At 40.4% G+C, this 57,671-nt stretch carries 49 protein-coding genes (1 of these 49 running past the window's edge); 15 read left to right on the forward strand and 34 right to left on the reverse strand.

The features are described from left to right. Window positions 1-411: 411 nt before the first annotated feature. Window positions 412-2,532, reverse strand: coding sequence for a DNA helicase RecQ (gene recQ, locus GJU41_RS19775; RefSeq protein WP_154319346.1), 2,121 nt, complete (start codon window positions 2,530-2,532; stop codon window positions 412-414). 121 nt (window positions 2,533-2,653) lie between these two features. Next, on the reverse strand, window positions 2,654-2,851 hold the full coding sequence (locus tag GJU41_RS19780) for a cold-inducible protein YdjO-related protein (protein WP_070875891.1): 198 nt from the start codon (window positions 2,849-2,851) through the stop codon (window positions 2,654-2,656). Between the two features lie 251 nt (window positions 2,852-3,102). Here GJU41_RS19780 and GJU41_RS19785 point away from each other — a divergent pair, with 251 nt between their 5' ends. After that, on the forward strand, window positions 3,103-3,759 hold the full coding sequence (locus tag GJU41_RS19785; protein ID WP_170292856.1) for a hypothetical protein: 657 nt from the start codon (window positions 3,103-3,105) through the stop codon (window positions 3,757-3,759). A gap of 16 nt (window positions 3,760-3,775) precedes the next feature. On the opposite strand, the gene GJU41_RS19790 is transcribed toward GJU41_RS19785, so the two are convergent. The 3 genes from GJU41_RS19790 to GJU41_RS19800 all read right to left on the reverse strand — a co-directional run bounded on the left by GJU41_RS19790 (window position 3,776) and on the right by GJU41_RS19800 (window position 6,045). Beyond that, entirely contained in the window at window positions 3,776-3,985 is a 210-nt protein-coding gene (locus tag GJU41_RS19790) for a cold-inducible protein YdjO-related protein (protein WP_070875893.1), read from the reverse strand. A 280-nt stretch (window positions 3,986-4,265) separates the two neighbouring features. Continuing rightward, on the reverse strand, window positions 4,266-5,378 hold the full coding sequence (locus GJU41_RS19795) for an ATP-binding protein (RefSeq protein ID WP_170292857.1): 1,113 nt from the start codon (window positions 5,376-5,378) through the stop codon (window positions 4,266-4,268). Beyond that, window positions 5,353-6,045 carry a cobalamin B12-binding domain-containing protein gene (locus tag GJU41_RS19800; RefSeq protein ID WP_154319349.1) on the reverse strand — a complete coding sequence of 231 codons (693 nt, stop codon included), beginning with the start codon at window positions 6,043-6,045 and terminating at the stop codon, window positions 5,353-5,355. The genes GJU41_RS19795 and GJU41_RS19800 overlap by 26 nt, the downstream gene beginning before the upstream one ends. A 235-nt stretch (window positions 6,046-6,280) precedes the next feature. Between GJU41_RS19800 and GJU41_RS19805 the strand changes: the two genes are divergently transcribed. Beyond that, window positions 6,281-7,435 carry an alanyl-tRNA editing protein gene (locus GJU41_RS19805; protein ID WP_170292858.1) on the forward strand — a complete coding sequence of 385 codons (1,155 nt, stop codon included), beginning with the start codon at window positions 6,281-6,283 and terminating at the stop codon, window positions 7,433-7,435. Between the two features lie 13 nt (window positions 7,436-7,448). Here the strand turns inward: GJU41_RS19805 and GJU41_RS19810 are convergent, their stop codons facing one another. The 9 genes from GJU41_RS19810 to GJU41_RS19850 form a co-directional block, all read right to left on the reverse strand. Next, window positions 7,449-8,186 (reverse strand): SDR family NAD(P)-dependent oxidoreductase, encoded by a 738-nt coding sequence (locus GJU41_RS19810; RefSeq protein ID WP_154319351.1) that lies wholly within the window; start codon window positions 8,184-8,186, stop codon window positions 7,449-7,451. A 395-nt stretch (window positions 8,187-8,581) separates the two neighbouring features. After that, the gene (locus tag GJU41_RS19815) at window positions 8,582-9,577 is read right to left on the reverse strand and encodes a class I SAM-dependent methyltransferase (RefSeq protein WP_154319352.1); all 996 of its coding nucleotides are present in this window, start codon (window positions 9,575-9,577) and stop codon (window positions 8,582-8,584) included. After that, entirely contained in the window at window positions 9,574-10,896 is a 1,323-nt protein-coding gene (locus GJU41_RS19820) for an FAD-dependent oxidoreductase (protein ID WP_154319353.1), read from the reverse strand. Before GJU41_RS19820 ends, GJU41_RS19815 begins: the two co-directional genes overlap by 4 nt. A 943-nt stretch (window positions 10,897-11,839) precedes the next feature. After that, window positions 11,840-12,685, reverse strand: coding sequence for a GNAT family N-acetyltransferase (locus tag GJU41_RS19825; protein WP_154319354.1), 846 nt, complete (start codon window positions 12,683-12,685; stop codon window positions 11,840-11,842). Between the two features lie 86 nt (window positions 12,686-12,771). Continuing rightward, window positions 12,772-14,211, reverse strand: coding sequence for a phospholipase D family protein (locus GJU41_RS19830; protein ID WP_224771373.1), 1,440 nt, complete (start codon window positions 14,209-14,211; stop codon window positions 12,772-12,774). 329 nt (window positions 14,212-14,540) lie between these two features. Then, on the reverse strand, window positions 14,541-15,029 hold the full coding sequence (locus tag GJU41_RS19835; RefSeq protein ID WP_070875898.1) for a YhcN/YlaJ family sporulation lipoprotein: 489 nt from the start codon (window positions 15,027-15,029) through the stop codon (window positions 14,541-14,543). Window positions 15,030-15,116: 87 nt separating this feature from the next. Then, on the reverse strand, window positions 15,117-15,905 hold the full coding sequence (locus GJU41_RS19840; protein WP_070875899.1) for an STAS domain-containing protein: 789 nt from the start codon (window positions 15,903-15,905) through the stop codon (window positions 15,117-15,119). Window positions 15,906-16,042: 137 nt separating this feature from the next. Continuing rightward, on the reverse strand, window positions 16,043-16,828 hold the full coding sequence (locus GJU41_RS19845) for a glucose-1-dehydrogenase (protein ID WP_154319355.1): 786 nt from the start codon (window positions 16,826-16,828) through the stop codon (window positions 16,043-16,045). 11 nt (window positions 16,829-16,839) lie between these two features. After that, complete coding sequence (locus tag GJU41_RS19850; protein ID WP_139149092.1) at window positions 16,840-17,691, reverse strand: GRP family sugar transporter; 852 nt, start codon at window positions 17,689-17,691, stop codon at window positions 16,840-16,842. Between the two features lie 235 nt (window positions 17,692-17,926). Between GJU41_RS19850 and GJU41_RS19855 the strand changes: the two genes are divergently transcribed. Both GJU41_RS19855 and GJU41_RS19860 read left to right on the forward strand, forming a co-directional pair. Next, on the forward strand, window positions 17,927-18,133 hold the full coding sequence (locus GJU41_RS19855; protein ID WP_154319356.1) for a hypothetical protein: 207 nt from the start codon (window positions 17,927-17,929) through the stop codon (window positions 18,131-18,133). 435 nt (window positions 18,134-18,568) lie between these two features. After that, window positions 18,569-20,056: an aldehyde dehydrogenase family protein gene (locus GJU41_RS19860; protein WP_154319357.1), complete on the forward strand. Its 1,488-nt coding sequence runs from the start codon at window positions 18,569-18,571 to the stop codon at window positions 20,054-20,056. A 193-nt stretch (window positions 20,057-20,249) separates the two neighbouring features. Here the strand turns inward: GJU41_RS19860 and GJU41_RS19865 are convergent, their stop codons facing one another. Then, window positions 20,250-20,453, reverse strand: a complete 204-nt coding sequence (locus tag GJU41_RS19865) for a DUF6501 family protein (RefSeq protein ID WP_070875904.1) — start codon at window positions 20,451-20,453, stop codon at window positions 20,250-20,252. Between the two features lie 440 nt (window positions 20,454-20,893). Here GJU41_RS19865 and shc point away from each other — a divergent pair, with 440 nt between their 5' ends. Next, window positions 20,894-22,756, forward strand: coding sequence for a squalene--hopene cyclase (gene shc / locus GJU41_RS19870; protein ID WP_070875983.1), 1,863 nt, complete (start codon window positions 20,894-20,896; stop codon window positions 22,754-22,756). Between the two features lie 395 nt (window positions 22,757-23,151). On the opposite strand, the gene GJU41_RS19875 is transcribed toward shc, so the two are convergent. Further along, window positions 23,152-23,949: a DUF2935 domain-containing protein gene (locus GJU41_RS19875; RefSeq protein WP_070875905.1), complete on the reverse strand. Its 798-nt coding sequence runs from the start codon at window positions 23,947-23,949 to the stop codon at window positions 23,152-23,154. Between the two features lie 288 nt (window positions 23,950-24,237). On the opposite strand from GJU41_RS19875, the gene GJU41_RS19880 reads away from it, so the two are divergent. After that, window positions 24,238-24,720 (forward strand): hypothetical protein, encoded by a 483-nt coding sequence (locus tag GJU41_RS19880; protein WP_154319358.1) that lies wholly within the window; start codon window positions 24,238-24,240, stop codon window positions 24,718-24,720. Window positions 24,721-25,053: 333 nt separating this feature from the next. Here GJU41_RS19880 and GJU41_RS19885 read toward each other — a convergent pair whose 3' ends face one another. From GJU41_RS19885 to GJU41_RS19905, 5 genes are all read right to left on the reverse strand, one after another. After that, window positions 25,054-26,211: a GNAT family N-acetyltransferase gene (locus GJU41_RS19885; RefSeq protein ID WP_154319359.1), complete on the reverse strand. Its 1,158-nt coding sequence runs from the start codon at window positions 26,209-26,211 to the stop codon at window positions 25,054-25,056. Between the two features lie 70 nt (window positions 26,212-26,281). Continuing rightward, window positions 26,282-27,052: an SDR family oxidoreductase gene (locus GJU41_RS19890; protein ID WP_070875907.1), complete on the reverse strand. Its 771-nt coding sequence runs from the start codon at window positions 27,050-27,052 to the stop codon at window positions 26,282-26,284. Window positions 27,053-27,066: 14 nt separating this feature from the next. Then, entirely contained in the window at window positions 27,067-28,854 is a 1,788-nt protein-coding gene (locus tag GJU41_RS19895; RefSeq protein WP_154319360.1) for a S9 family peptidase, read from the reverse strand. Window positions 28,855-29,037: 183 nt separating this feature from the next. Then, window positions 29,038-29,817 carry an STAS domain-containing protein gene (locus GJU41_RS19900; protein WP_070875909.1) on the reverse strand — a complete coding sequence of 260 codons (780 nt, stop codon included), beginning with the start codon at window positions 29,815-29,817 and terminating at the stop codon, window positions 29,038-29,040. Window positions 29,818-29,886: 69 nt separating this feature from the next. Beyond that, window positions 29,887-30,933: a C45 family autoproteolytic acyltransferase/hydrolase gene (locus GJU41_RS19905; protein ID WP_224771374.1), complete on the reverse strand. Its 1,047-nt coding sequence runs from the start codon at window positions 30,931-30,933 to the stop codon at window positions 29,887-29,889. A 131-nt stretch (window positions 30,934-31,064) separates the two neighbouring features. Between GJU41_RS19905 and GJU41_RS19910 the strand changes: the two genes are divergently transcribed. Beyond that, window positions 31,065-32,201: an NADH-dependent flavin oxidoreductase gene (locus tag GJU41_RS19910; protein ID WP_070875910.1), complete on the forward strand. Its 1,137-nt coding sequence runs from the start codon at window positions 31,065-31,067 to the stop codon at window positions 32,199-32,201. 749 nt (window positions 32,202-32,950) lie between these two features. Here GJU41_RS19910 and odhB read toward each other — a convergent pair. The 4 genes from odhB to GJU41_RS19930 form a co-directional block, all read right to left on the reverse strand. After that, window positions 32,951-34,207 (reverse strand): 2-oxoglutarate dehydrogenase complex dihydrolipoyllysine-residue succinyltransferase, encoded by a 1,257-nt coding sequence (gene odhB, locus GJU41_RS19915; protein ID WP_070875911.1) that lies wholly within the window; start codon window positions 34,205-34,207, stop codon window positions 32,951-32,953. A 2-nt stretch (window positions 34,208-34,209) separates the two neighbouring features. Next, window positions 34,210-37,068, reverse strand: a complete 2,859-nt coding sequence (gene sucA, locus GJU41_RS19920; protein WP_070875912.1) for a 2-oxoglutarate dehydrogenase E1 component — start codon at window positions 37,066-37,068, stop codon at window positions 34,210-34,212. Between the two features lie 656 nt (window positions 37,069-37,724). After that, a complete protein-coding gene (locus GJU41_RS19925; RefSeq protein WP_070875913.1) occupies window positions 37,725-39,647 on the reverse strand; it encodes a vWA domain-containing protein in 1,923 nt (640 codons plus the stop codon). Window positions 39,648-39,659: 12 nt separating this feature from the next. Then, on the reverse strand, window positions 39,660-40,508 hold the full coding sequence (locus GJU41_RS19930) for an ATP-binding protein (protein ID WP_224771206.1): 849 nt from the start codon (window positions 40,506-40,508) through the stop codon (window positions 39,660-39,662). Between the two features lie 359 nt (window positions 40,509-40,867). On the opposite strand from GJU41_RS19930, the gene GJU41_RS19935 reads away from it, so the two are divergent. The 3 genes from GJU41_RS19935 to GJU41_RS19945 are packed head-to-tail and all read left to right on the forward strand — an operon-like array spanning window position 40,868 to window position 44,575. Beyond that, window positions 40,868-42,358, forward strand: a complete 1,491-nt coding sequence (locus GJU41_RS19935; RefSeq protein ID WP_070875915.1) for a spore germination protein — start codon at window positions 40,868-40,870, stop codon at window positions 42,356-42,358. A gap of 4 nt (window positions 42,359-42,362) precedes the next feature. Further along, window positions 42,363-43,484: a GerAB/ArcD/ProY family transporter gene (locus GJU41_RS19940; protein WP_154319361.1), complete on the forward strand. Its 1,122-nt coding sequence runs from the start codon at window positions 42,363-42,365 to the stop codon at window positions 43,482-43,484. Further along, window positions 43,481-44,575, forward strand: coding sequence for a Ger(x)C family spore germination protein (locus GJU41_RS19945; protein ID WP_154319362.1), 1,095 nt, complete (start codon window positions 43,481-43,483; stop codon window positions 44,573-44,575). The genes GJU41_RS19940 and GJU41_RS19945 overlap by 4 nt, the downstream gene beginning before the upstream one ends. Window positions 44,576-44,605: 30 nt before the next feature. On the opposite strand, the gene GJU41_RS19950 is transcribed toward GJU41_RS19945, so the two are convergent. From GJU41_RS19950 to pdxR, 4 genes are all read right to left on the reverse strand, one after another. Next, entirely contained in the window at window positions 44,606-44,905 is a 300-nt protein-coding gene (locus GJU41_RS19950) for an iron-sulfur cluster assembly accessory protein (protein ID WP_070875918.1), read from the reverse strand. An 18-nt stretch (window positions 44,906-44,923) separates the two neighbouring features. Beyond that, the gene (locus GJU41_RS19955; protein ID WP_070875919.1) at window positions 44,924-45,934 is read right to left on the reverse strand and encodes an LLM class flavin-dependent oxidoreductase; all 1,011 of its coding nucleotides are present in this window, start codon (window positions 45,932-45,934) and stop codon (window positions 44,924-44,926) included. Between the two features lie 99 nt (window positions 45,935-46,033). After that, the gene (locus tag GJU41_RS19960; RefSeq protein WP_070875920.1) at window positions 46,034-47,038 is read right to left on the reverse strand and encodes an LLM class flavin-dependent oxidoreductase; all 1,005 of its coding nucleotides are present in this window, start codon (window positions 47,036-47,038) and stop codon (window positions 46,034-46,036) included. A gap of 27 nt (window positions 47,039-47,065) precedes the next feature. Continuing rightward, window positions 47,066-48,505: a MocR-like pyridoxine biosynthesis transcription factor PdxR gene (gene pdxR / locus GJU41_RS19965; protein ID WP_070875921.1), complete on the reverse strand. Its 1,440-nt coding sequence runs from the start codon at window positions 48,503-48,505 to the stop codon at window positions 47,066-47,068. Between the two features lie 142 nt (window positions 48,506-48,647). Here pdxR and GJU41_RS19970 point away from each other — a divergent pair, with 142 nt between their 5' ends. Next, window positions 48,648-48,848 carry a hypothetical protein gene (locus GJU41_RS19970; protein WP_070875922.1) on the forward strand — a complete coding sequence of 67 codons (201 nt, stop codon included), beginning with the start codon at window positions 48,648-48,650 and terminating at the stop codon, window positions 48,846-48,848. Window positions 48,849-49,229: 381 nt separating this feature from the next. Here GJU41_RS19970 and hxlR read toward each other — a convergent pair whose 3' ends face one another. Further along, window positions 49,230-49,595: a transcriptional activator HxlR gene (gene hxlR, locus GJU41_RS19975; protein WP_070875923.1), complete on the reverse strand. Its 366-nt coding sequence runs from the start codon at window positions 49,593-49,595 to the stop codon at window positions 49,230-49,232. Window positions 49,596-49,809: 214 nt separating this feature from the next. On the opposite strand from hxlR, the gene hxlA reads away from it, so the two are divergent. The 3 genes from hxlA (at window position 49,810) to GJU41_RS19990 (ending at window position 51,795) form a co-directional block, all read left to right on the forward strand. After that, complete coding sequence (gene hxlA / locus GJU41_RS19980; protein WP_070875924.1) at window positions 49,810-50,442, forward strand: 3-hexulose-6-phosphate synthase; 633 nt, start codon at window positions 49,810-49,812, stop codon at window positions 50,440-50,442. 4 nt (window positions 50,443-50,446) lie between these two features. Next, complete coding sequence (hxlB, locus tag GJU41_RS19985) at window positions 50,447-51,007, forward strand: 6-phospho-3-hexuloisomerase (protein ID WP_154319363.1); 561 nt, start codon at window positions 50,447-50,449, stop codon at window positions 51,005-51,007. 71 nt (window positions 51,008-51,078) lie between these two features. Then, the gene (locus tag GJU41_RS19990) at window positions 51,079-51,795 is read left to right on the forward strand and encodes a 3-ketoacyl-ACP reductase (RefSeq protein ID WP_170292859.1); all 717 of its coding nucleotides are present in this window, start codon (window positions 51,079-51,081) and stop codon (window positions 51,793-51,795) included. Window positions 51,796-51,832: 37 nt separating this feature from the next. On the opposite strand, the gene GJU41_RS19995 is transcribed toward GJU41_RS19990, so the two are convergent. Continuing rightward, window positions 51,833-52,402 carry a YitT family protein gene (locus GJU41_RS19995; RefSeq protein ID WP_170292866.1) on the reverse strand — a complete coding sequence of 190 codons (570 nt, stop codon included), beginning with the start codon at window positions 52,400-52,402 and terminating at the stop codon, window positions 51,833-51,835. Between the two features lie 132 nt (window positions 52,403-52,534). After that, the gene (locus tag GJU41_RS20000; RefSeq protein WP_154319366.1) at window positions 52,535-53,428 is read right to left on the reverse strand and encodes a VanW family protein; all 894 of its coding nucleotides are present in this window, start codon (window positions 53,426-53,428) and stop codon (window positions 52,535-52,537) included. Window positions 53,429-53,702: 274 nt separating this feature from the next. Here GJU41_RS20000 and ltaS point away from each other — a divergent pair, with 274 nt between their 5' ends. Further along, a complete protein-coding gene (gene ltaS, locus GJU41_RS20005; RefSeq protein ID WP_070875928.1) occupies window positions 53,703-55,640 on the forward strand; it encodes a lipoteichoic acid synthase in 1,938 nt (645 codons plus the stop codon). A gap of 82 nt (window positions 55,641-55,722) precedes the next feature. Here the strand turns inward: ltaS and GJU41_RS20010 are convergent, their stop codons facing one another. Further along, window positions 55,723-56,292: a superoxide dismutase family protein gene (locus GJU41_RS20010; RefSeq protein ID WP_070875929.1), complete on the reverse strand. Its 570-nt coding sequence runs from the start codon at window positions 56,290-56,292 to the stop codon at window positions 55,723-55,725. Window positions 56,293-56,370: 78 nt separating this feature from the next. Continuing rightward, a protein-coding gene (gene argS, locus GJU41_RS20015; protein WP_070875930.1) for an arginine--tRNA ligase crosses the window boundary here: on the reverse strand, window positions 56,371-57,671 show its 3' portion. It continues 364 nt past the right edge of the window; the window shows 1,301 of its 1,665 coding nt (coding positions 365-1,665); its start codon lies off the right edge, out of view — the gene reads right to left on this strand; its stop codon occupies window positions 56,371-56,373.

The following is a 57,671-nucleotide window of genomic DNA, read 5'->3' on the forward strand; positions in this document are numbered from 1 at the left end:
CTGGCCGAGGAGTTGGGCGATGGAGCTGGACAACACGAAATGCGGAATCGCCCGTTTAGCTCCGACAGACAGATAAGAATCCGCCAGGAAAGGCGCTTTTTGCCTTTACTGGCGGATTCGTTCTGGCCGAGGGACTAGGAGGTGGAGCTGGACACTGTGTAAATGCGGAATCAAATTGTTTAGCGCAGGCAGACAGATAAGGATCAGCCAGTAAAGGCGCTTTTTGCCTTTGCTGGATGAGCCGTTCTGGCCGAGGAGTTGGGCGATGGAGCTGTAATAAGAAAAGCGGAATCGCCCGTTCAGCTCCTACAGACAGATAAGACTTTACTAATTTAAACTGGATCTCCCCTAACAATAAAGTCCAGCTGGAATTCCAGCTGGACTTCTTATTTTTATCATTTTTAACCCTGTTTAGTGAACAAGCTCTCTTTTTACAATTGCCGCTTTTATCATGAAATAGGTCACCTCATCAGGAAGACTTTCTTTTAAAGGCTTCAGCAAGCCATACCCATGTGTACGGATCGCCTCTTCTATTTGTTTTTCATATTCGTCAGGAATCCAATCCGCAAAATCAATATCCAGCCCCTCTTTGGCACAGCGCAGCAAATGATTTTCGATTGTGATCACGGACAAATTTCTTTTTCCAGCCATTTCTTTTACATTCAGACCTTCTTTATATAGCTGCAGCGTGTCCAAATGAGATGATTCTTTCCGCTCTTTTTTCACTGGAACCATCGTTTGAGCAGACTGTTCAATAGTTGGGTTCTCGTTCATATAGGCAGTTATTTTGTCAACAAAGACTTCCCCATACTTTTGCTGTTTGGCTTCTCCAACCCCTTGAACGGCAAGAAATTCTTCGATTGTCTTCGGCATTCTGGCACTCATATCCTTCAGAGATTTATCTGAGAAAATCACGAACGGCGGCACATTTTCCTCTGTTGCAAGATGTTTTCTCAGCTCTTTAAGCTGCATGAACAGCTCGTCATTCGCTGCTGATTCACCTATCCGCATTTTCTCCTTTCTGAGAACTTCTGTATTGCCCTTCAGGACATCGAGTCCCTTCTCTTCAACTACAAGAACGGGGAATTGCCCGCCAGTTATTGAAATATATTGCTCAGATGTCAGAAAATCAATAAATTCGCTGACTTCTTTTGCTGTCTGGTGTTTTATAATGCCATAAGTGGAAAGCTCATTAAATTTAAAATCGGTCACTTTTTTGTTTGAAGAACCCGTCAGCACCTGGCTGATCATGGTTTTACCGAATCTTTGCCCCATTCTGATCATGCATGAGAGCACCATTTGCGCTTCTTTTGTTACATCCTCATGCGTGCGCTCGTCCATGCAATTGCTGCATTTGCCGCACGGCTCAGCTTCACTGTCACCAAAATAATTCAGAATAAATGCTTGAAGACATCCTTCTGTATGACAATAATCCCGCATTTGATGCAGTTTAATAAGCTCTGCCTGCTGTCTTTCTTTCTGGAAGGTGGATTGTTCGATTAAATAACGCTGTATTTGAATATCCTGCGGGGAATACAGCAGAATGCATTCACTGTCTAAACCGTCTCTTCCCGCTCTCCCCGCCTCCTGATAATAGCTTTCCATATTTTTAGGTAGCTGATAATGAATGACATATCTGACATTTGATTTATCAATTCCCATCCCGAATGCATTAGTAGCAACCATTACAAGGATGTCATCCCTTAAGAACAGGTCCTGCTGCAGCCCGCGCTGCACATCACTCATCCCCCCGTGATATCTTCCTGCCAGAACTCCTTTTTTTATAAGGCGTTCATAAATGTGGTCTGCTTCTTTTCTTGTTGCAGCGTATATGATTCCTGACTCGGTGCTTTTTTTAGCTATATATCTTTCAATAAAGTCGTATCTGTTTTCCCCTTTGCTTACATTGAATGATAAATTTCCCCTCTCAAATCCAGTTACAGTTGTATATTGCTCTTGGATTCCCAGAGAGGTGCATATGTCTTCTTTAACAATTGGAGTCGCTGTAGCAGTCAATGCAAGAAAAACGGGATTAGATTTAAGTTCTGTTTTTAATTCTTTAATTCTTAAATAGCTTGGGCGAAAATCATGACCCCATTGTGAAATGCAGTGAGCTTCATCAACGGCTACCATCGAAATATTCATTCTTTGAAGCTTCTCTATAAACAAGGATGATTCCAATCTTTCAGGGGCAACATATAAAATTCGATAATTACCCGCTTCTAAATCTAACAGTCTGGCGCTGGTTTCTGTTTGAGAAAGTGTGCTATTGAGGAAAGTCGCAGGGATTCCTGCCTGATCAAGAGAGTCCACCTGATCTTTCATAAGTGAAATAAGCGGAGAAATGACAAGGGTTATACCTGAAAATAGGAGAGCAGGAATCTGGTAGCAAATCGACTTTCCTCCTCCAGTCGGCATTATGCCTGCTGAATGATTCCCATTTAACACGTTGCTGATAATCTCTTCCTGTCCCGGACGGAATGATGAATATCCAAAATAGTGCTGCAAATGCTCTTTCGCTTGTTCTAACAAAATGATATCCCTCCTGAAAAATGACTGTACTCCAATTTTACATGCGCGGAGTTAGATTGGCTATAGCGCGAGTTAAAATCGATTTTTGTATAAATAAAAAAAACTCTAAAATAGAGTTTTTTTAGTATTTTTTATGATTATTTATAACCTCTAGCACTTTAGTGCTAGCTTTCATTTCGCTTTTGCAGAGCGGACAAACCGGTGTTTCGCTTTCGCTGCTTTTAAAGTTATCGCGAACCCAGCCCTTGCAGTCCTCAGATGTGCAGATCCATACCTTCGTTTCCTCTGTGACGATATCTTCTGGTTTTTTTCTATACATTCATGACTCTCCTCTCAGGTTCTGATTAATAAATAGGATGAAACATTTTTAGAAAAATCATAAACGTTATTAACTGGAAGAAAAAAATTCACCAATTATAAAAAGTACCCTTTACGTGATGACTCTTTATAAATAGTGAATTTAAATGCAATACTGCTTGATTATTTTATATGATTTTACTGCATTTGTCAATAGAAGTTCTTATTTGCGGATAACGGCCGCCTGAATTAAGCTTGATTCAGGAGGTGTCAATGATGGACACAATTTTATACCTAATCTTCACGCTTACTTACATCCTATTATTTGCAATTGGAATCATTTTATTAAGAAGAAAGGCATCTGTCCCAGGAATGATTTTACTTCTCGTTACCCTTGGATTAATGATTGATAATGCTATGATTGCATCAGGTACCTTTATTGGAGAAGGTCAGCAGTTAAAATCTATCAGCATGATCCGTTTTTGGGCTCATGCCCTGTTCACACCTGCTCTTGTTCTTTTTGGCTGGTATATGGCAAATGGGTTCGGGGTGAAGTGGGCAAGATCGCGATTTTCCTATTATTTTGCTCTTGTTCTTACTTTAGTGCTGATGATGATTGAAATCGTGACAGAAACGCTTCCTCTGACTTTAACACCTGTCTATGAATATGGTGTCCTGCGCTACTCATCGGGACACAGCTCAGGTCCCCCAATTATGGTTTTGGTTTTAATTGTGTATCTTCTTGCTGCCGGCTTCAGCATTTGGAGAAAAACACAATGGCCGATTATGCTGATCGGCGTCGTCGTCATGCTGATTGGCAGTGCCATATCTCTTCCAATACCAAGCTCAGCTTCTACAAACGCGTTTGAACTTATCTTCATTCTTGCTTTATGGAATACATACAGAAAAAGTCTTAAGGCTGCCGATTAATTCGGCAGCCATTGTTTTATTTACTGAAAGGATTGTAGTCCATTTTTATTTGCGGCAGCTCACGCACTTCTTCTGTCATCTGACTTCCGCACATTGGGCAGGAGAGATCTTCCGTGGAAAAATCTTTTCTCATCCAGCCATTACAAGCTTCCGATTCACAAGCGTATACCGTTGTGTCTTCAATAATTGTAACGGGTTCTTCAGCACCCTTTTTCGCAAAGTACATGAGCATAACTCCTTTTTTTATTTAGTATACGCTTTTAAACATAAATTATTTATGTCATTTAACTTTTTTAAATGGAATAAATAATTTATGGACATGTTTTGACATTTAATTCTTCTATTCACTTATCTGTGCCATTTGATTCGTGAATGATTGCTCATATAGCAGAGAATTTAATTTTTTTGGTATTTTAGCTTCATTTTCAGGATCATTTATGCCATAATTAATACTAATTTAGTCATACAAAAAAAGCCGGATTGAATGACTCAATCCAGCTTTTGACCTATATAAGAATGGGCAAAGATATGCTGAAGGCGGATCCAATCCCCTCTTCACTTGCCACTTCAATCCTGCCATTATTCGACTTAATGATTTCAAGACAAACTGCAAGTCCTATGCCGGTTCCTTGTTCCTTGGTAGTAAAGAATGATTTAAAAAGAGAATCTACTGTTTCCTTTCCCATTCCTATGCCGTTGTCAGTAATTTTGATAACAACATGACCATCTTCGATCCTGGTTATAATCTCAATGATTCCATTATCTTTTTGATGACTGATTTGAATGGCTTCCATCGCATTTTTGACAATGTTCAGCAGCACTTGTTTCATTTGCTTTATATCAACTGTAATCATAAGGTCTGGATCATTAACAGTATAAGCAAGCTCGCAATTTGACAAAATCGCTTCGCTCTTACATATCAATATGATGTCATTTATCAGTTTTCGAAGCAAAATAGGCTGTTTGTCTTCGTTTTTCTCTTTTGAGTTATTGAAAAACTCATAAATGATATCGTTAGCCCGGTTTAATTCTTCTAATGCAACATCAGCATAGTGTCCTTTTCCGATTTCGATTAAATGAGGTTTTAACAGCTGCAGAAATCCCTTTACGCTTGTAAGCGGATTGCGGATTTCATGTGCGATGCTTGCGGCAATTTGACCGACCGTTGCCAGGCTGTCCTGCTTTATGGCAATTTCCTTCATCTGCTGCAGCGATTTCTCAAGCTGCTCCTGCTTTTCAAGCAAATTAAGGTTTGCATAAAGCAAATCACCTTCAAGCGTTTTAACAGCCTGATAAATCTGGTCCACACTTTCTTCTTTATCGATGCAAAAAATATGAATAAAGTTTTTGCCTTCGTATTGAATATATACGTCAAATAATGTCATAGGATTAGATTTCGTTTTTAAATTCAGCTCAATTTTCGTAATGGACGGCGTGTCCAAAATGAACTTAGCTGCTTTTTTCTTGCTTCCAATTCCTACTATATCAAGAAAATGGCTTTCCTCATCAAATATATTAAATGTGCATTTTGAAACTGATACGATCTTCAGCTTTCGATCGACCAGAAAATAAGGAAATGGTATTTTGTCATATTTACTTGCGATTAATTGCATTTCCATGGCGATCATTCCTTGAGTTAGATTTTTCAATCCAGCTGCCGAGCTGGTCTATGTTTTGAATCACCACGGTGTTGGGCGGGCAGTAATAATCGAGATCAAAATCGCTTGTCAGTTTTCCCCCGAGCATAATCGTCGGCGAATAATTCAGCTTTTGCAAATCATCCATATATTGAATAACAGTCGGAATGTTGCAGAGAACGCTTGTCGAGAATGCAATGACATCCGGCTTCCATTTCTCGGCATACTGACAAATATTATTCATAGAAACATTTGACTCAATACAGCTTGCTTCCCAGCCATATTCTTTAAATAAGAAAGAAGTCATCATCATGCCGATTGTATGTTCTTCATTTCTCATTGAAAGCAGCATAACCCGCGGCTTCATTGTTGCAGGCGACAGTATATTAGGTTCTTTATGTAATTGTTCCACTTTTAAATAGTAATAACTGGAGATCATAGATTTGCAGACAGCCGCTGCTACATATTCATCTGCCACAGTCGCACGATTCATTTCCCACAATTCCCCGACATTGTCCATAGTGTCTGATAGAAACCCATACACTTCCGTACTGGTTGTATCTGCTTCAATCATACTGTTTAAGTAGTTCCATGAAAGACTGTGTTCGCCATCGATAAACAATTGACTCAACTCTTTAACGGGATTCATAGAAATCACCAACCAATCGTTTTCATCTTCTCATCTACCTGAAAACAGCTGTCAAGAGAGAATATGCGGTAAATGGCATTATAGTTTAAGGGTAACACATAACTAGACAACTAGATACAAATATTCGTTCGCATGATGAATTTTTCTCAAATCTTTACAATACATCCTCTCTCTTATGTGAAAAGGCAGAGTTTGATACAATAATTAAGAGAAGATTTTTGAGAGGATGCTTAAGATGAATGAGAAGTTATATTATACCTCCCCTAAAACATTTGAGTGGAAAACAACGGTTACAGAAACGGAAGAACGCAATGGATTAAAACTGGTAAAGTTAAAAGAAACCGCTTTTTATCCAGAAGGCGGCGGGCAGCCTTCTGATCAAGGCTTCATTGATCATATTGAAATTGCAGGCCTTTTAGAAAATGGCGAAGAAATCTATCATATTGTCTCTGACTTTCCATCTGAAAATGAAGTAACATGCAAAGTAAACATCAAACGCAGAATCGATCATATGCAGCATCATTCAGGTCAGCATCTCTTATCTGCTGTCTGCATAGAATTATATGATTTTCATACAGAAAGTTTCCACTTAGGATCTGACACAGTAACAATTGATTTAAGGACGCCTCAATTAACTCCTGAGCAAATGAAGCTCATAGAAGAGAAAACGAATCAATATATCTTTGAAAACAGAAAAATACATACGTTTTTCGCTGAAGAAACAGAACTTCATGATTTGCCGCTGAGAAAATGGCCAGACTTGAAAGAAAAGATCAGGATTGTTCAAATAGAAGGCATTGATACCTCTGCCTGCTGCGGCACACACGTTGAGCGCACTGGAGAAATCGGATTGCTTAAGCTGATTAAGACAGAAAAACAAAAAGGCATGATCCGTATACATTTCAAATGCGGCTTACGCGCTCTTTCCGATTATCAGAGCATTCAAGAAACCATTCAATTTGCAGGTCAGTTCTTTCAGACGTCCACAAATGAGATTTCAGCAAGATTAACAGCAATGGATCAGGAAACAAAGATGCTAAAAAAAGAAGCAGAACAGCTGAGAGCAGAAAATGCCGCTTTTACTGCTGAAAATGGCCCCTTTGGTCATAAGCTGTTTGAAAAGAAAACGATAAAAGAGCTCCAAATGATTGCCTCCCGATTATTAGAAAATGGAAAGCAATATGCCCTTCTCGGTTCCATCAGTGAAAATTGCGTCCTTTTCTCACAAAAAGGCACTGTTCACGCCGGTTCCTTATTTAAAAGCAATCTTGCTGATTTCGATGGAAAAGGCGGAGGCAGCGAAAAGCAGGCACAGGCAAAATTCGCAGACGCCTCTGAAACAGAACGTTTCTTTTTACGGATTACAGAAACAATGGACCAGCTTTTATAAGCTGGTCCATTGTTTATATGCCGAACGTATTTCCTCCATTTACAGAAATGGATTGGCCTGTTATATAAGCTGAGTCTTCAGAGGCAAGATAAGCCACTGTCCTTGCAATGTCTTCCGGAGTCCCCATTCGTTTAAGCGGAATGGTTGTTTGATACGCTTGAATATCCGCTGCTTTAACGTTCTCATGCCGTTCAACCGGAATAAAGCCTGGATTTAGAAGGTTAACGCGAATTCCATATTCTCCAAGTTCACTTGCCCAGGAACGCGTCATCCCAAGCATTGCTGATTTTGCCGTTACGTAATTAGAAAACGACGGATTGCCAAGTGAAATGACTTCACTGCCAATGTTGATGATGGATCCGTTTTTCTGTTTTTTCATACCGGGCAGCACAGCTTTTAGTAATAAGAATGGTGCTTTTACAAAGAATTTCAGCTGATCTTCATAGTCTTCCCAGTTTGCATCTTCAATTGAAAGCTCTGGCTGAGGCCCTGTTGCATTATTGACCAGAATATCAAATTTTCTGTCCATTGTGACTAGGCGGACACCTTCCTCGCTGGTGATATCTCCTTTTGCGAGAAAAGCTCTTCCGCCAGCTTGTTCAATCTGTTTTTGAACTATTTTGGCATGATCATCTGAGTGCGCATAATTCAAATAAACATCTGCCCCCATTAACGCCAGTTCCGCTGCAATCACTTTCCCGAGTCCTCTTGATGCACCTGTGACTAAAGCCGTTTTATTTTTCAGTTTCATTTTGATTTCTCCAATCCAATGAGCTGTGATTTTCGCATCAACACCTATAAATTTTAAGCATCGATCATTTGAAAAATTTGAACAGACTGCAAAAGGCTAACAGAAATAATAGACAACTTCATTTACCGTCTGACGGACAAAATGTCATAAAACTCTTCCAGAAATATCACTAAACATTTAAAGGATGATTTCCTACTTAGTATAATCTCTATTGAGTTTGTGAGACAATTTTAAGCTCTTCTGTCTTTTTTCTCCTATAAATGGATTAATAAGACTTTGACCGTTGTTTCAAAAACATTTTTTTCAGCAAAAAACGGATACAAATTGCTGTGCCATTTATTACCCGTTTTCTATCTGTATTTTACTGCTTTCTCCATTTAAAAAACCTGAATCCTTCATCCCTTTTTGACGAAAGTGGCAAAATACCAGCCGCCTTCACGAATAATGGGTTTTAAGCCTTTGAGTTTCATATTGGATTGCTCTGCAATGGATGAAAGCTCCTTTTTTGTCGGCAGAGCATAAAGATTATCATAAGCAGTAAAGAAACTATTAAATACACTTGAAAATTGTTTGCCGTGCTTTGGTTTCCGTAATGGGGTAATAATTGAAATCATCCCGCTTGAAGAAAGACATATGCTTAGATTTTGGATCAAACTGACTCTTTTTTCGGGGGAAATATAATGAAGCAGGTTATTCATCATAATTAAATCGGCAGGTGACTCTGCCCTCCACTCTTCAACATCCATACATGTAATAGAGATGTTTGGAATGTCCATGCATCTGTCCGCAGCTTCATCAGCTACTTCTTCATTGATCTCAATCCCTGTTAACTTTATTTCAGGGAGTTCTTGAGATAGTTTTTGTAAATAGCCGCCATGTCCGCAGCCAACATCGACAATCGACTGGATATGATTCTTTTTTACGAGCTGAATCAGTTTAGGATATGCGAGCTGCTCAAGCAAGGAAGAGGTCTTGGCAACTGTCGTTCCGTGCTGCTCATGATCAAATGTCTGCCTTTCATCTGTTTTCATAATCGCAGGATACGTTAATAATGCAGGGATGTGAAGCTCCATCATTTCTTTAAGGAGAATTCCGACTGATTTTGGATCTTTTTTGCTGTCCGGCAGCATAAAGCTCTTTGATGTCTTAAAGCGATTTCTGGAGACTTCTTTTAAGTATTTGATGGATACCCCTACTTCAACCCATCGCTCGAGCAGCTCCAATTCTAATGAATGGATCGCTGCCACTTCATCGATTGTTTTTGGTGATTTGAAGATTTCAAACAAGTCCAGTTCATACCCTACATATGCGTGCCAGCTGTACAAAAAAGGCATATTGCGCTTCATCCAGCTTCTTGCTTTAAATAAGCGTACATATTCAGCGATAATCATATGCTGTACCTCCCCTTCACTTCCCATGGATAATCATTTTCATACGTAAACATATACCTTGTATGCAGCAGTTCAATATTCTGAAGGGTTCTCGGAGGCAGCATGCCAATTTGAACAAGGCGGTCGAAAAAAGACTCTTTCCAAATGCCGAGTCCTGAAATGTTCAGCATTTGTTTCGTGTGGAGCTTTTCATCCTCTGTCATCTGTTTGAGACTTCTATTTCTAAGCGATCCGAAATAACGAAACGGCTTTGAGTAAGCAAGGGCTGATAAGTGGCTTAAATTTAATATAAAATCCACTCGGGTTTTGCGGACTTTTTCATACCATACTAAGTTTTCAGGATAGTGTTCATCATGTTTGTACATCCAGCAAAGGAGTTCTCCCAGTACATCCCCGTCCTGTATGGCAAGGTTCATTCCTTCACCTGCCATGGGATGAACACTGTGTGCAGAATCTCCTATGATGGCCATATTATCTTTTACATAGGTCTCTGCATGAAAATGAATGGGAATCATCAGCTGAATTTTTTTCCATTCTTTAAGTTTCGTCACGTAGCCGTCAAGTTCCGGGCACAAATCAATATACTTCTTATGAAAATGTTCAATTCCCCGTTCTTTTAACGATTGATACTCTCCTGACTGGATGAGATAAACGGTTCTGACTTGATTGTCCGGAAGCGGAAATAGACCGAGAAAAGCGTGCGGTGTTGAAATAATTTTCCCCTCTGTCATAGACTCAGGTCTATCAAACGTGACGGTTAAAAAATGATGATCATATTCATGTTCATTTAATTTTACATTCATGGCTTTTCTGACGTTTGATTTCCTTCCCTCCGCTCCAATGTAATAATCTGCCTCAATGATAAATTCTTCTTTATTGCTTGTGACAACAGCCGCCTGATCTTTGAATTCTTTAAACTTTGCAGGCTGTATATAATGAAAAGCAGGATACTCTTTCGCTTTTTCAAGCAGCATTTCTTTAAGCTTTTCATGAGGAATCATGAGGGCATAATTGTATTCGCTCTCAATTATGCTGTATCGCATAGTGGCCGTTCCAAGCTTTACATACGTTCCTTTTTTTCGTTTCATTTCATTCATTTCTATTTCATTTATTTGATGTCCGGCTTCTAAAACCGGCTTATTCAGACCAAGCTGATGAAAAATTTCAAGGCTTTTCGGCTGCAGCAATTCTCCTTTGTACTTGTGAGCCGATCCTTTTGTCTGCTCCACAACACACACATCAATACCGCATTTTGCAAGTTTCAAAGCTGCTGTTAAACCGCCTACTCCGCCGCCGATCACCAATACTTGTGTTTTCATCCTCTCACCGCCTTTGTCCTTTAATTTCCACTTTTGTTAAAGAATGAAACCGCATAACTCTCTAAGGGGTTTGACCTTAAATTCGGTTCTGATAGGATTATAGGGAGCTAATCCAGAGTTTGGTGCGAAAATGACAAAACTTTGGTCATATCCGATAGGCAGATAAGAATCCGGCTGAAAAGTCCTGGTCCCGCCTTTTTATGTGAAAACAGGTTTAGGAATGTGGATGGTGAAATTTGATCGCTGCACTGGAGCGGGAAACAGGAAGTATTCTTTGCTTTCATTTTTTGGAGAGGTTATCCGTGGCATTCTTACCCTCCCATACCGTTATTCGATTTAGCGGGGTAGGATCCCTGCGTTTCCTTACCCTCCCACAGCGTTATTCGGTTTTGAAGGGTACGATCCCTGCGTTTCCTTACCCTCCCACAGCGTTATTCGGTTTTGAAGGGGACGATTCAGGCGTTTTCTTACTCTCCCATACCGTTATTCGGTTTTGCAGGGTACGATTCAGGCGCTTCCTTACCCTCCCACAGCGTTATTCGGTTTTGAAGGGTACGATTCAGGCGTTTTCTTACTCTCCCATACCGTTATTCGGTTTAGCGGGGTACGATTCAGGCGCTTCCTTGCCCTCCCATACCGTTATTCGGTTTTGCAGGGGACGATTCAGGCGTTTCCACTGCCATCGAAGCATAAAACATATAAATTCTGCCACTATAAAAAAACGCTTTCTAAAAGAAAGCGCCGTTTTAAGAAAAGTCAGTTTTCGCATTAACTGTTGTTTTTGATAATAAATGCTGCCGTTTCTTTCCGCTATAGGAACTTGCTTTCCGCGGTCCGGCTGGGAGGCTCCTCGGCTTTGCCTATGGGGTCTCCCATTTCCCTCTGTTTCCCGCAGGAGTCAAGTTTATCCGCTACAATCCACTTAAGGTATTTAACAATTGGACTAAGAAAAAGTAATCATGATCGAATCTTGAATCGGCTGATAGCCTATTTTTTGATAAATGCTGTTTGATGTCGGGTTTGCGAGGTCTGTATAGAGTGTGCAAAAGGAAAAGTCTTTTAACAGGAGCTCACTAAGCTCAGCCACGCAGCTGCTTGCGTACCCTTTGCCTCTGAATTCATCAGGAGTATAAACCAGCGATACGCAAATTCCATTTTTAGTGGATCTTGATTTCTTCGCCATCGATACTGGTTTGTCATCTGCCATCCAAAGAAAAACGGATTTTTCTGCAATAAACTGCTTCATTCTCCCTGCCGCCTGCAGTACTGTAATTGGAGGCTCGTTCGTATAATTCATAAAATCCATCATCCACTCGGTCAGCAGCGGCAGATGGCCTAATTCTGCCAAAACAAATTCCCCGTCACTGCGTTTTAGTTCCGTCACTTCCTGGAGACGATAGATCTTTTGTTCCATTACAATTTCAGCTCTGTCTTCTGTTTCGGCAGACCATATTTTCGCAAATGCCTCTGTCCATTTCCTCTCGCCGACCACACCGGGGATATGTAAATCCTTCATAACAAGTGTCCGAATCGTTTCATGGAGAAGGTTCTCAGTCATTAAATCTTCATTAAAAGACAGGATTAAATTATGCGGAGGTGTCATCAGCAGCGTCATCGCAAGCTCTCCATCTGCTTCCACTGCAGCGGTATAGACATTCGCAGCTGGAATGGTACGTTTAAAAGCTCCTATGAGCCCAAGTGTAAGGTTGTTTTCTGCTTCATTTTTTAATAGGAAAGGTTCCGCTAGTTCAATAAAAAGACTTCTATCCGTGTATTCTGTCAGTTTCATCTGATTTCACCTCTGCTATATAATTAGCTTTAAGTTTCCAAAATCCCTCCGCAAAATGCAAAAAAACTCCGGCTATTTCGCCAGAGTTAAAAGGTAGTAAATCTGAAGAATTTCTGAACAGCATAAATCGCCCGTTTAATAAACGGCATGTCATCTCTGTACTTTTCAAAATCCAGTGTGTAATCAGCACCATCATTTGTCCATAGTTTTTTAAAATAAGCTTCTACTTCTTTCATGACTGGCTCATCGGCTGGAGCTGCAATTTTAAGATCATTTTCAAGATTAAGATCATCAAGGTTCCGCTTCGTAAAGTTGGCAGAGCCGCTGATAATAGTTGCTTCATCTTTGCTTTTTATGAAGAGCATTTTAGGATGATACTGCTCTTTTGTCGTATTGTACCATCTAATCTCAATTTTTTTATTTGTATCTTCTAAGAGTTCTTCGGCGACCGGGCGATTCGGAATGCCGATTTTCTCCTGCCCGAACGCATTTTGATTCGGATCAAGAATCATTTTAATTTCTGCTCCGCGATTAGAAGCAGCCACCAGTGAATCTATGACTTGGCGGTCTGCGAGATAAAACATTCCAATCCAGATCTCATCGTCTTTCTTCGCATTTCGAATCGTTTCAAGCAGCCGTTTATAAATTTTCCCTTCGGTTAAAACCTGTACTTTAATATCGCCCTTCTCATCGTTCTTTTTTTCATATACCGGAAGTTTGGGTCCTCCGGAATACTCTGAGACTGCCTGCTCTGATTCGAGGACATCCGCAATCACATTCCCGCTTACTTGGAACGCTACATTAGAATGGTAACCGCTCGCATCATGCGGGTTGGCTGATGACACAATGGCTGTTTTTTCTGTTGCAACTGCTTTTCGGTGATTGGCTTTTACATTAAATAGTTTCAAATAAGATCTGATTGTCATATCAGGAGCTGTTTCTCCGAATGGATTAGAGAGCCATGCGGGGCCTGACTGGCCAAACCATTGAAAAAACGTTCTCCATACACTTGAATAAAGCGGGTTTGAATCTCGCAAGGCAATCATATCTGACATAACTACGTCAATGCCGGCTTTTTTAAAAGCATCTAATTCTTTAGATGGATGTGATCCATACGAGGTATTAATATCATCCGTAATAAAAACGATTGGCAAATTCGGATTTTCCTTTTTTTTCTGAAGAAGTTTCTCTGAAAGTTCTTTGCTGACTTGAGGGTAGATTTCTCCACGATCATAGTATCCATTGAACAAAAACAAATCAATGACAACAAATTCTTCCGCTTCATCAATCGCTTTGTAAATCGCATCAAAAATCATTTGATCTGCTTCAACCCGGCCTTCTATTTGGTAAGTTAAGTCATACAAAAAATCCACATCTTCAACTTTGTGGACATCTCCTTCATAGGAGATATTTTCCGGCAGAGGTTTATAGCTCTGATAAATAACTGTGCCGGTTAAAATAATAATAATAAGCAATAAAAGCAGCGGCCGTTTGTTTTTCAGCCTCATAAGACGAAAACGCGACAATAAGACTCCTCCTAAATTAAGATCATAGCTTTCATTATATGCCCTAATAAAGATGTGGAAAAACCTTTCTGAAAAATAAAAGATTCTTTTCATAAACTTTGTTGCTTTTTGACTAAATGTTTAAAACCTTAAGTGGATTGCAGCGGAAGGAACTTGACTCGTGCGGGATATAGAAGGAAATGTGAGACTCCACAGGCAGAGCCGAGGAGGCTCCCACCCGGACCGCCGAAAGGAACGGACAACATTATAATTAAAAACAACAATCTATGCGAAAAGAGCCAAAGAAAAAACAGACCTGATAATATTGCCTCCGGTCTGTTTGATTCTTCTTATTTCGCTTGAGGGAAAACACGCTTAATCATTTCGTTAAATTCATCTGCCAGGCCGGAAACTGGCTCTCCATTGCGGATTTTGTCCCCGTAATCCTTCATACGGTCAAAGAAGTCCGGATTTTCTGAAACATACACATTGCTTAGTTCCCGGTCTGTGGATCTGACCTGATCTGCTACCCTGTTTTTAAGGTCATCTGATAGCTTCCCTTTAGGATCGCCTTCCAGAACGACTGCAGCATAAGCATTATTGTTGGTAACAATTACGTTCGCATATTTAATTTCCTTCATGTCAGCTACCTTTTTCGCTGCATCATCCGCAACAGCCATTCGGTTTTGTTCATTCGTTTGTTCATCATAAGTAACATTTTTCAGCTCATTGTTCATTATATTATCATTTTCACGTGCATTATTATCCATTCCGCATCCTGCACTTATTAATAGTGATAGAGCGATGGATGCACCGGTTAAGAGCTTTCTTTTTTTCATGACAGCATTCCTCCATTCATTTCATCGCCTTTATCTTCTGCAAAAATGACATTTTTATTCACAAAAAAAACGAAAAGCCAATAGTGGCTAATCGCTGATTTTTTGAAGGTGATATCCTTTTTCTTTCCATATAAATTGAATCCCCTGTTTAAAAGATTGAAACGTGCGGACATTAAGGGCTATGCCATTTAAGGTAATATGCTTAACTAGTTTTGGATTCAGTCCGACAAATATTGACTCAGTGCCCATCAGCCGGAGAGCTTCCACAATTTGATTTAAGTGAAAGGAAATGGTTTCTTCAAATGTTTCTCCTATCCCGGTGAAATCAAATATGATATAGTCCGCATGCCGTTTTGACGTTTCCTGAAGAATTTTTTCTTTCATGTTTTCCATTCTTTCTTCAGTCAGAGTACCGGTCAGTGCTATTAATAAAGTCGAATCAAGAGCCGTTCCTATGATCGGCGTATACATTTCTTCAAGTAATGCTTTTCCTTCTTCAATCACATTTTCATATTCTGTCACGTCACGCCATGTTAAGACGAAGCCCGTTTCCTGATTTTCGTGATCCCTTAATCGGTCAACAACGATTTGCGCTGTGTATCGGTTAAATAGTTTAATTTGTCCGCTATGAGGAAAAGGTCCGTTGGCAAGGATGTTTTGCTGACGTTCGCCATGAAACTTTTGAATATTGCAGCCAATAAAATCTTGTGGATCTTCCATTCCAACGTACGGTCCGATTTTTTCTAATATCCCTCTTGCCGTATCATTGAACCAAATGATCTGAAAATCATTATCTGCAAATATGAGCCCCTCACCGATGCAGTTCAGCAGCGTGTAAACGTTCATATTTTCTAATATGGTTGTTTTATTTGTCAATCAAGTTTTCCCCCTAAACCATTCATACATATATATCAATTATAAACATTTCTTTACTTTTGGAAAGGATAAAGTACCTAGTAAGAAAATACACAGGAAACCCGCAGTTCCATAGCGGCTGCGGGTTTTTCGGATATTCAACCTTTTCCAGCCTGAAAGCTTGGGTATTTCGTCATGCCGCCATCTGCATAAAGGGTAATTCCTGTTACATAGCTTGCCTCAGATGATGCAAGCCAAACTACACAAGCAGCAATTTCTTCAGGTTTTCCGATATACCCCATCGGGATCAGATCAACGACATCTTTCTTTGCTTCCGGATCTGCAAATTTTTCTGCATTAATTGGGGTATCTATCGCTCCTGGTGCGATATTATTTACACGGATCCCGGACGAGGCATACTCAAGAGCCAGTGTTTCAGTCAGAAGCTTGATGCCGCCTTTGCTTGCTGCATAATGTGCGAAGTGAGGCCATGGAATCTGCTGATGAACGGATGACATGTTAATGATGGAGCCTTTAATATTATGATCGAGCATATGCCTGACTGCTTCTCTGCTTCCAAGGAATGCACCTGTCAGATTCGTCTGAATGACTTTATTCCAGCTTTCAAGCGTGAGCTCCTCGGTCGGGATTTCCGCTTGAATACCTGCATTGTTCACCATCACATCGAGCGTTCCATAAGTTTCAACCGCAAACTGTACAATTCTTTTTACATCGTGCTCTTGTGAAACATCTCCCTGTATTTTTGAAGCCTCACCGCCATTTGCTTTAATTTCTTCAATGACAAGATCAGGTTTGTCATCTTCAGTCAGATAATTAACCACTACCTTTGCCCCTTCTGCAGCAAAGCGCTGTGCAATGGCTTTTCCAAGGCCTGAAGAAGCACCTGTAACAGCCACTACTTTTCCTTTTAAACTCGGATACATAAGAATTCCTCCTAGCGTTTTGTATAACCCAGCAATACTCCGCCTGCGATAATCAGGACACAGCCGATAATGACAAAGATAATCTGTTTTTTCGTTTTCTTTTCTCCCAGAAGAAAAATCCCGCCAAGCGTAGAAATGATAATGCCTGTCTGTGAAAGAGAAAAGCTTGTCGCGACTCCGATCTTTGGAAGAGCCAGAAGCAGTCCCAGATTTCCGGCGGCCCACATTAAACCTGTTAAGATATTGCGCAGTGCAAATTTATCAAATGGCTTATGTCTGGCTGTTAAAGCTGCTGCTGCTGCAACCATCCCGATTGCCTGCGGCAAAATGGCGGCCCAGCCGTCAATTTCAAAATATCTGATGATAATGACATAGCCTATGTACCCTAATGATGAAATAAATAAAATCAGTAATCCTTTTTTAAGGCTTTTGCCTGCATCTTTATCGTCTTTTTGCCCGATAGAAGTTAAGACAACACCTCCAATAATGAAAAGAATGGCGATGCTGCCAAGAATGACCGTCATTTTTGTGTCCCATTCTTTAAAGAGCAGAACACCGAATAACGTAGTTCCGATCAGCTGCATTCCTGTTGAAATTGGAACGGTTTTAGAGACGCCGATATGTTTGACGCTTGCAAGCTGATTTAACTGTCCAACGGTCCAAAAGATACCTGAGACAATCCCGATTGACCAGACGAGAGGAGTCAGGTCCGGATTTGAAAAAAAGAACATGACAAGGGAAAATAAAAACGCTCCGACAGTTATGCCCATCGTTTGGCTGTAGGCATTTCCTCCAAGCTTTACACTGACAAGCACAAGGCTTCCCCAGGCAACAGCAGGAATTAATGCAAGAAGTATACCGATCATGATGATTTCCTTTCTGTTTACATAGTCTGAGTATCCATTTTAAGGCGTGCACATCTTAAAATTAAGAACAGGAGACCTGCACTTAATTATTAATATGGTTTCCTGAGTGATGAAAAAATAACACGCTTTGGCATGAATCTCTTAGACCTTTCCACTAATAAGACCAAAATAAACTTTTCTGTTTAGAAAAAGCGGATCTACTTCATACTGTTATCAAGAAAGGATGATTATTATGGAAGATCTTTTTAAGGAATTTGGAGCTGGGGATTTTTTTGAGCAGCATCGTTATCCGATTGAAATGTCAGGAATATTGGATACAGTCAGTGAAAAACAGCTGCAGAGCTTCTTCGAAAGATTTGAATGTGATTCTTATGAAAACTTCATTTATTTTCTCACCTTATTTTTATCCATCCAAGAGAAAAACAGACATCTAGTCTGAAGGATGTCTGTTGTCTCCGCTCCAAAAACGCAGCAAAAATCATCGAATCCGACACCAGGATCTGTCCTCCTATGAAAAATGAAGCAATAGGTGTTGATTCATAAAATACTGGTTGCTGGACTGCTCAACCCCCTATAGCGATGACTGCTTCTTTTTCTATCTTTCGCCTTTTTAAGTGAGACAACGTTTTAAAAAAAACACAATATGCATCTCAAGCAATAATTTTATTTCTATCACTCCACCCAATCTTTTCTGCGATATTCATATTTTAATAGATAACAAAGACTTATATATTGTAAATTAAGAATTTTTAGTATATTATTTTACTGTAATCGCTTACATTTATGTGGCGCTAAAACGGGCAGTCTGCTTGCCCGTCTTCAGCATGATTTCTACATATATTTTCACCAATATTATTTAGGAGGCTGATTATTTATGAGTCAAGCTACATTGAAAGTTGGAGAAAAGCTGGAGAAATTTCTGCAGGGAAAGAAAAAGCTGTTTATTAACGGGGAATTTGTAGAGAGTGTATCTAAAAAGACGTTCAACACTCCTAACCCCGCTACAGGCGAAACACTTGCAGCCGTTTATGAAGGGGACAAGGCTGATATCGATCTTGCTGTTAAAGCTGCAAGAAAAGCGTTTGACGCGGGCCCATGGTCTAAAATGAGCGCTGCTGAACGAAGCAGACTGATGTACAAGCTTGCTGATTTAATGGAAGCTAATAAAGAAGAGCTGGCTCAGCTTGAAACGCTTGATAACGGAAAGCCAATTAATGAAACAAAAAATTCCGATGTTCCGCTCGCGATTGAACATATGAGATATTATGCAGGCTGGTCAACCAAAATTGTCGGACAAACCATTCCGGTAAGCGGGCAATTTTTCAATTACACAAGACATGAAGCTCTTGGTGTAGTCGGACAGATTATTCCTTGGAACTTCCCTCTTCTAATGGCGATGTGGAAATTGGGCGCTGCACTTGCAACAGGATGTACAGTTGTATTAAAGCCGGCAGAGCAAACGCCTCTTTCAGCTTTATATTTAGCTGAGCTGATTGCAGAAGCTGGATTCCCTGAAGGAGTTGTCAACATCGTTCCTGGCTTCGGAGAAACAGCTGGAGACGCGCTTGTCATGCATCCTGAAGTAGATAAAATTGCTTTCACAGGTTCTACGCCTGTCGGCAAAATGATCATGGAAAAAGCATCAAAAACACTTAAGCGCGTAACACTTGAGCTTGGCGGCAAGTCGCCGAACATCATTCTTCCAGATGCTGATCTCTCTGCTGCAGTACCTGGTGCTCTTACTGGGGTAATGTTTAACCAAGGCCAGGTTTGCTGTGCAGGTTCACGCGTTTTTATCCAAAAGAAGCACTATGATAATGTTGTGTCAGACATGGTCTCCCATGCGAAAAATATCCGCCAGGGTGCAGGCATTGAGCCGGAAACTCAAATCGGGCCTCTTGTTTCAGATGAACAGCAAAACCGCGTGCTGAATTACATTCAAAAAGGTGTAGAAGAAGGCGCTGAAATCTTAACTGGCGGCGGCTCTCCATCAGAAAATGGATATTTCGTCTCGCCTACCATCTTTGCAGCTGTTAAAGATGAAATGACCATCGCAAGAGAAGAAATTTTCGGACCGGTTATTGCTGCTATGCCGTATGACGATCTGGATGAAGTGATTAACCGCGCCAACCAAAGTGAGTTTGGACTTGCAGCAGGATTATGGACAAGGGACATTGCTAATGCCCATTACGTAGCAAGTAAACTAAAAGCGGGAACGGTCTGGGTCAACTGCTACAATGCATTTGATGCTGCCTCGCCGTTCGGCGGCTACAAGCAATCCGGACTGGGACGCGAAATGGGATCCTATGCATTGTCTAATTACACTGAAGTAAAGAGTGTTTGGATTAACCTTCAGCGGTAAAAAGAAAAGCGGAACCGACCGTTTAGCTCCGACAGACAGATAAGGATCATCCAGTGAAGGCGCTTTTTGCCTTTGCTTGATGATCCGTTCTGGCCGGGGAGTTGGGAGGTGGAGCTGGACAATGAAATGTGGAACCGCCTGTATCACATGCAAAAAAAGCCATCTGAACTTTTTCAGATGGCTTTTTTATCGGTTATTTCTCTTCAAAATAATCCTTGTAGAAACCGCTCACTTTGCCGTTGTTATCAATGACAAAGTAAAATTCTTCTGTTTCGTTTTTAACTTCATATGTATTTCCCGCTGTTAAAACACGATTTACCATGTATTTTTCTGCATTTGTATGTTTGCATGTTACCACTTTAATGGTCTCTTTGTTCAGCCAATCTTGATGAATCATTTCAGCATTCTCCTTTGTGCATTTTGACCTTATTATACTATATAAACCATGAGCAGAACACCTTAACTGTGGGGTTTAGCGCACTTCCTGCTGAGCTGTATTCTCAGTTCGTGCTGTAAACGCCGGTTTAGCGCACTTTCTGAAGAGCCACACTTGCATTTTGTGCTGAAAACTCGGGTTTAGCGCACTTCCTAAAGATCGCCACTTGCACCTTGTGCTGTAAACTTGGGTTTAGCGCACTTTCTGAAGAGCCACACTTGCATTTTGTGCTGTAAACTTAGGTTTAGCGCACTTCCTAAAGATCGCCACTTGCACCTTGTGCTGTAAACTCGGGTTTAGCGCACTTCCTGAAGATCCTCATTTCCACTTTGTGCTGCAAACTCATAACCTCCTCTTTTCGTGAATAGATTGAAAAAGATGAGGTGAATTCAGTGATTTCAATGAACGATTTAAACAAGCAAATAAAAAGAATGACAGATGAGCTCAGACAGCTGCAGCAAAATGACGGTTCCTGGCGCTTTTGTTTTGAAGGCGGTCCGATGACTGATGCATTTATGATCATCCTTCTTCGTTCTCTGCAGGACGATGATGATGTATTGATAAAAAAACTGACAAATCGGCTGCTGAATCTGCAATCAAATGAAGGCACATGGAAGCTTTACGAAGATGAAAAAGAAGGCAATTTAACCGCAACTGTTCAAGCTTATACAGCCCTTCTCTCTACTGGTTTATATAAAAAATCAGACCCTTTGCTGAATCGGGCAGAATCTTTCATTGTCTCTCAAGGCGGCCTAGCTAATGTTCATTTTATGACAAAGTGGTTCCTGGCAGTAAACGGCCTTTATCCTTGGCCCAAGTATTTCCGCTTTCCGCTTGCCTATTTGCTGCTGCCAGCTAAATCCCCGATCAGTATGTATCAATTGAGTTCCTACGCCAGAATTCATTTTATGCCGATGATTCTGGCGATGAATAAACGATTTATTCACAGCACCAATCATTCGATAAATCTTTCGCATTTACACGTTTCAAAACCGCGGTCCATTGATTGGCTGTCGTTTTCAGACAGCCATCGCACAAAGCACATCTTCACTGAAACACTTCGGTCGTTTGCCGGCTTCCCAGCTTATGTGCACAGAGCAGGAGAGAACGCTGCTGAAAAATACATGCTTAAGAGGATTGAGGCAGACGGAACGCTTTTCAGCTATGCAAGTGCCACTTTCTTTATGATTTATGCCCTGCTCTCTCTTGGGTATAAGGAAAACTCCGCTCAAATTAAGCAGGCAGTTGCAGGACTTAAATCGATAATCTATCAAGATGACAACTTGATAACAGTTGAGAATTCAACCTCCACTGTTTGGGATACCGCCTTGCTCTGCTATAGCCTGCAAAAAGCGGGTATCCCCTATCATGATTCTATGATTATAAACGCTTCTTCCTTTTTGCTTTCACGCCAGCATGTAAAAAAGGCGGATTGGCGCATTCATAACCCTTCTGCCTCTCCAGGGGGATGGGGGTTTTCAAACATCAATACCAATCATCCCGACAATGATGACACAGCCGCAGTTCTCCGTGCCCTTACTCAGCTTTCCGCTTTAGATCCCGTCTATTTTGAGGCGTGGAATAAAGGTTCATCCTGGCTTTTATCGATGCAAAATCGAGACGGGGGTTTTGGTGCATTTGAGAAAAATGTCAACAATCCTATTTTTGCATCCATCCCGCTTGAAAATGCCAAAGACGCAGCTATAGATCCCTCTACAGCTGATTTAACTGGCCGTGTTCTTGAATACTTCGGAAATTTTGCAGGTTTAACAAAAGAACATCCTTCGATTCAGGCAGCGGTGGCCTGGCTTTTGCATCAGCAAGAACAAAACGGTTCATGGTATGGCAGATGGGGTGTTTGTTATATTTATGGAACTTGGGCTGCGATTACCGGGCTAAAAGCAGCCGGACTATCAAACTCTCACCCAGCTATTGTAAAAGCAGTGAAATGGCTGGTGAGGATCCAGAAGGAAGATGGCGGATTTGGAGAATCATGCAGAAGCTCTGAAGTAAAAACCTACATGCCGCTCGAATTCAGTACTCCCTCACAAACAGCCTGGGCGCTTGATGCGCTATTATGTGTGATGGATAAAAAGGACACAGCGATACAAAGAGGTGTAAAACGCCTAATGAAGCCTTTCGATGAAAAAAGCTCCGCATATCCTACCGGCATCGGACTGCCGAAGCAATTTTATATTCATTATCACAGCTACAATAAGATTTTCCCGCTGCTTGCTTTGAGTCACTATAGGAATCTCCATTAAGCAGGACTTTGTTAAAAAACAAAGTCCTGCAGCATAGTGTTACTTTCCTTTTTCATTCTACCAAAGCAATTTGTAGATCGAACAAATAGTAGAGAATTCATTCATTTCTCTACTTTGCAGCTCGTATTTTACAAAATAATCCATACAAGTAGTTCCTCCAATTTCAGAAATTAACCCTCACCATGCGGGCACGTGTAAAATTCTCCGAAGCTCCCCCATCAGCCCCCTGATCTTGAATTTCCTCAAAAGAACAGGGGAAAATTTATAAAAACAAAAAAAGGACAAATTACTGTCCTTTTTGAAAAAAGTTCAATAAAGCCACCCAATTAGTTATTTAAAGTATAAATCGATTCTGCCATCGTCTGAACTTAAATAAGTAAATGCCTTTTCAAGGCCTATTCCAGACTAGCTTCAAATAAATCAATGATCTCAAGAAACCTCTCAGCTTCTCTAAAAGTATGATCTGCTAAAAGGGGATGAATATTGCTCTTAATACGACATGCTTCTATTAACTCCCTTGCTGTTTTCTTAAAATCTCTTAACGAGGCTACCGATACTCTATTTTGATTTAAGAATTGGCTTAGTAATGGCTTAGTTTCTGATTGTGGCCGCATAGATTCCAAATCAACAGCCTGAAAAACCAATTGATCAAAATCATGACTAAATTCTTTCGCCTGCTCTACTAACTTTCGTTCCGAGGGATCTAAAAGATGTCCGATAAACTTAGCATGATCAGCCATGATTTTAAGAAAGAATACATTTTCTTCAATAATAGCTTCAGGTTTTGGGGCTAGTATACCTTCATTAAGCTCTTTTAATCGATTTGCAAAGTAAGCTGCTTCTCTGCTAATGTGATCAACCAGTAACGGGAAATTATTAGAACGAATTTCGCAGCGTAATGTTAAACCTAACACTTTTCTTTTGTATTGCCATATAGAAGCAGCTGCTTGATAAACCTCACTATTAAAGGCCTGTATTTGGCGTAAATCTGAGTTTACCGTGAATCTGCTCAGCTTTTCCTCTATTCTTTCAAAAATAGTGATAAATTGCTGTGCTTCAGCAATCAATTGTTTTTGTTCATGTGTAAACCCTAAACTTAAAAATAAGGCGTGCTCTTTCATAATTCTTGACCAAAATTTTATTTCATCCAGCGACCTTGCAACTATTGAGCTAACCAGAAAAATCCCCCCCATTTACTTACTCCTGTCTAAATATATATTTGTGTTGTCGTCCATATTCTTACTAATTCTAATTAGATGTGTGAGTAAGCAAATCCGGTCAATAAAAAGGCTCTTTCTATAAGGGATTTTCTTCTGCAAAACTGCCTCTTCCGTTAAATAAAAGCCTTACCTCCTTATTCAGGATTCCGGTTAAATTAAGAAGGTCTTGCTGATGCCAGGTAATACATTTACATGAATTTCGAACCTTAATCATAATATGGGGATGGGGGTTCCAATTTTCTTAAAAAAGGAGATGTTTATATGCAGCCTTACTATTTTTACAGAGATAACAACTGGGGACATATATTAAATTTGTTACGCCAAAGTTTATATGCTGAAGAAATGGTATGTGCTATGAGCTCAGAACTTTTCCATATACCTAAAACCAAAGATTTAAAAGGGAATCGTGAGATGCATAATCATCTAGTGCCTGCTTCCTATCACCGCGTTACAGCAGTAGGTTCATCCCAGAGACTAGTAAATGGCGAGCAACAGCAATCCATTGTAGAAACACTGGCGGCTTGTATAAAAAATGCTGAAAATCAAGATAAATATGTACGTGAAGGATTAAGAACGATGGAGGAAAATGCAAGTCCTGAGTTTAAACCATTCATTAAAATTATTATTAAGTGGCAAGAACAAGCAGAATCCTATTTAAATCAAGCAAAAGAATCTTTGGGAACTATGGGAGTTCCGATTCCTGCTGGAAGTGAACAGCAGAGTGGAGAGTACAATTTATATTAGTATATTATAAGGTTGGTTCTAGCAGCCAACCTCTATTTGTTTTAATATTTCTGATTATGCTAATTTGCCCCATATATTCAAGTGAAACTTTTCACAATTTTCACGATGATCCAATTTCATTAAAAATGTTCTGGTCCTTTAACTGAAAGAAAGAAAATCAATTCCTCCAAGGTCCTGCCCCAGACTAACTCTTCTTTTCTTATAAACATAAATAGCTAAGACTTATTCATGTAAAAAAGCACACCATTTAGTCTGTACAATGGTGTGCAAAATAATATGTGTCTTACCATTTGCACTTCTGAAAGAAGCTAGCATGTCGCAGCTCTTTCTTCATTAAAAGAAGTCGTAAAAAAATGCTTTTCTTGCCGGAATCAATGCTTCCATTCTGTTTACAGCTTCTTCCTCACCTTCAATATGGCCGATTTCATATAATTCAGCAGGCCGTTTATAGCCAAACAAAGCGGCTGACAGAGTATTAATATCAAGCGACAGTCCGTCAGCTTCTGAACCGCTAAGTTTGAAGACTTCTTTGTTCTTCATTTTGAATGTTCCATTATTCCAAGGAGCATGCTGATCTTTTAAATGAATGACCAGTTCTGAATCTTCCACCGGCCACTCGAATTCATAATCCTTCAAAAAGCTTTCCGCATCAACGATTCGCACCATAAAATAAGGTTTCACTTCCGCTTTAATTCTTGGTTCATTCAGTGAAAAGAATAATGGGTCGATCTCGTATGTAGAAATCTCAAGTTCTTTAATCATAGAGTCATGCTGGCAGATGAAATTCCACAAGCCGATTCTTGCTTCAGATGTTAAAGGAACAAACTCTTCAACTGTCATTTTGGCATTTTTCACTTCATAGAGCATATAGCCCTTTGCTTCTCCTGCCTCGTTATAATAAACAGCTGCAGTCCGGTCATCGAAAATGGACTCTTTCCACCAGGACATTTCACGGACGAGCATGCCTGAGAATCGCATGGCAAATTCATCATATATTTCTCTGATTTCAGAAGAATGAGTTTCCTTTTGAGAGCGTATAATTTTTCCTGGCACTTGCTTTTTCATGACTAGATCCTCTGATTTTAAAGAAGCTTTGAGACTGCTGCTGAACAGCTCCCAGCCATACTTCCGGTAAAATGGCACAGAGAATGGGTGAAGCATGGAAACACTGAAGCTCTCTTTTCTCATGTATTCAAGGAGAAAAGTAATCATTTCTTTCACATACCCGCTTCGTCGGTACTCAGGATAAGTGGCCACACCCGCTATACCGCCCATTTTCCATTTCGTTTCACCAAGGTATACTTCAAGCGGCAGAAGGTGAAGCTTAGCAGCAAGCTCCTCCCCTTCAAGGATCCCGAATAACTGATGATGCTTTTCCATCCTCTGCAGTCTATTTTCAATCTTTTCTTCAGGTACTTTATATTGAAACGCATATTCTGATAGTTTCATTGCTTCGCGATATTGTTCTTTTGTTAGTCTGATTACAGTCATATAGATCCCTTCCCTTTATACCATTCCGCTTTGTTATTTTTATTTAAATCAGCCCGGCAGCTGATTTCATTCAGGACCTTAAAAATCCGCCCTCAGAATGAATTGTCTGGCCGGTAATCCATTCACCTGCATCACTTGCAAGGAAAGAAACAATCCGGGCAGCATCTTCAGGCTGCCCGATTCGGTTCATAGGAAATTTTTTAACAAGCCCTGCTTTTAAGTCATCTGTCATCCACCCTGTATCTGTAGGACCGGGATTCACAGCATTTACCGTGATGCCTTTATAGCCTATTTCTGCTGCAAGCGTCTTGGTCATATCAGGAATACATGCTTTTGTTGCCGCATATGCAAGCTCACCAGGCATTGGTCCTTGTGATTGGCCGGATGTCATATGAATAATTCTTCCTCCCCGGCCCTGCTGAAACCGTTTTGCAAATTCGGCACTTAACATAAGCGGTGCCCTGACATTCACAAAATAATGAAGATCGAGGTTTTCAGATGTTATCGTTTCGAAATTGTTTTCAGCAGAGTATGCTGCATTATTTATAAGAATGGACGGTTCTCCAAGCTTTTTCTCGACTTGATCAAATAAGACGCGGAAAGATTCCGTATTTGTTAAATCCAGCTCCATACTTGATGAGCGCACTCCTAAGGCTGCAAGTTGAGACTCAAGCCTTTCAGCTTCTTCATGTTTAGATCCCCAACACTGCTCTGCATCGTAAGGCCGGTAGTAAGTAAAAAATATATCTGTTCCGGCTTCAGCAAGCTCGAGGCAAATGGCTGCTCCAATCCCTTTAAGTCTGCTTGCTCCCGTTACGATGGCAATTTTCCTGCTGTTCATCTATTCACCTTCTCTTATAGGTACTGATTGAAAAAATCAGCGATTGCGCGATAAACAAGAATTTCATTCTCTTTTTTTGTAAAGCCGTGTCCCTCGTCTTCTAACACCATGTAGTCTACCGAACGGCCCTTTTGTCTCAGGGCTTCAACAATTTTATCAGATTCTGCTTTAACGACACGCGGATCGTTTGCCCCCTGAATCACAAGCATCGGTTTTGTCATACCCTCTAAATGCGTGATCGGAGAAAAATCAATCAGTTTTTCGCGGTCACGTTCAGGATTTCCGACCCACTGATCCATAGCAGATTTCCAAAATTCCGGTACACTGTTAATAAACGAGAAAAGATCGCTCGGTCCAAAAATATCGACAACCGCTTTGAAGTATTCAGGATGGCGCCCGTGAAGAAGAAGGGCCATATACCCTCCAAAGCTTCCGCCCATTAAGAAAATTTTCTCTTTATCGGCAATTCCTTGCTCAATCAGCCAGTTAATTCCTGCTGTCATGTCATGGCGCGGACCATTCCCCCATTCTCCCTCAACCATTTTCATGAATGAAAGTCCATAACGGGTAGATCCTCTGAAGTTAGGTGTAAAAATACTGTAGCCGCAATTCAGCAAAAACTGAAAAAGAGCTCTGAATGAGTTTGTTTCTGCAGCCTGCGGACCGCCATGAGGCCAGATAATCATATGCCCGTTGCTTGTTTCAGCATGAGCTCTATACAAGGAAGCTTCAATCTCCATTCCGTCAAAAGACGCATATGTAACGGTTACCGGTTCTACTAAATCTTCCGGTCTCATCCCGGTAACTCCATGATTCGTGATCTGCTCCCAGCTGTGCGAAGGGGTTCTGGTGAAAATATTTAATGGGATAGTTGCTGATTGTCCGAGAATGAACAGCTCTCCAGCTTCTGTTACTTCCATTTTATTTATTCTGTCAATCGGAATTTCAATGAATTCAGATGATTGATCAACTAAATCATAAGAAACCAATTCATCTTTAACCCCTTTAGCCGCTGTCACATAAATCTTTTGCAGAGCTTCATCATATTTCAGCGCACTTGCATCTTTCCCTTTCAGTTCCAGGACCTTTGAAAACTCACGCTTGGCCAAATCAAATTTAGCCAAATAGGAAAAGTCTGATTCATAGTTTGTAATAAAATAGATTACCTGCTCAGACGTATAAACAGGATCGCTTTGAGTAAATTGCTGATCACTTTCAGGTGTTGCCAGAACATCATCCCCGTCAATTTTCACAAACAATAACGAAGAAGTATTGCCGTAGTTTTTAGAGTAAACAAAGCTTTTCTCTTCAGGTGAAACGGCCATTAGATAGACTGAAGTATCCGTCCCCTCTATTAGAATTTCTTCTGATTCATCCGAAAGATTATATCGATAAGCTGCAAGATAGGCATCGTGGCCATCTTTAGTGGATGTATAATAAAGCGATTCACCATTCTTTGAAAAGAACGGGAACATGTGACGCTCCCCTTTATCATACCGCACCGCCACCTGTGAACCGCCTTTTGGTGAAAGCGCATACAGCTGAGAATTTTCATCTCCGTCCTGATCAAAGCCAGCCAGAATAAAATTCGAATTTTTATTATATAGAAGACTGTCGCATGCTTGATTAATGGATGTTAACGGATAAGGATACTGATTCGGCAAATCCATTGCCCATAAGTTAAAATGTCCTCCGATATTTGTACTGAACACCAGCTGTTTTTTATCTGGAGAAACCGTAAAGTCCTGAATCGTCAGCACCTTTAAAAACTGCTCGACATCCGGCTTTTGAAAAGTAATCATAAACGACACCCCTTTTAAAAGATTCTCTTACCCTATTCTACAGAAATAGGAAATTCCCTGTTCCCATTGGCAAAAAAGATAAGTATGACGGCCGGAATACAGTTGTTTAGGAAGGATTTCACAAGAATTAAATCATAATAATATTATGTAAACTTTATACTGCCAAAAAAAGAACAGCGATCATCATCGCTGTTCTTTCTTTCCATTCATCGTTACATATTGAATCCCTGTATGAAGATTAGAGAAGGTTTGAATATTATCCATCGATATCCCAAGGTTAATCAGGGTTTGGGCGATTTCAGGGCGAATGCCTACAATGATGCAGCTTGTACCAAGCAATTGAACGGCTTCTGCTGCCTGCATCAAATGATTTGCAACAAATGTATCTACAACCGGGACTCCGGTAATATCAATAAATATATAATTGCATTTATAATGTTCGACACCAATCAGGAGATTTTCTTTAATGACCTGGGCCCTTTCATCATTAATGTTGCCGATCAGGGGCAGGATGCATATGTCTGTTGAGATTGGGATCATTGGAGCTGTCAGTTCTTTTACAATATGCTGCTGCTTTCGGTATTCTGCATTCCATGAATTTGAACAGTCACTCACTAAATCTGCAATGATGGGATCAAACCATCTGTCCACGCTCTTATATAAGTCATTCACAACGATTGCAGAATTCTCATTTGAAAGTGCAAGTTCAATGAGAGATCTTCTGAACTGCTGAACCGATTTTACAAGATACGTTAATGAATCATCCTGCTTAAAATATCTCTCATACCATTCTCGCAGATAGTCAGCGGATTTTTCATCTGATCTGATGATGATGCTGAAAATCATATCAAATAGTTTTTGCTTTTCTTCCGAATCTACAAATTTCGGACTTTCGATGCCGCTCTCCCATTTCTCATATAGCAGGCGTTCATTCTGGTTCATCATGTCTATTACTTGCTGCATATACACTCCCCCAACTTTCTTTACTCTCTAATCCTGTACCCTAAGGGAACTCGAAATCAAACGTTTTCTTTAAAAAGGAAGTTCAATATTTGTTTCAAGCGTTCCTCTTATTTTTTTCACATAGCAGTCTTTTCCTATCAGCCACTCTTTAAATGAAAAGATAATCGGCTGACTGTCTCCTCCAACTCCGATCATCACCTGAAGTGTTTTTGGCATATAAACCGCAGTATGAAGGGTTCCTGCCCAATTCTGATATTCTTTTTTGAAAATTGTACTGCTTGTGCTGTTAAAGAAAATAAAAGCATCTGATGCTGAAAAATCAGGACTAAATACTTCTGAAATCTGATTCTTCCTGGAATGAGTTTCCACTAAATGATGACGGTTTTCGCTCAGTTTAGAGGGACTCTCAAAATGATTTGTGCACGCCATTTGAGAATTAGATGTGATAGAAACTCCCTTGCTGGATGCTTCTGCTATGGCTGCATGTCCAGCTGCATCGTAAAGAGAATAATTAAACGCATGCCGGTGAGGAATTTCTTTTAGCTTCAGAATGGCTTCGGCAGTCGTTTTGCATGTGTCCAGGATAAATCTTGCAATGCTGCAGCAAATAAACCCGTCTCCAGGTTTTAGCCGATTCACAAAATGATAGCCAATGACAAGCCCCTTTTCATTCATGCCGTCAATCCGTCCGATCATTCTTGTGGCAAAACCGATGCTCGCGTAGGCGTTTTCAGGCTGCCAAATCAAAAATCTTCCTTCATACGTTTTTGGATGGTAATCATAGTTTCTGGCATAATAGCCGTTTTGCATGAGAGCACTGCACCCTGATTTTTTCCAATCTGCCTGATACCCGCTGTATTCATGGACAATATCCTCTATTGGCCAATCAATTCCAGCAGACAAACCCTCAAGTTCCTGCCATAGACCTGGAGCAAATTGTTCATACAGGCTCTTAGCCGCTTTCAGTTCCGATTGATAAGATTTGATTGATTTTATTCTTCTTTTCTGATGATTTTGGAAGAGTTTAGAATCACTATGTAATTTTCCCTGTTTGATCCCAAGGTCATAATAACTTCCGCGCCCCTGTATCACCTCTGCTTCAATTTTAACCATCATTTTCACGCTCCATATCTTCTATCATGCATGATTTGAAAAAAATAAACAAATTCTAATGAGCATATTTAATGCAACTTTTAAATCAAGACAGTATCATGTAATGGTACATATGAATACGGAGGTCGAGAATTATGAATTCAAACTATCAGTCGTTATTTCAGCCATTTGCATTTAAAAACGGTATTCAATTAAAGAACCGTGTCGTTATGGCGCCGATGACAAATTTTTCATCAAATGATGATGGAACCGTAACAGAAGCTGAAACTGCTTATTATAGCCGCCGTTCAAGCGGAGCTGGCATGGTTATTACCGCATGTGCCTATGTAACTCCGAGCGGCAAAGGATTCCCCGGCGAATTTGGAAGTGATTCCGATGAGATGATTCCTTCCCTGCGAAAGCTTGCTTCAGCAATAAAGGATCAAGGTGCTAAAGCGATTCTCCAGATTTTCCATGGCGGACGCATGGTTCCTGCAGAACTAGTTCCAAATGGTGATGTAGTCAGTGCCAGTGCTGTGGCTGCTGAACAGGGGCATCCATCTGGTGAAGCACCTGTGCCGCGTGCGCTGACAATTGAAGAAATAAACAGCATTATTAAAGACTTCGGTGAATCAGCCCGCCGTGCCATTGAAGCAGGCTTTGACGGTGTTGAAATACACGGTGCGAATACCTATTTAATCCAGCAATTCGTCTCGCCTCATTCAAACCGCCGCGAGGATGAGTTTGGAGGAAGCCTTGAAAAAAGACTTGCTTTCCCTCTTGCAATTGTTGATGAGGTGAAAAAGACGGTTGATCAATATGGGACAAATGAATTTCTTGTGGGGTACCGTTTCTCACCTGAGGAGCCGGAAACACCGGGAATTACAATGGAAGATACGTTAGCGCTTGTTGATGCGCTTACTGAAAAAGACTTGGATTATCTTCATATCTCCCTGATGCAATATTGGTCAACTCCAAGACGGGGTATTGATGATACACGCTCCCGCCTTGAAATTATCCAAGAACGTGTTGACGGCAAGGTGCCGCTGATTGGCGTTGGATCGATTTATACACCAGATGATGCGATGAAAGCAATGAGTACCGGAGTGCCTCTGATAGCCCTTGGCCGTGAATTGATCATCGATCCTGATTGGGTGCAGAAAATTGCCGAAGGCCGAGAAAATGAAATTGAAACAAAACTCGATAAAAATGCCCAGTCCCGTCTGGTCGTGCCTGATCCATTATGGCAGGCAATCATTCACACACCTGGCTGGTTCCCAGTTAAAGACTGAAGATAAAATGAAAACGAGCATCGCTGCAGATGCTCGTTTTTTTGCTTAATTTATATAAGACAAAACGCCTAAAATGAACAAAACTTTGACTAATTTAGTATTTCCGGTGATCAATTGATCCCACCTTTAACAAGAACATTTATGGGAACTCATTTCATACAGAAAGGAATTCTCATTCAGGGGCTTTGATTCCTTTTTGCAGCCGCCTTTCTGGATTTTTGTCCTTATGCGGCGTGGTTGGTTCCTTTTTGGAGGCACAGTTCTGAATTTTTGTTCTCATACAGCGTGGTTGGTTCCTTTTTGCAGGCACCCTTCTGGATTTTAGTCCTCATACAGCGTGGTTGGTTCCTTTTTGCAGGCACCCTTCTGGATTTTAGTCCTCATACAGCGTGGTTGGTACTATTTTGGAGGTACCGTTCTAAATTTTTGTCCTCATACAGCGTGGTTGATTCCATTTTACAGGCACCATTCTGGATTTTTGTCCTCATACAGCGTGGTTGGTTCCATTTTATAGCCGCCATTCTCAACATTTGTCCTCATACAGCGTATTTGATTCCATTTTGCGGCTGCCATTCTGGATTCATGAGACTCATACATCAGCTATCTAGTACAGGTAATCTACAGCCTTTAACACCCAAAAGAACCTTAACACAACAAAAAACGGATACAAATTGCTGTGCAATTTAGTACCCGTCTTTTTGTATTTTTTCTCCCTCAAATAATTAACGACATGAGGTTTTTAAGTTCAATTATCCTTCAATCAATAATGATTCTGGATCTTCAAGCAAGTCTTTAACTGTTGCAAGGAAGCTTACTGCTTCTTTGCCGTCTACGATGCGATGGTCGTATGAAAGGGCGATGTACATCATTGGACGGTTTTCCATTGTGTCTTTGTCAATTGCAACCGGACGAAGCTGAATTTTGTGCATGCCCAAAATTCCGACTTGTGGTCCGTTTAAGATTGGTGTTGACATAAGAGAACCGAACACACCGCCATTTGTGATCGTGAATGTACCGCCAGAAAGATCGCCAATTGTTAATTTGTTGTTTTTCGCTTTTCCTGCAAGCTCACCGATAGCGCCTTCGATTTGGGCAAATGATTTGCGGTCTGCGTCGCGGACAACTGGTACTACCAGACCTTCTGGAGCTGAAACCGCAATGCCGATATCATAGAACTTCTTAATAACTAGCTCATCACCCTGAATTTCAGCATTCAATAATGGGTATTTCTTAAGTGCCGCAATAACCGCTTTTGTGAAAAATGACATAAAGCCAAGGCGCACTTCATGCTGTTCAAAGAATTTGTCTTTTCTGCGTTTGCGGACGTCCATTACCGCTGTCATATCAACTTCGTTAAATGTCGTCAGCATTGCAGCAGTTTGCTGTACCTCGACCAGGCGTTTAGCAATCGTTTGTCTGCGTCGTGACATGCGCTCGCGCTCAACTGGTTTGTCAAAAGAATCAGCAGCTTGCTTTGCAGGCTTAGCTTCAGGCGCTTTTTGAGGCGCAGCAGCCTTTGCAGGTGCCGCGTTTGGAGAATAAGCTTCAACGTCATGCTTGCGCAATCTTCCAAGCGGGTCTCCTGAAGGAACTTGAGCCAGATCAATTCCTTTTTCTCTAGCAAGCTTGCGTGCTGCCGGAGAAGCAATCGGACGCTGGGATTTACTTTCTGTTTTTTCCTGCTTTTCCTCTTTTGGTGCAGAAGCCTTAGGCTGCTCTTCTTTAACCGGTTCTTCTTTTACTTCTTCAACTTGCGCAGCTGCAGTCTCTCCGTTTTCATCGATCTCTGCAATTACTTCGCCGACTTGAACCGTGTCTCCTGAATCTTTGACAACATCCTTCAGCACACCAGAATAATCAGCTGTCAGTTCAACGTTTACTTTATCTGTTTCAAGCTCAACCAGATATTCCCCTTTTTCAACGTAGTCCCCTGGTTGTTTCAGCCATTGTGCGATAGTTCCTTCTGAGATGGATTCAGCTAATTCTGGTACGATTACTTGTGCCATGATCAAATTCTCCCTTCGTTTTTCCACGTCAATGCTTCTGTTACTATACGCTCTTGATCTTTTTTATGAACGTTTGGATCTCCCTCTGCTGTCGAAGATCTTCTTTTTCTTCCAATATAGTTCACTTTTACTTGAGCAGGTGCCACTTCACGGAGCTCTGGATCCATAAATGTCCATGCACCCATGTTCATAGGTTCTTCTTGTACCCAGACGATTTCTTCAAGTGACTCATAGCGTCCAAGGATCGCTGTAATTTCCTTTTTAGGGAATGGATATAATTCTTCCACACGTACTACGTGGATTTCTTTTACCTCTTCTTCAAGGGATTTTAATTTATCTGTTAAATCCGTTGCGATTTTTCCGCTGCATAGAACGATGCGCTTCACATCCGCATAGTTCAGGCCAAGTCCAGGCTGTTCCACAACCGGGCGGAATTCCCCTTCGCTCAGCTCTTCAATGGAAGAAATGGTTTGCGCGTTTCGCAGCAGACTCTTTGGCGTCATAATTACAAGCGGACGAACTTCTTCACGTTTCAGAAGGGCTGCCTGTCTTCTTAAGATATGGAAATACTGAGCAGCGCTCGTTAAGTTTGCCACTGTCCAGTTGTTTTCAGCTGCAAGCTGAAGGTATCTCTCAAGTCTGGCACTTGAATGCTCAGGCCCTTGTCCTTCATAACCGTGAGGAAGAAGCATCACAAGTCCTGATTTTTGACCCCATTTTGCACGTCCTGCTGCGATGAATTGATCAAAGAAAACTTGTGCAGCGTTTGCAAAGTCGCCGTATTGAGCTTCCCATAGCACTAGTGTTTCAGGTGCAAAGACGTTGTAGCCATATTCAAAGCCAAGAACAGATCCTTCAGATAAAGGACTGTTATGAACAGCAAACGAAACATTTGATTTAGATAGTGTATGCAGCGGCGAATAAACATTGCCTGTTTCACTATCGTGAAGCATTAAGTGTCTTTGAGAGAATGTACCGCGTTCAGAATCCTGGCCGGACAGGCGAATTGGCGTGCCGTCTTCAAGGATCGTCGCGAATGCCAGCGTTTCTGCTAATGCCCAGTCCGCTTTTTCTTCACCGACAAAGATATTGGCGCGTCTTTCAAGAATTCTCTTCAATTTATCAAAAACATTGAAGCCTTCAGGCCATTTCACAAGCTCATCATTAATTCTTAAGAGAGATTCTTTATCAACGGATGTTTTGATTTTTGGCAGTCCATTGATAACGATTTCAGGAAGCTCTATGTCATGTACCTGTGTTACTTTTTTCGATGGAACTTTTTGATAAGCAGCATCAAATTTGTCTAATGTCTGCTGATCAATTTCTGCAATCTTATCCTTGCTTAAATATCCTGCTTCTTCAAGCTGTGCAGCATAGAGTGCACGGACTGTCGGATGCTTGCGGACTTTTTCATAGAGCTGCGGCTGTGTAGTTGATGGCTCATCCATTTCATTGTGGCCAAAGCGCCGGTAGCCAATTAAATCAATTAAGAAGTCACGGTTAAAGAGCTTGCGGTACTCGGTGGCAATTATGACTGCAGCAAGACACGCCTCTGGATCATCTGCATTTACGTGCACGATCGGGATTTCGTATCCTTTTGCAAGGTCACTTGCATATTTTGTAGAGCGCGAGTCTCTGCTTTCAGTTGTAAATCCTATCATGTTGTTGGCGATAATATGAATGGATCCGCCAGTCTGATAGCCTGTCAATGAATTTAAGTTTAATGTTTCAGCTACGATGCCCTCACCCGGGAATGCAGCATCCCCATGAATGATGATCGCCATTGATTCTTTTTCATCTTGTTTAGGATAGCCTGTTGTTTTGCGGTCATCCTGTGCAGCACGTGTGTAGCCCATGACAATCGGGTCCACATACTCAAGGTGACTTGGGTTGTTTGCAAGAGTCAGCCTTGCACGCTTTGTGCTTTCGTCTGTAATTTGACGGTCAGCTCCAAGATGATATTTTACATCTCCGCTCCAGCCGTAGTTAATGCCTACAGATCCTTCAGAAGGAACGAGCTCCTTATTTGGAGAATGCTGAAATTCCGAGAAAATAATTTCATAAGGCTTGCCGAGAACATGTGCCAGCACATTTAAGCGCCCTCTGTGAGCCATACCAATGTTTACGTTGTTTGTTCCTGCGTGAACCGCGTTTGAAATCAGTTCATCAAGCATTGGAACAAGCATATCCAATCCTTCAATTGAAAAACGTTTTTGCCCTACAAACGTGCGGTGCAAAAATTTCTCAAAGCCTTCAACCTCAGAGAGGCGACGCAGAAGAGACGCGCGTTTTTCATTTGTATGACTTTTGAAGATTTCTCCGGACTCAACCATTTTCTTGAGCCAGTATTTTTCTTCAAAACGGTGTACGTGAGAGAATTCAAAAGCAATCGTTTTTGTATAAGCTTCTTTTAAATATTGAATGGCCTGTAATCCATTCGTTACTTCTTCAGGTGCATCCGCACATAAAATGGATGCAGGGATTTCTTCTAAGTCAGATTCTGTCAGCCCGTAATCCTTCAGCTGAAGAAACTCTTTTTGTTTGACATTTTCAAATGGATAAATTGAAGCGTTTAAATGTCCATAAGTGCGGATATCATCTGCAAGCTTGACTGCATAAGCAATCTTCTTCATTTTATCCGCGCTTGTTGCGTTTTGAACAGACGTTGCTGTGCCCGCTGATGTTTCATTGCTAACTTGGGCCTGCGGTACTGTGTCCCATCCTTCAAACATTTCTCTTAATTCTTCATCAACCGATTCTGGATCCTGCTGATATTGATCAAACAGCTCCAGTACATAGCCAAGGTTCGGTCCATGAAAATCCTCAAGTCGAATCTTGCGCTTTGTTGTAGTTCCTGACATCTTACATAACCCCCAGCAATGGTAGTGAATCTGATTGAATTTTTTAAAAAACAGATTCAAATGGATATTATTGTAATATACTATCCTATCTTTCTTAGAATGATAGGCTTGGATTAAAACGCTTCCATTTCCATTTTAACACTCCTTGCCCGTTTTATCAAAGGAGTATCATAAGAAAATTTAAAATAATACTGAAAAACAAAAATTAAAACTGAATTCAATTATCAAAAGATGCATATTTTTGTTTTTTAAGGCGAAAACCAGCCTCTTTTCCTCATGCAGCTGACAAATATTCATCTTTTTCTCGTAAATTCGATGTATTTTGATAAAAAATAATCCGATTAGAAAAGGGATCGTGCACGATTAATTCATATGTATTCCATGGAGCCATTTCATTCCCGGGTTTGCGAAAGAATATCCTTAAGATTTGAGTATACTATGATAATTTCAGGACCTTCGCAATGATTCTGACGCTGATCCAGGTGAGCAACGGATTCAATGGAGACTGCATAAGCATTCACGGTATGACTTTCGTGCTTTCCGTTCATCAAACATACGCAAAATCAGAATGACAAGTTTAAAATGATTTGCACCTCCATTTATATAGTAGCAAAAGAATGAAAGCGATACAAAAAGAGTGCCTTAAAAAGACACTCTTACGCATGGATGCTTTTTTGCAGCAGTTTTTTCAGAATTGGAAACAGCACTTCTGGAAGCTTCTCAATGTCGGGAACCACTATGCTGAATTTACCGTAAATGTTTTGAATCGTTTTTTGCTGCCCCTCGTCAATTTCTCCATTTGCGAGGAAGATATTAATGACTTCAATTCCGCGTTTTCTTGCTTCGAGCACGGCCTCGTGTGTATCGATAATGCCGTTTTGCTCGTAGCCTGTTGCCGCAGGCTCCCCGTCTGAGAAGACCAGCATAAATTTTTGATTTTCACTGCGGTTTATAAGCTGCTTTGTCATATGGCGAATAGCATAGCCGTCGCGATTATCTTCTTCAGGCTCGAGCTGCAGAATTTCAGGTCCCCTTTTCTTCTGCAAAGAGCTCCCAAAATCGATAACCGTTTTAAAATGGTTTGGCTGCTTTGTTTCGGTCGCTTCATTCGTATCTTCCCAAAAACCGACGACCTGGTGAACGACGGAAACAGATTTTAGCGCCTCATGAAACAAGGTGATTCCGAGCTTTGTCTGCTCCATTTTGTCAAACATCGATGCTGAGCAATCAACAAGCAGGCAAAACGCAGCATCAATTTGCGCAGACGGCTGATTTTTTTTATAAAATAAACGCGGATTATCGTCTGTAAGGAGCTTCAGCAGTTTTTTGCTTAAGCGTCCGGTATGCAGATCGCTTCGCGGCGATATCTTTTTATGCTCAAGTGTTTTTTCGATCATTTGCTTTAGCTTTTTTTGAAATGGGACGATGGTTTCTTTTTTTACCAAGTATGCGGCTTGATCCGATGCACTTGGCTTTTCGGGTGATACAAAGACAGGATAGGCAAATTTATTTTCTTTGCCGAATGCCTCACTGTCCCCTCGCTCTTGTTTGTTTTCAGCGTTTTCCATCGCTTCAAGCTTAGAATAATCATTTCTTGCTGTTTTCTTGGAGGATCCCTGTACCATTCCGAGCGCCTGATCGCCGTCATCGCCTTCTCTGACGCCTTCTCCGAGAAGGTCTGTTTTGCTTCCCTGCTCAAGGTCGAATTGAAGAAAGCTCTTTGTCGCTTCACTTGTTTCCCTGTGCCAGGTCGGCAGTTTATCCTCGTGTATGTCTTCATCATCTTCTTTGTTCCGCTCAAGAATATCATCGTTTTTCAGCTTTGATTTTCGTTTCAGATCATCAAAGGTTAAACCCGATTCTGCTTCTGAGTAGTTTAATAATGGCAGATGAAAATACATATTCAGCATGTCATTCGGAACAATGTCTTCAAGGACTTCTGAAATGTTCAGGACTATCTTGCCTATGTCATCCGTATTGCGGGCTTCATAGAGCTTCAGCAGTTCACTCTGGATAAACGGCACAGCCAGATCAATTGAATTTGTCAGAGCCGGAAACTCCTCAAGCGGAGAATCCGATGTTGCTTTTAAATAAAAAGCATTAAAGAGTGCATCCGTATAAATGCTTCTCTCCTGGTTGATTGTTAATTGGCTTTTAAAAAAACGTCTGTACATCGAGCGTCTGGCAGCAAACACCTTTGTTGTGCCGGGACGTTCATGCTTGCAGTGCTCCTCAAGCCGCAAATCCTCAAGCATTACAAACAGCTGCTTCGCAAAGCTTGAAACGGCTAGTTTCTGCACATGTGATAAAAAGGCATCTACTGCAAGGAAATCCGTGTATTTATAGCTGCCGATGCTTCTTAAAAATACATCGCTTTTCAAGCCATTCACCATATCCCGGCGCGGCCGGTTATCCCAGAAGTGGCTGATGTACACTTTCTGAATGAACGGATCATAGTAAGACTGCACGGCAAATTCAACCTCAGTCTCATCTTTTTTTGTAAGAGTCTTTGCCAAGTCGGAGAGCTCCATAAATAAAAACGAATCGACCCGCTTGTCATTAAATTTTATATATTTCATGACACGGCCCCTTTACACAAAAAGAGTTTCTGCAATATTTTGAATCGCTGCCTTTTCCCTGTCGTCTTCAAGTTTTTCAGTGATTCCGCGTGAGATAGCCCGAAGCGGCGGCATATAGACAGCTAAGTCACATGTGTCGATAAGTGCTCTTACAGACGCAGCTTCTTCCGAAATTTGACCATTCTGCACCTGGGTGATCAGATCAGATGAAAGAGTAACAAACTGACTGATCAGCTTTTCATTTGTAAGCATAGATTGTGAGCGCAGTACGGCCTTTAGCTGTTCACCTTGAATATATGGCACTTCAATCACAACGAAACGATTTTTTAGGGCTTCATTTAAAGGAATAGTACCTACGTAACCTTCATTAATAGCTGCAATCACGCCAAAGTCGCTGCTTGCTTTGATTACCTCTCCTGTAAATGGATTCGTAATCATTTTACGGTAGTCCAGCACTCCATTTAAAATCGGCAATGTTTCGGGCTTCGCCATATTAATTTCATCTATATATAAGATATGACCTTTTTTCATCGCATGAATGACAGGACCTTCAATAAATTCAATGCTCGTTTTCGAACCTTCCTGCGAGATGGTTTTGTAGCCAAGCAGTGCCTCCGCATCAAGATCCACGCTGCAATTTATGCTGTGCATCGGCTGGCCGAAAAGATTTGACAGTGTCTCGGCAAGCTTTGTTTTACCCGATCCTGTAGGTCCTTTTAATAAAACATTTTTGCCTAATGATAAAGCGATCATGGCATCAAATAAAATCGCATCTTCTGAAGGCATGTACCCGCCTTTGCCGATCAGCATCGCATCTTCGCTGTTTTTAAATGTTTCCGATCTTTTTTTTATGTCTGACATTATATTATTCGGGAGATTTAAAGCTTCTAATTGTGATGTCATAGTATGGTTTTCCCTTTCCTAGTACAATTTCTCTGACCAAGTATACTAGAAATCCGATGCTTACTCAAAGGTATTGATTGCTGTAAACGTGTTCATGCCGATAATGAATAATGTAATTGATCTTTCAACTGCAAACAGTGCTGATTTTTTAAACGCCTTTTTACAGTTAACATATAAAAGAAAAGAAAAAAGACCCTTATTAAGCTCTTATTCCGTTAAAAAAAATTGGAATAAATAGAAGGATTACAGTGAACAATAAATGCATTACTGCCCATTAAACACGGGCTAGTTCATTGATTTACAGGTGAGGGATGTTTATGTTTTGGAATAAGAAAAAAAAGGGTTTAGTGCAGCAAGAAAGCACGAAGCAAACACTGGCTCTGGAAAATCAGCCCTTATCTATAGAAGAGTTAAAAAAAACACTCGAAAAAATGGATGACGCTGAAATTATTGAACCTGAAAAAAATGACTTTCATAAGCTGACGCTGATCTATATAAGGACATTAATTGACCTGGAGCGTTTGAATGAAAGTATTATTGAACCACTTAAAAGATCAGCACAAGAGCAAGTATTAAAAAAGATGACTGCATCAAAAATTACGGAAGTTACCTCTATCGATGAAGCAAATAAGCAGCTTTTTTCAGGGGCTGTTTTGATATATGATCCTGCTAATAATGTTTGGGCTGCTATTCCGCTTAAAAACCCTCTTGGCAGATCAATAGAAACTTCAGAAACAGAGACAATTTTATATGGTGCTAAAGATAGTTTCAGTGAAAATATTGAAGACAATATTTCATTGATTCGACATAGGCTTCCAATTCCGAGATTAAAAACGGAAAAATTCACTGTCGGATCTTTAAGTCAGTCCACCGCAGTCATCATGTACATAGAAGGCCTGACCAATCCTGAATTTATAGAAACTGCAAAAAAGAGGATTGAAGAAATTAATTTTGACCTTTTTTTTGACTCTTCTCAGCTGGCCGCTTTTATGGAGGAGAACGATAACAGTATCTTCCCCCAATTTCAGCAAACGGATCGGCCGGATGTTTGTGCTTATTCGCTCGGTCTGGGTAAAATTACGATTCTTTTAGATAATACTCCTTTTGTGCTTGTAGCGCCGATCACTTTTTTTCACTTGTTTCAATCACCAGAGGATTATATAAACCGATGGCCAGTTGCCAGTTTTTTAAGATGCCTTCGTTACTTAAGCTTTTTTATTTCAATTACTTTAATCCCTTTTTATGTTGCATTAACTACACATCATTATCAGATGATTCCCCTTCAAATTTTATTTGTCCTGATGGAATCCAGAACAAAACTGCCCTTTTCGCCTTTCTGGGAAGCCTTACTAATGCTGATTATCTTGGAGATTATTAAAGAGGCAAGCTTAAGAATGCCGACAAAATCCAGTCAAACCCTTGGTGTAATTGGAGGTATAGTCATTGGTCAAGCTGCCGTAGAAGCAGGCTTTGCCAGTAAAGTATTAATTGTCATGGTTGGAATATCTACGATTGCATCTTTTTTAATCCCAAATTATCTAATGACAAAAGCAAATTCCCTGATCCAATTTGGCTTTCTGATTTTATCTTCTTTTTTTGGTATCTTTGGCATTGCGATTGGTTTGATCCTGCTTTTTGCTCACCTAAATGGACTAAATTCTTTAAAGGAACCCTATTTTTCACCTGTTGCCCCCTTCTATGGAAAGGATTGGAATGATCTATTCATACGAGGTCCGCTGACAAAAATGAAAGAGCGTCCTGAACATTTGCATCCTGTTCAGAAATGGAGATACAGTCAAAGGAGATGAGATAATGAAACCTATTTCTCTATATGATCGAACGTATGCCTTTAACGGTGTGTACATTATGCTTATGACAAATAGGCTTCAGATGCTCTATTTCTTTATTATCTTGCCAATGTACTTGATTCACCCCTATATGTTTTGGGGAATTATCGGGGTTGGCATTCTTTCACAGTTAAATTTGATTTTGTTGTCTAAATGGTTTCAATCTGAGTATTCTAAAAAAGGATATCAAGGATTTATCGAATTAATCGGCAAGCGCATGGTTCGATTTTTTTCTTTCCTAGGATTGTTTTTCATTCTTTTAAAATTAATAGTAATCGTGCTAGGTTACGCAGAGATTGTAGAACAGTTTATCTTCCCTTCCATGAACAGCAAGTGGCTGATCCTTTTGATTTTGCTCGTTTGCTTCTACGTTGCCTCGCAGGGAATGGAAAAAACCATTGGTTTTGCAGTGATTGCCTTTTTTTGTACAGCTTGGCTCATTCTCTTATTTTATATTTTTTTCCTGCCTCCAAATGCTTCTGTTTACGACCTTTACCCTCTCATACCGTTTGATTGGCCGGACGGTTCATGGAAAAGTTTATTGTTGATTTGGTCATCTTTGTCAGGACCTGAATATTTAATCTGTTTAGCAACTTGGCTGAAGCCAAATCAGAACTTCCTTAAATATCTCTCTTTTGCAAATGCCATGACGATTCTGGAATACTTGCTTATATTTATTGCTTCCTTACTGTTCTTCGGAGCAGATTATTTAAGATTCAGTAAATTTCCTATTGTTCATTTGGCACGATATCTTCAATTTCCTTTCATTGAGAGAATCGATATCATTTTAATTTCGGTCCTTTTATTCAACGCCATCTTTGCGGGAGCATTGTTTTTATTGTATTTTTATGGCGGCTTAAAAATTGCTGCTTCAAAATTGAATAAACAATCGAGCAAGGTCGGTTTTTACGCCTGTTTTATTATTATATTTATCTGTCTCTATCTTTCTGATGAATGGCTTAGTCAATTTGGAATGGAACAGAGCGTATTATTGAACATTCAAATTTGGTCAGGAGCTTTAACTTATTTACTTGTTCCGTCTTTCTTATTTTCAGTCATGAAACGAAAAGGACGTGAAAAGACATGAGTAAACTAAAAAAAAGGACTGTCAGCTTATCGCTTATCTTTATGATTCTATTAACCGGATGCAGTCCCTTTGTCGAGAACAATACGATCGAAGAGATAGCACCCGTAACTTTTTGGTCTGTCAGGTCTGGTGAAAATGATCAAGTAATATTAAGCACATTAACCCCGCCCCTGCTCAAAGAAAAGAAACGGGTCATTACGATGCAGGTGGACCTTTTAAAACAGGGGAGCAAAAATTTTAATTTGAATTATTACCGCGAAATAAAATCAGGACAAGTTCGAATGCTCATCATTTCTGAAGATTTCGCTAAAAAAGGTATTACCTTTTTAATTAATACTTTGCTTGCTGATCCTGATATTTCACAGCGCATCTATTTGGTAGTCGTAAATGGGAACTTTGATGAATATCTTCAAAATCAGCTGGAACAGGAAGAAAACATTGACTATTATCTCTACCGTATGCTAAAGCATTATGAGGAAAATGACCAAGGGGAAATCACAATTGCAAATTTGCATGAATATAAAAATAAATTATATACATCTTACTCTGATCCTATTCTGCCTGTATTTAAAATTGAGGATGACGATTTTAAATACGATGGAACAGGTATTTTCAGAAATGACAAGCTTCTTTATACCCTCTCCTATTTAGAGGATCAAATCTATCAGATAATTGATAACAATTACTATTTAAAATTCCTTCCGCTGTCATCTTTCTCTGCTGTACTTGGGCAAGTCCGCTCAGATGTGAAGATCGATCTGAACTCCAGCAGTGATATCCTTTCATTAAATGTAAAATTACATGCAAGACTTGAGGAGTACAGAGGAGATAAAAACCTTTTCAATGAAAAAGAATTAACGACGCTTACTAATGAACTGGAAGCATATTTTGAAAAACAGACAAAAGAATTAATCAAAAAGCTGCAAGATTTAGAAGCAGATCCTATTGAAATAGGAAAACGCATCAAGACACCTTTTACTAAGCCGCCTACTGAAAAAGAGTGGCTGCAAAAATGGGGAAAAATGAAAGTGGAAGTGAGCTATCAGCTTGATATCGAGCCTCTAACAAATATGAAAAATGAAAAAGAGTGAAACCTTTTACGGTTTCACTCTTTTCATCATTTAATGTCTATGAGTGCCTTTTTGTGAGTTTGTGATGACAAATCCTGGATCGGGCACATAAAAATACTGAATCCATACGCCGTCTAAAAAGTCTTCGCGCTGATCAAGCAGCACATCAATCTCTTTATCTGTTTTTACAATTTCATCATGCTCAGTCGGTGTATCAAGCGCTATGTCATAATGAGCGTGATCGCCGTGCATTTCAGTCACAACGACACGTATCATTTTACCATCAGCTTCTTCCGTACTCAGCAGCTTTTTTAATTCTTTTGCAGCATTACGATTTATTTTGCAGTTCATGATATCTTCCTCCGATGTTTACTTGAAAAGCTGTGAAACAATTTCAAATGAGCGCAAGCGTTCCTGATGATCATAGATTGAAGCATTGACCATAATTTCATCTGCACCTGTCTCATCTAAGAACTTCTCTAATTTGCCTTTAACAGTGCTTGCACTTCCGACAATTGATGAACCGAGCTGCTGATGAATGGCTGCTTTTTCATATGCTGTCCAAAGCTCTTCCATATTTTCAACAGGAGGCTGCATTTTGCCTGGACGATTGCGGACAAGGTTTAAAAATTGCTGCTGCATTGTCGTTGCCAGATAAGCTGCTCTCTCATCGCTGTCTGCAGCTACCACATTCGCACCTACCATAGCATAGGGTTCTTGAAGCACTTCAGATGGTTTAAAGCTGCTTCGGTAAAGACGCATCGCTGGAATGGTATGCTCCGGTGAAAAATGGCTTGCAAATGCAAATGGCAATCCTAATCTACCTGCAAGCTGAGCACTGTATCCGCTTGATCCAAGCAGCCAGATCGGCACGTTAAGGCCTTTACCAGGAACAGCACTAACATGTGATGCTTCTGTTGGCTGAAAATACTCCATTAGCTCATCAAGCTGTTCTGGAAAATCTTCTCCATTGCTCATGTTTTCTCTGCGAAGAGCACGGGCTGTCAGCTGATCCGTACCAGGAGCTCGTCCCAGTCCAAGGTCAATCCTGCCCGGATAAATAGATTCAAGTGTTCCAAACTGTTCTGCAATTACTAAGGGAGCATGGTTTGGAAGCATGATTCCGCCTGAGCCAACGCGGATCTTCGACGTTCCTCCGGCAACATGTCCAATTAACACAGCTGTAGCCGAACTTGCGATGCCCTCCATGTTATGATGTTCTGCAAGCCAGAAACGATTATATCCCCATTTTTCCGTATGCTGAGCAAGGTCTAGTGTGTTTTTAAAAGCTTCACTTGGGGTACTGCCTTCAACAACTGGAGCAAGATCCAGAACAGACAATTTTACATCTTTTTTTAAATTTATCCTTTCATTGGACATCTCTTTGTCCTCCTTCAATAATTACCTTATCTATAAACAACGACATTGTATCAAGTATTATTGATGAATGAAAACAAAACGACTTGAATGAAAAATGGATTATCTTTGCTTAAGCTCAAAGGCTTCAGCAAGAAGCTCATAAGATTTAAGTTTGTCTTCAAATCTGAATAGATTGGAGATCACCATGCATTCATCTGTTTTATAATCTGCTCCGATACGAAGCAATTCATCTTTTACTTTTTGAGGTGTGCCAATAATCATGCGATCTCGGTTTCTGTTTATTTTCTCTTGTTCATCAGGAGAAAAATCAATTTTTTTCACTTCTTCAGGTGAGGGGATTTTTGTATTTCCTCCCTTTTCCACATTTAAAAGCCATGCATCCTGGCTTAATGCCAGATATTCAGCCTTTTCTTCTGTTTCTGCACATACAACAAAAATACAAAAATTGGATTTAGGAGATGTTAATTGTTGTGTGGGCTGAAATTGTTCCAAGTAATCTTCCATAGCTTTTCTCCCGCTTGCAGGATTGATAAAATGTCCATAAGTAAATGCCAAACCATGTTCCGCTGCAGTCCTTGCTCCCCGATGTGAAACACCTAACAGCCACATTTCTGGAGATGTTTCCGAATCAGGCATTGCTAGTACTTTTGAATATGCATGATCCACTGGCAGCGACTGGCTTAAAAACCCTTGCAGATCCTGGAGCTGCCTTGGAAATTCATTTAAGCTCTTTCGTATTCCATCAGTCAGTGCAAGACGGGTTTCAGCACCACCACCGGGTGAACGTCCAATGCCTAAGTCAATTCGGTTTGGAAATAGAACTTCGAGCGTATTGAACGTTTCAGCAACTTTAAAAGGACTGTATTGCGGTAGCAGCACGCCGCCAGATCCGACTTTGATCCGGCTTGTATTTGAGGCAATGTGAGATATTAATATTTCTGGAGCCGTACTTGCTAATCCATTTGTGTTATGGTGCTCTGCAACCCAAAAACGAGTGTAGCCCAGCTCCTCGGCTGATTTTGCTAATTGCAGAGTCTGCTTCAGGGCATTTCTTGCACTGGAACCTTCTGAAATAGGTGACTGATCTAGAATACTTAGCTTCATTGCTTTTTCTCCTCTTAAGCTGAATTCTTATTTTTGATGAAACAGAGCCTCTGAAAATGCAGCAATGGCTGTGTCAATTGATTGTTTGGCCGCTCGTCCAAATGTGAATCTGACAAAGCCCTTATTCGAACCAAGAGCACTTCCCGGGGTATATATCATCCCTTTATCTACTGATTGATTAAATAGTTTTTCATCATGATGTGCAGGTTTAATTCGGCACCATAAGTGAATACCGCCTTTTGGCACTGTATAATCCACCAGTCCGGGGAGATGCTTTTCAATAGCTGAAACCAGTATATCTCTCCTTTCTTTTAATTCAATTTTCAACTGATGAAGATGCGGATCAAAAAAATCCGATTTTAAAAACTCTCTTGCCAGCCAATCCGAAAAAATGCTTGATCCAAAATCGATTTGCTGTCTGGCATCTGCTAATCGTTCAATAATTTGTTTTGGAGCTAAAATCCAGCCGATTCTCATGCCTGAGGATACCATTTTTGACAGTGAGCTGATATAGATCACAATGCCATGTGAATCTTCCGATTTTAAGGTTGCTGCGCTTTCATTCTCAAAAGACAATAAGGAGTAAGGATCATCTTCAACGATTGGAATTCCAAACTCATATGCAGTACTGAGGATTTTTTTTCTTCGTTCAGAATGAAGAACGGCACCAGTTGGATTTTGATATGCGGAACCTAGAAAAATCATCCGAATCCGGTGCTTCATATAGGCATCATGAATAGCTTGAGGATTGACGCCATTTTCATCCGCATCAAGCAATATTGTCTTAATGCCAAGAGATTTGAAAATAGGCAAAGAATATGTATATGAAGGATTTTCTATTGCAATTGCATCGCCAGGTTTCAATAAACATTGGATTATAAGGTGCAGAGCCTGCTGAGCTCCTGAAGTAATAAGGATGGATGATGGCGTGCAATCTATTTTTTTATAGGTTTTCAGATGACCGGCTATTGTTTCCCGCAATTTCATATTCCCATGCGGATGATCATAGCTTAAGGGATTATCGAAATGCTGATTCTTTAATAAGTGCTGAAATTGTTCGTTTGGGAACAATTCCGGTGATAACTGCCCGGTAGCCAAATCAATCAGATTTTTATGATGGGTTTCTTCAGCGATCCGCTGAATGATCGGCACATTTGGCAAAAGTGTACCGGCTATGAGCATGCGGTTCCAGTTCGGCAAACGTCCGCTAGAATAGTCTTGATTTACCTCACCGACCAATGTACCGCTTCCCCTTTTGCTGATAATTAAACCTGATGCACTGAGTTCAGCATAGGCAGTTGCAACTGTGCTTCGGTTTACCCCTAAGTCCTCTGCTAACATTCGTTCAGAAGGCAGTTTGCTTAATGGAGGCAGTTCCCCGTTGCGAATCTGCTCTTCAAAATACTGAACGATCTGTTTATAAATTGGCTGCTCACTTAAACGGTCGGGCTTCCATTCTTTCGTCATAATAATCAGCTCCTTACATACATAATGGTGCAATTATAAAAGTGGATGGCATTAAAATATGAAAATTGGACGGCCCCATCTCCTGGAACACATGTAAAATGATTGTTAAGAGCGGGGATTTTATACAAAAGGAGTCAATAAATTGTCTATTTGGATCAGTGTCATTATTATCTCTATTATTAGCTTAGTCGGGTTAATAGTAACCATATTAATCGGACAGAATCAAGCAGTTGAGACTTACCGTGAATCAACGAAGGCCAGAATGAAGAATTTATCTGCTATTTATATTGTCAGCATTGCTCTCGCTTTGATTTTACTCGTTGTATTTTTCGTGAATATATAATATAGGGAGAAGTAATGAATCCTGATATTATTTCAAAATGGCTAAACCTCTTAAAACATCATCATAAAGACCGTTCCATCATTCATTAACTTCTATCTTTCCGCCGTAAAAAAAAGAGCAAGATCTCCGGCATTCGGAATCTTGCTCTTTCATATAGGCTGTGTTCGCATTGCTTGTTGTTATTTGTTATCAATGTTACCGTTCCTTTCCGCGGGGAGGACGGGAGCCTCTTCGGCCAAGCCTGCAGAGTCTCTCATTACCCTCCTATTTCCCGCAGCAGTCAAGTTCCTTCCGCTGCAATCCACTAGGGTTTACAACATTTTTTTCTAAAAGCAACTTTACAAAATGAGCCTTCATATATAAATGTTCAATTACCTTCAATTACTTAATCGACTCACTTATCTCCGGTTTTTCTTCAGCAACATTCTCCATATAATTCTTTCCCCATTCGTACATGGCGTCAAGAATCGGCATCAGAGTTCTGCCCTGGTCAGTTAAAGAGTATTCCACTTTGGGAGGAACGACAGGATATACTTTGCGTTCAACGATTAAGTCTTCTTCAAGCTCGCGCAGCTGATTAACAAGCATACGCTGGGTAATTCCAGGCATAAGAGACTTTAATTCGCCAAAACGCTTTGTTCCTTCTTTACCCAGGTGCCATAAAATCAGCATTTTCCATTTACCGCCAATGACAGAAAGAGTCAATTCTTTTTCGCAATTAAATAGTTTTCCATCCATCCGAGACATATCGATCACCTCCGCCCTTAGTATAACCCATAGTATACTTTTTATCACTATGTAAAATAAAAGTGCGTACTTTTATTTTAATGATATATGTATTACACTAGCAATTGTGCTGGTGAGCAACAGCAATAAATAATTTACCGAACAACTTTCCATGCTGCAGGAAGATCGTTTTAGAGTGCAGCAAAAACTAGATTTTTATAGGAGGAACTTATTCATGGAATTACAATTAGCTTTAGATTTAGTCGATATACCAGAAGGAATTAAACTGGTTAAAGAAGTTGAATCATTTATAGATGTCGTTGAGATCGGAACACCTGTCGTTATTAACGAAGGCCTTCGCGCTGTAAAGGAAATGAAAGAAGCATTTCCTGACTTAAAGGTGTTAGCTGATCTTAAAATCATGGATGCAGCAGGCTATGAAGTCATGAAAGCTTCTGAAGCTGGTGCTGATATCGTGACAATCCTTGGAGCAGCAGAAGATATGTCCATTAAAGGGGCTGTTGAAGAGGCTAAAAAACAAGGCAAGAAAATTCTTGTTGATATGATCGCTGTAAAAGACATCGCTGCCCGTGCGAAAGAGCTTGATGAGTTTGGCGTTGATTATATCTGTGTTCACACAGGCTACGACCTTCAGGCAGTAGGACAAAACTCTTTTGAAGATCTAAAAGCAATTAAAAGCGTTGTTAAAAATGCAAAAACAGCTGTAGCAGGCGGCATCAAATTAGAAACATTGCCTGAAGTGATTAAAGCACAGCCTGACCTGGTAATCGTCGGCGGCGGCATTACTGGCCAAGCTGATATCAAAGCGGCTGCATCCCAAATGCAAAAATTAATCAAACAAGGATAAATCCATGACGCAGACAACTCACTATTTTGCAAAAATTTTAAATGAGCTTGGACCTGCCGCTGATTTAATCTCTGACAGTGATTCAGAGAAGTTAGTCGATGCCATTCTTAAATCTGAAAAAGTCTTTACGGCTGGGGCCGGAAGATCTGGATTTATGGGAAAATCCTTTGCAATGAGAATGATGCATATGGGGATTGATGCATATGTCATCGGAGAAACCGTTACTGGAAACTTTGAAAAAAATGATATCTTAATTATCGGTTCAGGTTCAGGTGAAACAAAAAGCTTGATCCAGCTTGCAGAAAAAGCCAAAAGCATCGGCGGAACGATTGTGACAGTTACGATTAAACCAGAGTCGACTTTGGGAAAACTCGCAGACATCACCATTCAATTGCCTGGATCTCCTAAAGATCAATCAAACAGTGAAAAGAAAACCATCCAGCCGATGGGCTCCTTGTTCGAGCAGACTCTTCTTCTGTTCTATGATGCGATTATCTTAAGATTTATGGAGAAAAAAGGGTTAGATTCCGAAACGATGTACGGCAAGCATGCAAATCTAGAATAAAGAGAATAGACAATTAGACCGCGGATCAAATGCGGTCTTTCTGTCTCTATATTTTAATAGGAGTGATATATGTGGGTTCATTAAATGGAAAAACAGCCATCATTACCGGTGCCGGAAGAGGCATTGGACGGGCAGCTGCCATTGCTCTTGCCAAGGAAGGTGTCAACATTGGACTGATTGGACTGACTTTGTCCAATCTCGAAAAAACAGCTGAGGAATTAAAGGGATTTGGTGTAAAAACAGCTGTTGCTGCAGCTGATGTTACACATCTTAATTCTGTTGAGCTTGCGGTAAATGACATTAAATCAGCATTAGGAAACATTGATATCCTTATTAATAATGCTGGGATTGCTAAATTCGGAGGCTTTTTAGAGCTGACTCCTGAAGAATGGGAAAGCATTATCCGTGTAAACTTAATGGGAGTTTACAATGCTACAAGAGCCGTGCTTCCTGACATGATTGAAGGAAAAGCTGGCGATATTATTAACATCTCATCATCAGCAGGCCAAAAGGGTGCTCCAGTTACAAGTGCCTACAGCGCTTCAAAATTTGCAGTGCTCGGATTAACAGAATCCCTTATGCTTGAAGTAAGAAAGCATAATATTCGTGTCAGTGCCTTAACACCAAGCACAGTTGCAACTGATTTAGCGATTGAGACGAATCTGACTGACGGAAATCCTGAATCAGTCATGCAGCCTGAAGATTTAGCCGAATTCATGGTTGCTCAGCTAAAACTTAATTCACGCGTATTTGTGAAGACAGCAGGATTATGGTCAACAAATCCATAAAAACAGACAAGCAGATCCTTTTTTGGGGTCTGCTTTTTCAATGATCTGAAGGTTTCATAATTATGTGTGTGATCAATCCAATGATACCAATTGTGACACATGAAAAGAAAAAGCTTCTGGGTCCCAGGGTTTTATACCCTGCGGCTGCTACAAGACCGTCAATAATTAAAATCGAAATTCCTATATTTAATTTTGTGCTGTCTGAAATAAGCCGTGCCAATAAATCCGTTCCTCCTGTGCTTGTATTATTTCGGAGCATAACTCCAATACCAATTCCTATTAATCCTCCACCTATCAGGGAACTTAAAAAAATCGGCAAAGAAAATTGAGTTCTCAATGGATCCAGCAAATCAATAAAAAAGGCAGATATCAATAAACCGTGAATACTGCTGTAAAAATAAACCGGTTTGAAGAACCAGGAAAAAAAACAAAGAGGCAAGCTTAAAAATAGAATGCATAATCCCGTTTTATAACCAAAATAGTAATGTAAGATCAAGGCTATTCCGTCAACTCCGCCATCAATCAAATGATGCGGAACTAAAAAGCCGTTGATGCCAATACTGATCAATAAGCTTCCTATTATAATCGCTGCAAATTTTTGAGTGATAATGATCACCTTGCCTAAGAAAAGATTCTTCTAACTATATGTCCAAGCATTAGGATTCAGAAGTATCATTTCTTTAGGCATTTTCGTAATAAGAGCGATTTTTATGTATCTTGCAAGTCAAACGTTATCCCTTTACCTCTTGTTGACGGGCTGCTTTGGGGGTTCTAATCTTTTTTCATAAGCAACTTCATTCGTAGAATAAATGGTGACCATAACACTTGCTCCATAGACAGCCGCCCTGATCAGCACAGGCTCGCTGTATTTATTCGTGAACCGAAAATCAGGTCCGTACCAGCTTACTGTTGCATCTCTTCCTGCGGGAACATAAGGAACTCTCCTGCTGTGGGAATATCTCTCGATTACTTTTAATCCTGCATTGTCGATCGCATTGAATAAAGTAGAAGAAACCTGGCAAATGCCCCCTCCTATTCCTTCAGAAAGTTCACCCCTAATGATGATTGGGGCTTTCATATAGCCTCTGGCTGCTGTGCGGTTGCCGACAACCCCGTTAAAGGAAAACGTCTCACCCGGAAAAACGACCCTATTATTGATCGACTCTGCAGCAAGATGGATATTTTTTGTACGCTGAATATTATTCTTATTAAAAAAAGTCACATAAGTCCCAATCCTTGCAGTGCGAACACTGTTCAGCAATTCTTTGTCTACTCTTGGATACAATTTCATCTTTGGTGCTTCCATACGGGCGGCTCCGCTCCCGAAAAAGTACACATGGAATTTTTCATTGAAGTTCTCACGATGCAATCTGTAGCCGGTTTTTTCCGGAATGATTTTACCGCTTTTGTCAATTTCAGCATTTACTGGCGCCTTATACATTTGATTATCCAAATGATTCATGAGTTTATTCAATTTTGTTTCATCAATCATGAATGTCTCCGGGATCAATAACGCAGCATCATTCCGATTCATTTTTTCGATTACATGATTATTATGAGTAATCGTTAAGCTGTTATCAGGCTGGATTTGCTGGGAAAGCAGGAGAATGGCACCAATTAAAACGAATTTCATTCATAATCACCCCCAACTTTACTATGTATAAGGGATAAGCTTTTTATGTAAATCGGCCGATGTTTTTCTTATGGAAAATAAGTCTAAAATGAATAAGATAATTTCATATATTTAAGAATGATTGAATAGTTGAAAAGTTGACTTTTTGCACCTGTTTGCGTTATTATTGCTTTTATCTTTTGCTGAACAATTACCTGCTTCAAAACAGGGTATAGTGGCTATATATAATTAGTTAAGATTTATCAATTTAAAAGATTACTAGAGGTGTTAAAAAATGAAAAAAGTATTTGCTAAGAGTTTTCTGAATAAGCATCTTGGCTTTTTTCTGTTCGCAGTCGTACTGCTATGGATTAAAACCTATGCTGCTTATCAAACCGAACTTAATTTAGGAATTGATAATTCCATTCAGCAGTTCTTGCTGTTCATCAACCCGATCAGTTCTGCTGTACTGTTTTTAGGTTTAGCCTTATTTGCTAAAGGAAGAAAAGCATTTATTTGGATGATCATTATTGATTTCCTTCTTTCTTTCTTATTATATGCAAATCTTGTGTACTACCGTTTCTTCAACGATTTTATTACAGTGCCAACCTTGACTCAGACTAAAAATGCCGGTGACCTTGGACAAAGTCTCGGTGCTTTGGTTAAACCATATGATGTCCTTTACTTCCTGGATGTCATCATTTTAATGGTTCTTGTATTTGGTAAATTCGTTAAGCCGGAAAATGTAAGAATGAAAGGCAAAAGAGTTTCGGCAGTTCTGATCTCAGCGGTAATGCTATTCGGTGCAAACCTTGCTTTGGCTGAAATGGACCGCCCGCAATTATTAACACGAACGTTTGACCGCAACTACCTTGTTAAATATTTAGGCATGTATAACTACACGATTTATGATGCGATTCAAAGCTCAAAGTCATCTGCTCAGCGCGCTTTAGCTGACAGCAACGATGTAACAGAAGTTGTCAACTACACAAAAGCAACACACGCTGAACCTAATCCAGAATACTTCGGCAAAGCAAAAGGCATGAATGTAATTTATATTTCACTTGAATCACTTCAGACATTTGCTATTGATTATAAAATTAACGGCGAAGAAGTTACACCGTTTTTGAATTCATTGACAAAAGATAAAAATACACTTTACTTTGATAATTTCTTCCATCAGACAGGTCAAGGTAAAACGTCTGATGCTGAGTTTATGGTTGAAAACTCATTATTCCCTCTTCCACAGGGAGCTGTATTTACAACGAAAGCAGAAAACACGTATCAGGCAGCACCGGCTATTCTTGATCAAAAAGGATACTCAACAGCTGTTTTACATGGCAACTATAAATCATTCTGGAACCGTGATGTGATGTATAAGTCACTAGGCTACGAGCAATTTTTTGATGCAGCCTATTATTCAATGAAAGATGAAGATGTTGTGAACTATGGCCTTAAAGATAAACCATTCTTTAAAGAGTCGATTCCGCATCTTGAATCTCTGGAACAGCCTTTTTATACGAAATTCATTTCATTAACGAATCACTTCCCTTATCCAATTGATGAGGAAGAAGCTACTATTGATCCTCATACAACTGGTGATGGTTCTGTAGACCGTTATTTCCAGACGGCTCGTTACATGGATGAGTCTTTAAAGCAGTTTTTCGATGATCTGAAAAAGTCAGGTTTATATGATAATACAATGATCGTTATGTATGGTGATCATTATGGAATTTCTGAAAATCACAACAAAGCAATGTCTCAGGTAATGGGCAAAGAGATTAACGGGTTTGAACATGCTCAGCTGCAGCGTACTCCGCTGTTCATTCATGCACCAGGCCTTGAAGGCGGAGAACAGCACCAGTTCGGCGGGCAAGTTGATATACGCCCTACTCTCATGCACCTGCTTGGCATTGATACAAAAGATTATGTCCAAATGGGTACAGATTTATTATCAAAAGATCACCAGCAAGTGGTGCCTTTTAGAAACGGTGACTTCGTAACACCTAAGTTCACTTCAGTTGACGGCAAATTCTATGATACGGCTACTGGAGAAACGGTAGAGGAAAACGAAGACATTAAACAAACAGAAGAAATGGTCGATAAAAAGCTGAATCTTTCAGACCAGATTGTATACGGAGATCTCTTGCGTTTCTATACGCCTAAAGGATTTGAACCTGTAGATCCATCAAAATACCGTTACATGGGTCCTGAAGAAACAGAAGAAAAATAAGCAAAAGCTGATGAGACTTGTTGTCTCATCAGCTTTTTTATTTGCACATATTCTGATCGATCACATTCTGAAATTCGCTTTTCTAGTTCACTATTGCCCCGCAAGCAATCCTGTCCCCTGCGTTTCCTGCAGGATCTGTCATGTAGTCATCTTCTTTTTCGTGGATAATGATTGAACTCCCGTCTTCATCCAGCAGCGAATTCTTCTTCCCCTGTTTTAATGTGGCCTCAGCCGCATGCAGTTCGATATCCACTGTTCCATTTTCGTCAATTTCAATGTTCGGCAGGTCTCCTGCATGAAAGCCTTTAGGATTATCAAATCCATGCTGCTTTTGGGCAGGATTGAAGTGCCCTCCTGCTGATTTGAAATCCGGCTTTTCGCATTTGCCTGTTTCATGGAGATGGATGGCCTTCTTTCCAGGTTCTAATCCTTCAGCTTTTAATCGGATAGCCACTCCTTTGGATGTCTCAGTCAGAGCTGCAGTTCCAATTTGAACGCCCTCGCTGTTTATGATATCAAGGTTTACCGGAGCAACTGCCTTCTCACTGACAGGAAGTGATTCATCTTCTGACTCTATTTCTGAAGCAGACTGACAGGCGCTCAAGCATAATAATGCTGCGATTATTACTGTGTAAAAGCTTTTTCTGTTCATACACACAATCCCTCCATTTTAAAATTTCATTAGCATGATAGCCATAAAAGCAGAATTTTAAAACGGCTGATACAGACCCTACATCTTTTCAAGAGCTTGAATACCGAGTATGGCCAGCCCATCCTTCAAAGTGCTGCACACAGATTGGACAAGCAAAAGTCTGGATGTGAGGGATTGATTTTCTTCAAGGATTTTCACTTTTGCGTAATATGAATTAAACGCCCTGCACACTTGCAATAGATATTTCGCAAGAATGGACGGGTCGTACTTTTCAAACGCGGATTGAATGACTTCCTCATACTGGAAAAGGAGTTTTTGCACTTCCCACCCGTAATCATCTGTTAAAGCCATTGTGTTCTCTGACTTAATCCCGCTGCTTTTTCTTAATAAAGAGCATCCGCGTGCATGTGTATATTGCACATATGGACCTGTCTCCCCTTCAAACTTAAGCATTTCATCCAATGAAAATTCTATATTATTCGTTCGGTCATTCTTCAGATCTTGAAAGATTATTGCCCCTACTCCCACCGCTCGGGCAACCTCTTCTTTGTTTTCCAGCTGAGGATTTTTCACTTCAATATTTGCTTTTGCAGCGGAGATGGTCTCTCTTATCACTTCATCTAAAAGAACTACTTTGCCTTTTCTTGTAGACATTTTCTTTCCATCCTTCAAAATGAATCCAAATGGTATATGATGAAGATCTTGATGCCAGCTGCAGCCCATTTTCTCCAGTACGGCGAAAACCTGTTTAAAATGAATCGATTGTTCCACCCCGACCACATAAAGAGATTTATCAAACTGATATGTTTCCTTTCTGTAAAGAGCGGCAGCCAAATCTCTTGTTGCATAAAGAGTCGCTCCATCCCTTTTACGGATCAGGCACGGCGGCAGATTATCCTTTTCTAACGATACTACCTTTGCACCTTCAGAATGTTCTAGCAGGCCTTTTTTCTCAAGCATTTCAGATATACCTGATAATTGGCTGTTGTAGAATGCTTCTCCATTATACGTATCAAATTGAACGCCTAATAACTCATAAACCCTCTGAAAGTCCTCAAGTGATGCCTCTCTGAACCATTTCCACAGCTCTATTGCTTCTGCGTCACCGTCCTCCAGCCGTTTAAACCAGCTTCTGCCCTCTTCATTAAGCTCAGAAAGTACGGCAGCTTCTTCATGAAACTTTACATACAGTCTAAAAAGCTCCTGTATTGGATGTTTCATGACAGCTTGTTCATTTCCCCATCTTTTATAGGCTGCAATCAGCTTGCCGAATTGTGTGCCCCAATCTCCAATATGATTGATTCTGATAACGTTATAGCCGCATTTTTCTCCTAGATTGGCAATGGCCTGGCCGATGACCGTTGAACGAAGGTGTCCCA

Origin of the sequence: Metabacillus idriensis (assembly GCF_009674765.1) — a bacterium.
GTDB lineage: Bacteria > Bacillota > Bacilli > Bacillales > Bacillaceae > Bacillus_P > Bacillus_P idriensis.

Coding starts and splice junctions, on each gene's coding strand:
- GJU41_RS19945 (WP_154319362.1), top strand. CDS start 43,481: ATGAGTAAACTAAAAAAAAGGACTGTCAGCTTATCGCTTATCTTTATG.
- odhB (WP_070875911.1), bottom strand. CDS start 34,207: ATGGCACAAGTAATCGTACCAGAATTAGCTGAATCCATCTCAGAAGGA.
- GJU41_RS19935 (WP_070875915.1), top strand. CDS start 40,868: ATGTTTTGGAATAAGAAAAAAAAGGGTTTAGTGCAGCAAGAAAGCACG.
- GJU41_RS19780 (WP_070875891.1), bottom strand. CDS start 2,851: ATGTATAGAAAAAAACCAGAAGATATCGTCACAGAGGAAACGAAGGTA.
- GJU41_RS19885 (WP_154319359.1), bottom strand. CDS start 26,211: ATGACTGTAATCAGACTAACAAAAGAACAATATCGCGAAGCAATGAAA.
- GJU41_RS19860 (WP_154319357.1), top strand. CDS start 18,569: ATGAGTCAAGCTACATTGAAAGTTGGAGAAAAGCTGGAGAAATTTCTG.
- GJU41_RS19930 (WP_224771206.1), bottom strand. CDS start 40,508: ATGTCAGACATAAAAAAAAGATCGGAAACATTTAAAAACAGCGAAGAT.
- GJU41_RS19815 (WP_154319352.1), bottom strand. CDS start 9,577: ATGATTATCGCTGAATATGTACGCTTATTTAAAGCAAGAAGCTGGATG.
- GJU41_RS19950 (WP_070875918.1), bottom strand. CDS start 44,905: ATGAACTGCAAAATAAATCGTAATGCTGCAAAAGAATTAAAAAAGCTG.
- GJU41_RS19925 (WP_070875913.1), bottom strand. CDS start 39,647: ATGAAATATATAAAATTTAATGACAAGCGGGTCGATTCGTTTTTATTT.
- hxlR (WP_070875923.1), bottom strand. CDS start 49,595: ATGTCTCGGATGGATGGAAAACTATTTAATTGCGAAAAAGAATTGACT.
- GJU41_RS19865 (WP_070875904.1), bottom strand. CDS start 20,453: ATGATTCATCAAGATTGGCTGAACAAAGAGACCATTAAAGTGGTAACA.
- GJU41_RS19910 (WP_070875910.1), top strand. CDS start 31,065: ATGAATTCAAACTATCAGTCGTTATTTCAGCCATTTGCATTTAAAAAC.
- GJU41_RS20010 (WP_070875929.1), bottom strand. CDS start 56,292: ATGAACAGAAAAAGCTTTTACACAGTAATAATCGCAGCATTATTATGC.
- GJU41_RS19820 (WP_154319353.1), bottom strand. CDS start 10,896: ATGAAAACACAAGTATTGGTGATCGGCGGCGGAGTAGGCGGTTTAACA.
- GJU41_RS19800 (WP_154319349.1), bottom strand. CDS start 6,045: ATGAATCCCGTTAAAGAGTTGAGTCAATTGTTTATCGATGGCGAACAC.
- GJU41_RS20000 (WP_154319366.1), bottom strand. CDS start 53,428: ATGAAATTCGTTTTAATTGGTGCCATTCTCCTGCTTTCCCAGCAAATC.
- GJU41_RS19825 (WP_154319354.1), bottom strand. CDS start 12,685: ATGAAACTGACAGAATACACGGATAGAAGTCTTTTTATTGAACTAGCG.
- hxlB (WP_154319363.1), top strand. CDS start 50,447: ATGACGCAGACAACTCACTATTTTGCAAAAATTTTAAATGAGCTTGGA.
- GJU41_RS19875 (WP_070875905.1), bottom strand. CDS start 23,949: ATGGGGGGGATTTTTCTGGTTAGCTCAATAGTTGCAAGGTCGCTGGAT.
- pdxR (WP_070875921.1), bottom strand. CDS start 48,505: ATGACGAAAGAATGGAAGCCCGACCGTTTAAGTGAGCAGCCAATTTAT.
- shc (WP_070875983.1), top strand. CDS start 20,894: ATGAACGATTTAAACAAGCAAATAAAAAGAATGACAGATGAGCTCAGA.
- ltaS (WP_070875928.1), top strand. CDS start 53,703: ATGAAAAAAGTATTTGCTAAGAGTTTTCTGAATAAGCATCTTGGCTTT.
- GJU41_RS19790 (WP_070875893.1), bottom strand. CDS start 3,985: ATGTACTTTGCGAAAAAGGGTGCTGAAGAACCCGTTACAATTATTGAA.
- sucA (WP_070875912.1), bottom strand. CDS start 37,068: ATGTCAGGAACTACAACAAAGCGCAAGATTCGACTTGAGGATTTTCAT.
- GJU41_RS19890 (WP_070875907.1), bottom strand. CDS start 27,052: ATGAACAGCAGGAAAATTGCCATCGTAACGGGAGCAAGCAGACTTAAA.
- GJU41_RS19905 (WP_224771374.1), bottom strand. CDS start 30,933: ATGATGGTTAAAATTGAAGCAGAGGTGATACAGGGGCGCGGAAGTTAT.
- GJU41_RS19785 (WP_170292856.1), top strand. CDS start 3,103: ATGATGGACACAATTTTATACCTAATCTTCACGCTTACTTACATCCTA.
- GJU41_RS19880 (WP_154319358.1), top strand. CDS start 24,238: ATGCAGCCTTACTATTTTTACAGAGATAACAACTGGGGACATATATTA.
- GJU41_RS19810 (WP_154319351.1), bottom strand. CDS start 8,186: ATGAAACTGAAAAATAAAACGGCTTTAGTCACAGGTGCATCAAGAGGA.
- GJU41_RS19960 (WP_070875920.1), bottom strand. CDS start 47,038: ATGAAGCTAAGTATTCTAGATCAGTCACCTATTTCAGAAGGTTCCAGT.
- GJU41_RS19795 (WP_170292857.1), bottom strand. CDS start 5,378: ATGGAAATGCAATTAATCGCAAGTAAATATGACAAAATACCATTTCCT.
- hxlA (WP_070875924.1), top strand. CDS start 49,810: ATGGAATTACAATTAGCTTTAGATTTAGTCGATATACCAGAAGGAATT.
- GJU41_RS19955 (WP_070875919.1), bottom strand. CDS start 45,934: ATGTCCAATGAAAGGATAAATTTAAAAAAAGATGTAAAATTGTCTGTT.
- GJU41_RS19835 (WP_070875898.1), bottom strand. CDS start 15,029: ATGAAAAAAAGAAAGCTCTTAACCGGTGCATCCATCGCTCTATCACTA.
- GJU41_RS19900 (WP_070875909.1), bottom strand. CDS start 29,817: ATGCAGCAAGTAATAGACATGATGAACCAGAATGAACGCCTGCTATAT.
- GJU41_RS19855 (WP_154319356.1), top strand. CDS start 17,927: ATGGAAGATCTTTTTAAGGAATTTGGAGCTGGGGATTTTTTTGAGCAG.
- GJU41_RS19895 (WP_154319360.1), bottom strand. CDS start 28,854: ATGATTACTTTTCAAAAGCCGGATGTCGAGCAGTTTTTAAAGGTGCTG.
- GJU41_RS19845 (WP_154319355.1), bottom strand. CDS start 16,828: ATGTATCCGAGTTTAAAAGGAAAAGTAGTGGCTGTTACAGGTGCTTCT.
- GJU41_RS19940 (WP_154319361.1), top strand. CDS start 42,363: ATGAAACCTATTTCTCTATATGATCGAACGTATGCCTTTAACGGTGTG.
- GJU41_RS19805 (WP_170292858.1), top strand. CDS start 6,281: ATGAATGAGAAGTTATATTATACCTCCCCTAAAACATTTGAGTGGAAA.